The organism is Rhodospirillaceae bacterium (genome assembly GCA_040219235.1).
In the GTDB taxonomy this organism is placed as follows: domain Bacteria; phylum Pseudomonadota; class Alphaproteobacteria; order Rhodospirillales; family Rhodospirillaceae; genus WLXB01.
The window spans coordinates 114,971-169,975 of the sequence record JAVJSV010000008.1 but is presented as its reverse complement, the minus strand read 5'-3'; the positions used below and the strand labels follow the sequence as shown (position 1 = coordinate 169,975).

Below are 55,005 nucleotides of genomic sequence, written 5' to 3'. Positions count from 1 at the left end.
TCTTCCGATCTCGCGAAAGACAGACCGGAGGGCGCGAAAGACAGACCGGAGGGCGCGAAAGACAGACCGGAGGGCGCGAAAGACAGACCGGAGGGCGCGAAAGACAGACCGGAGGGCGCGAAAGACAGACCGGAGGGTGACAAAAGATGACCCAAAGCGTTTGCATCCTCCTTAAGGTGTTCTCATGACAGCTGAGCAATCTATGATAAGTGAACAGTCTGTCGTGGCTTCAACCGCGCCAGACCTTGGTGTTGAGGATTGGCACGATTTAACCTCGCCCAGAGCTTTGTTTAAGACGCGGTTTGATGATCTGTTTGTTGGCGAGATCGCCGTGCGTCTTGGTCAATCAGATCTCGGTACATGCTTTGTCGCAGCACTTGTTGCGCAGGGATGGATTGGGTCTGCACGGCATCTTGCAGAAGCGCTTCCGGCGGGCAAGGAGCCCCTGGACATCACCGATGTTCGAAACGCTTTTGCAACGCTCGGATATCGTACAGATATTATTGATTTCGATCTTTCGGAATTAAGCCCGCTTGATGAGAAATCAATCGTCATGGTTGACGATGAACCTGCATTTGTTGTGCTGGAGTGTGCTGCCGATACGATAGTCGGTTTTGATTATGAAACCCGGACTTTGGTTGAATGCCCCAAGCCTTCAGGTATGGCCCGCGTCATTACCGTCGAGCTGCACGACCCTGACGATGACAATGACCGTCTTGAGCCAGATCGTTGGTTCCGGTCAAAGTTGAGTCGATTTGAAAGCCTTTTGGTGCAAGCCTTTGTGCTTTCGTTCTTTGTAAATGGACTCGGTTTAGCGACACCCTTGTACGTTATGTTTGTCTATGATCGGGTGATCACCTCTGAATCATTCAGCACGCTCGCCTATCTCTCCATCGGGATTGGTTTGGCTTTTGCGTTTGATTTCCTGTTTCGCCGCATACGATCAAAGACCCTCGGGTATGCAGGCGCACGCCTCAGCTACATTGTTGGCAATGCGATTTTTGAACGCCTGCTGGGCTTACCCAGTCGTCTCACAGAGCGCGCCGGAATCGGCGCTCAAGTGGCGCGAATCAAAGACTTGGAACGGGTGAGAGACATCTTTAATGGTCCGGTTGGACAAGCGGCCTTGGATATTCCATTTGCGACACTTTTTATTATCGCTATCGCCATTATCGGTGGCTCGTTGGCGATCGTGCCAATCGCGATCGGTGCGTTCTATATTATCGGTGGTATCATTTTTGTGCGTGTCGTGCGCATCAACGTAAACCGGGCGGCGCAGCATGGCGCAAAACGCCAGGAGTTGATGCTCGAGACCGTTAACAAGATGCGCGCGATTAAGGCCAGTGGCGCCGAAGAGGTTTGGCGCGAGAGGTTTGCACAATTGTCTGCAAAGGCCGCGCGCAGTAATTTCCAGAATGCGCAGATGGCAGCGTTGGTTATTACGATCAGTCATTCCATGACAATCGTCGCCGGGCTGGCCACTCTTGGTATTGGTATCGATAAAGTGATCGCCGGTACTTTGACCACAGGAGGGCTCATTGCCACCATGATGATGGTCTGGCGTGTTCTTGCACCGCTGCAAAGCGCCTTTGTTTCTATGACCCGTATTGGTCAAGTGGGCTCCTCAATCCGCCAGATCAACCGGTTGATGGCCGTGCGCCCGGAGCGTGACCCGAGGCAGATTCTAGAGCCGATTGAAGGCATTCAGGGACACGTCCAGTTCAGCAACGTCACGCTGCGGTATGGCGCGGATACAGACCCGGCATTGATCAACATATCTTTCACGGCAGAACCTGGCGAAGTGATTGCGATCATTGGGCCAAACGGCTGTGGTAAGTCGACCGTGCTGAAAGTTCTTTCCGGTCTTTACAAACCCCAAGGCGGCAGCATCAGGATAGACGGTCATGATGTTCGGCAAATGGATCCGGTGGAATTGAGGCATGTCATTGGTTATGTGCCCCAAGTGCCCCAAATGTTTGACGGTACAATCGCCGATAATCTGCGCTTGGCGCTGCCCACCGCAACCGACGCTGAATTGCTTGAAGTCATTGAAAGAACCGGCGCGACTGAGCAGCTCAACCGTTTACCTGAAGGTCTGAACACGCTTATCAGCACACGTGAATTGGAAAAGTTGCCGGCCAGTCTGTTGGTCCGGTTGTCATTGGCGCGGGCTTATCTCAAAGCGCCACCGATCGTGCTTATGGATGAGCCGGTAACTGGTCTCGATTTTGAAGGGGAATATTTGTTCACTTCAGCGGTCGAAGAACTCAAGAAAACCTCGACTGTTCTGGTTGTGACCCACCGCCCAAGCCATATGAAACTGGCCGATAAAGTCTTGATGCTAGAGCGCGGGGCAACAAAGTTCTTCGGCCCTGCTGAAAAAGTCTTAGAAAAGTTTTTCGCCCAACCTAAATAAGTAATCAGCCGCTTACCGTGGCTACGGAGTTTCAAGTAATGAGTGAAGCAAACACAAGTTTTGATTCTAGATTCCGTCGCATTCGCGATATCGCGAACGCTGACATCATTCATGAAACGGGGACCTCGAAGATGGTGTCCCGCGGCATCGCGGCCGTCGGTCTTTTTATTGTTACCTTTTTGGTCTGGGCGGCCATAGCGAAGGTTGATGAAATTACGATTGCGATGGGTGAGGTGGTGCCAGTTGGTAGCGTTAGGCCAATTCAACACTTGGAAGGCGGGATTGTCTCCGAGATTCTTGTTCAAGAAGGCGAGTTGGTTGACGTCGGTACGCCACTGGTCCGCTTCGATGCCCAATCAGCCTCTGCGGAATTGGAGCAAGTCAGAGTGCGCGAAGTTGCACTCTTGCTTCAGCAAGAGCGGCTCAGAGCCTACGCCGAAGACCGCACACCTGATTTTACTTTTGCACCAGAAGAATTTGTCTCTCTGGTTAATGATCAAAATAATATTTTCGAGTCAGAGATGGTGTCGCGACAGAACCAACGTAATATTCTCGTTCAGCAAATTGCCGAACGGCGCTCAGAGCTGGACACAAATCGGGAGCAACAGGCAAGCAATGGCCGGCAGGTTAAGCTCCTTCAAGACGAGTTTGAAGTTCGTAAAAAGCTATTCGAGGATGGCCTTCTGTCCCGTGTTATGTATCTCGGCGTTCAACGCGAGTTAGAAACGGCTAAAGGCAACGGGCAGCGTTTGATTGGTAATGCTGCTACGATTGGAGAGTCTATTATTGAATTGGAGCAACGGCTGGCCGAGTTGGATAGCCGCCTTCGTCAGGAAGCTCTGCGCCAATTGGGTGCAGTTTCGTCGGAACTGTCCGAAGTTGAGCAAATTCTCAGCGGCCTTGAAAATAGAGATAGCAGATTAACCGCCCTTTCGCCTGTCCACGGTCTGGTACAACAAATTGCTGTTCAGGCGGGAGGCGTGGTTGCCCCTGGGGGATTGGTAGCTGAAGTTGTTCCTGTCGATGCCGGTTTTCTGATCGAAGGCCGTGTTTCAACGCGCGATATCGGCTTCGTTAATGGTGGCCAGCCGGTAGATATCAAAGTCCATACCTATGATTTTTCCCGCTATGGATCTGTTCCGGGGCAGGTGATTTCTACGTCCGCAACAACCATGCTCGATGAGAGCAATACACCATTTTATCGGGTCCGTGCCTCTCTGTCCCAGACCTACGTTGGCCACGACCAACTGGCTAATCCTGTGTTCCCGGGAATGACGGTCCAGATGGATATCAAAACCGGGCAAAAGAGCATCCTGCAATATCTGCTGAAGCCGTTTTATACGGCGGTGAACGAGGGGTTCCGCGAGCGTTAACCACCTCGCCCGTTCTTTCTCTGGCTAGCTGTCTGCCTGTCTGGCACGTCAATTGCATCACTATGGGTATATCGACGTTTCATAGTTCCAGAGGTAAGGCATGGCTGACCCAACAAATGAGCCCTTAGATCTCGACGAAGGCCAAGATCTAGATGCTATTGATCGCCCGCTAGGCGACGGAGCCAGCACAAACCCTCAGGATCCCAACACCCTAAGCGTCATTCATAAAGGCGGTGATGAAGGCTATCAGGGCGAGGCGACCGGTGGTGATCCGGTCCCAACAGACGATATTGACGATTTGCAAATTGAGAATATTGAGTCGCAAAATGCACCAGATCAGTTGGATGAGATCGATCCGTTAACAAATCAAGGCGGTCAGCAAGGCGGCGGTAATACTGGGGATACGGGTAACACGGGAGGGGGTGCCACAACGCAATCACGCACCCAGGAGCCTGAAGAGACACCGCCAGCACCAGATGAGCCCGGTGAAAACAGATTGGGCCGCACAACCGTTGGTGACTTTGAAACCTTTGGGGGCGCTGTTGGCGATGGCGTTGCGGAAGATGGCGAACCCACCATTGAAGAACAGTTAGACGCGATTGAAGATGACGCCGAAGAAGAGACTGAAGAAACAGACGAGACTGTTGAAACGGTTGATGACCCTGCGGATGGGGACCCCGATGATGGCGGCGACGCGCCAGAAGTAGCGGCAGCCGTGACAGAACCTGACACCGCTGTAGAGCCTCCAGTGGACCCAACACCCGACCCCACACCAGATCCCACACCAGACCCGACACCGGATCCGACGCCTGATCCTCAACCAGACCCAGAAGAGCCGGTTGTGGAGGAGGATCCTGCCCCCCCGGTCGAAGACGAGGTTGTTGAGCCTGTTGCGCCCGACCCGGAACCAGCGCCTGAACCAGATGCGCCACGGGTGAGTGCGGCTGATGCGTCCGGCGATGAGGACTCACCAATCCCCTTGTCTATTGATCTTGCTCAGAGCAATGACCCTGCGGTGTCTATTTCTGGAGTGACCTTCACTGGTGTTCCAGAGGGCGCGACTTTATCCGCTGGTGTTGAAAATGAAGACGGCAGTTGGACGGTCACGGCGGCGCAATTGAGCGGCTTGACGATCACGCCACCTGAAAACTCCAATGATGATTTTACTATCTTAGCGGCTGTGGCTACGGCCAATAGCACAACGGGTGTCGACACTGTCGTCAATGCTAACGTTTTCGTTTCCGTGACTGGTGTGGCTGACACACCTGTGATCGCGTTGGGTGAGGCACAAGGTGACGAAGACACAGCCATAAATCTGTCCGTCAACATTACATTGCCTGACAACGATGGCTCAGAGACTCTTTTTGTAACCATTAGCAATGTGCCTGAAGGCGCGACTTTGTCCGCTGGTGTAGATAATGAAGATGGCACCTGGACCCTTTCTCCCGCCGACATTGCCGGTCTTACCATCACGCCGCCTGAGCATTTTAGCGGAACGCTAAATCTAGAGGTTGAAGCTGTGTCGCAGGAAGATGACGGTGATATTGCTGAGACATCAGTTGTATTGCCCGTTGTTGTGGCTGCCGTCGCCGACGCGCCCGAGGCGGAGGTTCAGTCAAATTCAGGGGATGAAGATGAATTTATCCCTCTTGAGATTGAAGCTGAACTGGTTGACGCAGATGGGTCTGAGTCTCTTTCCTTTACGATCTCTGACATTCCGGAAGGGGCAACGCTTACCAATGATCTCGGCGAAACGTTTGCGGGCTTTGAAACGCTAGAGCTTGCGCCAGAGCAGATCGTTGGCTTGCAAATTAAGGGGCCTGAGCATTTCAGTGGTGAAATCGCACTCACCGTGACAGTGACCTCAACTGAAGCTTCCGGTGAAACAGCTGAGACCGTTCAATCGGTGGTTATTGAAGTTGCGCCTGTCGTTGATACGCCAGAACTTTCTGTTCAGGCGGCTGAAGGTCAGGAAGACGCGTTTATTGCCCTCGATATCAGTGCTGCATTTGCAGACCAGGATGGGTCAGAGTTTTCCTACATCATAATCTCTGAAATTCCTGACGGTGCTGTTCTAACAAACAAGGCGGGTGACACGTTTAGCGGGGATAACAGTTATGAGTTGACACCCGATCAACTCATTGGCCTCAGTATTAAAGCGCCAGAGCACAGCAGTGATGACTTTGAGCTTGAAATCGAAGCTGTTTCTGAAGAAGACAGTGGCGACACTGATTCTGTCTCAGCGACTTTACTGGTTGAAGTACACGCGGTTGCGGATGCGCCTGATTTAATCGTTGGTGCCGAAGCGACGGCCCAAGTACAGAACGCCACTGAAAGTCAGCAAACAGCATCGGACGGCGATGATCAGCTTTCCGGTGATGGTGGCGATAATGTCATCGGTGGTGATGCAGGCAACGACGTCATCTATGGCGATCAACAGAATTTTGTGTCGGTGGTATCGTTAGACATCAGCGCAGCTCTCATAGACTCTGATGAGTCAGAAACATTGACCGTATCTCTTGAAGGTATTCCGTCAGGGGCTACCTTGTCGCTGGGAACGTTGCTAGATGACGGTCGTTGGGAACTGAGCCAAGACGATTTAGATGCGATTGCAGGGGATGGTCTGTCTCTCACCCTGACTGGCGACGTTGCTGACTTTGAAATTGAAGTCATGGCAATCGCCACAGACCAAGACCCCGAAACAGGTGTGGAAACTCAGTCTACGAAGACGGCCACGGTGAACGTCACTTTGGATCGTGAAGCGGCTGTTGGTGACGATGTTTTAAGCGGCGGTGACGGGGATGACGAACTCCATGGCATGGGCGGTCATGACCGCTTAGAAGGTGGTGAAGGTAGTGACACCCTCCATGGTGACGACGGTGATGATGTCCTCATTGGCGATGAAGGCACTGGTAGCGGCACACCTGACGTTGTTGAACACGATTGGTCACATAGCGATCCGTTCCCAGATCTGACGGAACGTCGCTCTGTTGATCCAGATGAAGTGAATGGTTTAGATCCGCGGTCAAACTTTACGCTTGCGGCTGACCATCAAGTCACTCTGACCTTCTTAAACGAAGGTGCGGGCTATAAGAATTCGTTGGGTTACTACAAAATTGGCCCGGACGGTGAAATCACCGACGTTCAAATGGCCTTTGAGAACGCCTCAAAACAGGGCTCTGGTGGCAGTCTTATCTCTAATGAATCCTCAGTCACGCTCGATCTTGAGGCCGGAGAGACATTCGCACTGTTTATAGTTGCCGATGGTTACAGCAAGAACAATTTCAGCAACTTTGATGATGGTCATTTTGAATTCCGCGATGGTGATGCGGGCGCAACCGTTAACAGCACCAATCCAAATCTTGTCTGGGTCGACACTGATGGAGGCGTGACAGACGTTAAAGGGTCCGTGTTCCATACGGCAGGAACGGATTCAAGCATTCCGCTCAACTATGACGGCAAGCAGCACGTTGTCTCTGGTTATGACTCTGAAACCGGCGGCATGCTCATCGGGTTCGAAGATCTCAATAACGGCGGTGACAAAGACTACAACGACCTCGTCGTCCGCGTTGATATCGACCCCGTGGTTAACGACTTTGAAGGAAACAGCGATACGTTGTTCGGCGGTGCCGGCAACGACCAGCTGTACGGCAACCAGGGTGACGATAGACTTGAAGGGGGTGCGGGTAATGATCTGCTCGACGGTGGTGCAGGGTCTGACATTGTTGACGGTGGAGAAGGTGACGACTCTGGCATCTTTACCCTAGGTGAAGCCTCCGGAACGGATGTTTACAAAGGCGGTACAGGTCAGGATGATTTGACCGTTCGCGTGTCAGCCGAAGACCTTCGTAACCCTGATATTGTGGCCGACCTCCAAGCGCTACGGGATGCTATTGAAAGCGGTAATACAGAACCACAGACATTTGCGAACCTAAACCTCACAGTCGAGAGTTGGGAAGACATTTCTATCGTCGATATGGACGGCAACGCCGTGGATATCGATGTCGACGGGGCCAGCATAGATGTGTCTGCGGTTGAAGGGACTGAAGATTCTAGTATTCCGCTTGATATCGGTATTGGTCTGCGTGACGCAGATGGTTCTGAACAGATCACCGATATCGTAATTTCCGGTGTTCCCTCTGGCGCTACGCTCTCCGCTGGCACGCTGAATAGCGATGGAACATGGACCCTTGATGTTGCGGAAGTTGATGGTCTTTCTATTACCCCGCCAGAGGGCAGCAGCGATGACTTTGAGCTCTCTATTTCTGTCACTGTTGAAGAAACAACAACCGGTGAAACCTTAACCACAGTCGAAAGCCTACCTGTCTCAGTCGCGGGTGTTGCAGACGGTGTACAGGGCGGCGGTGCGGCAACCGATGGTGAAAGTACGATTACCATTCAGGTGAGCGGCAATCACTACCTGGGATCTCCCAACGCTCAGATTGTTATTGATGGCCAAGATATGGGGACCTTTACGGTCACAGCGGACCGTGCGCAGGGCGAAAACCAGCAAATTACATTGACGGGCGATTTTGGATCAGAGGGTCCGGGGTCTGTCGAAGTGAAATTCACCAATGATGCGTATAAGGCAGGCGTGGGTGACCGGAATCTGATCGTTGAATTCGTTGAGGTCAATGGCACCCGCTATGAGGCCGGTGGCCCAGGCGTCGTGTACGATAAGAACAGTGGCGCAGATATCGCTGGGCAGGAAGTCATGCCATGGGCCGGTAAACTGGTCTTCAATACGGAAGACAATGGTGGTCCCGGTGTGCCGTCTGGGGTGGAAGACACATTTATCGCTCTGAACCAGTCCATTGTTCTCGATGACAATGATGGATCTGAAACCATTGCCGGCATTGAAATATCAGGTCTTCCCGATGGGGCCGTGCTGTCTCACGGCGAGAATATTGGCGGCGGAACCTGGCGTGTTGATCCGGATGACTTTGCCAACGTGCAGGTGCGGGCCCCGGAAAACAGTGATGGCGACTTGTCATTGACAGTTCACGTGACAACAGAAGAGCAAGACAGTGGTGATCAGAATACATCATCATTTGCTGTTAATGTTGCGGTCGCCGCTGTCGCTGACGCACCCAATCTTATTGTTTCAGCCTCAGAAGGCACAGCTGGAGAGAGCATTGCGCTTAATATTGGGGCGTCACTCATAGATACAGATGGGTCTGAGTCTCTATCTGTTAAGGTGTCTGGCCTTCCAGAGGGCGCGCAACTGTCTGCTGGAACTGCAAATAGCAATGGCAGTTGGACGCTCACTTCGCAAGATCTGCAAGGGCTGTCAGTCACGGTGCCCGATGGCTTTGAAGGGTCTCTGAATCTGACGGTTTCAGCGCGGTCAACTGAGACAACAGGAGATCAAGCGACAACATCTGCTGACATCGCTGTCACAGTCCTCCCCGCCGTAGTGGATGATACAGAAGGTCAGGAAGGTGGCGACATTGGCGGCGGTGAAGACAGCACAATCACAATCCAAATCAGTGGTGACCATTACTTGGGAGCTCCGAAAGCTCAGATCACCATTGATGGCCAAGATATGGGCACGTTCACGATCACCGCAGACCGTGAACAAGGCGAAACAGAACTGATTAACCTGACCGGTGATTTTGGGGCCGATGGTCCGCAGTCGGTCGAAGTTCGATTTACAAATGATGCCTATAAAGAAGGCGTTGACGACCGGAATCTCATTGTAGATTTCATTGAAGTAAATGGCACTCGTTACGAGGCGGAAGGCCCTAGTGTTGTTTACGATAAGAACAGCGGTGCAGACATTCCAGGGCAGGAGGTTATGCCGTGGGCCGGAGCATTGATTTTTGATACTGCCGATAATGGCGGCCCAAGCGCGTTATCTGATTTGGATGAAGCCGCCGCCAGCCTTGTTGAGGACGAAGACGAGGATGAAGAAGATTTAGAAGATAAAGATGGTCTTGAGGACGGCGAAGAAGATACCGACGAAGAGTCTGACGGCGATGAAGACGACTCTGATGAGGAAGAGGACGAAGATACCGATGAGGAGTCTGATGACGATGATGAATCAGAAGATGATCTGGGTGGGAGAGATGGCGATGAGTCAATCATTGCCCGTGGTGCCCGCGTTGGTCTGACGTCTGATGATGGCGAGGAAGGTGACTCTCAGTCTGAAGACGAAGACTCAAGTGAAGAGGGAGTCTCAGCGTCGGATGAAGAAAATGATGAAAACGAACTCGACTCAGGGGAGCTCACGTCAGACGAACCAGACTCAGAAGACTCTGGTGGAAATGAGGAAGACGATGTTGATGAAGATGACGATCTTGGGCTTGCTGAGGATGAAGACTCTAATGAGTCGGAAACGGGGTCAGGCGATGGTCAAGAAGAAAATGAGGATGGAGAGAACGCTGAATCAGAGTCTGGCAGCAGCGTCTCTGATGTAGACGAAGACGAGTCATCTAATTCCTTTGGCGAAGATGATGAGGGAGAGGATGATGAATCTACTGGTGATGCATCAGCGAACGAGAACGGCGAGTCCGAGGACGAACAACAAGACGATGATCAGGATGATGATCAAGATCGCACCGTCTTTGATCTCATCGCTTCGGAAGAGGATGCTGGTGACTCAAATAGTGATGAGAACCCTGACTCTCTGGATGAAGATGAGACAACGGACTTTGAAGCTGAAGAGTCTAGCGACTGGATGGATGCGATTGAGGATCAAGGTGAGAGTGAAGATGATGGTGCTGATTTGTTCGAAGATGGTGGGGCCGACGCGCCTCTCATAGACGACACACCCGATAGTCCGTATGACGATAATTCAGGATCAGTCATCTAGGTTTCGATGCTTGTCAGATTGAGATGGAATTGGTGTAAGCTCATATTGAATTCAGGCCAAGGCAACTCTCACCAGACTGACAAATGAATGTCGTTAAGCGCAAATCATCCCAGCCTCTATTTTTTGGCCCTTGAGTCGCCGAATTTCGAGCATAACCGGGACATCCGTGAGGCTCTTGGGAGCGTGCTGAGAGAGTCTGCGCTTCCGGCAAGAAAGACAGAACACTTTTTGCTATGTGTATCAGAAATATATACCAATCTTGTGAAGCACGCGGGGGAGTCCTGTCGCTCCGTCTCTATTGAACTCTTTGAGGAAGGTGGGGGACTGAGTTGTCATATTACCGATGACGCAGAGCCGTTCACCGGATTTGCAGCGGAACGCGCGCTTTCTCTTGAACGGGCGGTGGAAGACGGTGGTCAGGTGGCCGGCATGGGACTTGGACTGATTGCCCGCTTGTTTCCAGATCATGATTATACATCTCGCAAAACCGATGAAGATCACTTGAACCGCTTTGTCATGCGGTATCCGCCGCGCCCATCTTTGTTCGCGCGTCCTAAAGTCATGATCGTGGAAGATGAGATCAGTCACCGCGTTTTAATTCGAACGGTTTTAGAAGATCATTATCAGGTCAGCAGTTTCACCAATGCAGAAGCGGCGTTGGCCTCGGTGTCAGAGTTAAATCCCGATCTCATCCTCTCTGACCTGTCTTTGCCCGGTGCGGATGGCCTCTCGTTTCGTCGAGAGCTGATGAAAGACGAGGAGTTGGATGCAATCTCTTTTGTCTTTCTAACTGGCGTCGAGGACCATCATATTGAAAGCGAAGCGGGTGAACTGGGCATAGATGACTTTCTCAACAAGCCCATTAACCTGCTACGGCTTAAAACAGTGGTGGACCGGATCACAATACGCCGCAGAAAATTGCTTGATCGCATGGTGTCGCGATTCTCTCGTAAGATTACTGAGACGGCCGCTCCCTACGTGCCGCCAAAACTGGCATCCTTTAACACGGCACTCTACGCCTTTACGCCGGAAGTCGGAGGCGGAGATATTGTTGTCTCTGAGGGATTGGGAGCTTATCAGGCCGTTATGGTCGCTGATGTTATGGGGCATGGTGTGCAGGCAAAGCTTTACGCTTTAACGCTTATCAGTCATTTTCGAACGGCGTGCAAACTGTTCAATGGTGAAGAGTTGCAAGCTGCAAAGGCGCTCATCTCTGAGGTTTCACAGAGTTTTTCGTCTGACTCAACTTTGGCGGATATCGTTGCGACAGGTGTGATTGCTGTTGTGGGAGATCACGGAGATATTCAATTGGCCTCAGCCGGACACCCCATGCCGGCGCTTATTGCCGAAAGCCGGAACCGGCTCATTGCTGTAGGGGGGCCGCTTCTCGGGCTTCCGGTGACCGATGAGTTCGAGCAGGTTGACCTTACCTTGTCTCAGGGAGAATCTCTGTTGCTTTATACAGATGGCTTGTACGAAGTTGGGCAGTCAACCGACCAACGGGAGGCAGCGGCACAGTCGCTTATATTTGCGCTTGGAGGGCTTTTCGGGAAAAGCTGTGATGCCGTTAAGAGAAAGTTATCCGCTGTTCACCGCCAGATGTTTTCTGATGGGGCTGGAGATGATGCGACGTTAGTTGTTTTACAGCGCGAGGATGCTTAATGCTGTCCGCTTCCGGCTTCCGCTTCTATAGCCTCTAGCATGCTCCGGCGCGCTTCTGTCCCAAGTGACTTAATAAACGTGGGCATGTCAGCGTAAACGCTCATAAAACTATCGACACGCGTGAGTTTAATAATTTCAAGCGGCTGACCAGATAGCCCCCAAACAATCAATTTCTGATCAGGGCCTGTGAGCTTTTTAGTCAAAGAGACCAAAAAGCCGACGCCGCTGGAGTCGGCGAACTTTACGTTAGACATATCAATCGCCAGCGAAGATTCTGAACTCTCAAGGGATTCAAGTACGCTTTTGCGTAATTCTGCCACCTGCGCGGCATCGAAGTCTCCATTCAATACCAAGATGTCAATCGGTCCGGCATGTTTTAGTATGTATGACATCTGTTTAGCCTGTTTCCATGCGTCGGGTAAGGTGAGCCTCAGTCGGTTCTGATAATTGAGCGCAAACAGGTTTGCATAAGTTCGCGAATCTCACCACTTGGTAGTACAGTATGCCTTTGATGGTTATTAGATATAAGATATTCAAATGTTTTAAATGCCTATGAATTCTACTTACCATAAATGGCTTGCTCTCATAGGCATTTGTTCGGTGCTATTGCTCCCATCACAAGGCTATGGGCAGTTCTCCAATAGTGGGCAACTGCTTTTTGAGGTTGGTGGTAAGCTGCCCTTGACCCGCGGTATTACAACTTTAGCAGGGGCGGGCGGTGGTGCCTTGACGCCGTGGGCAACGATATCCGGGAATGAGCTTGATCGTGGAATTGGCGCAACTGGTCACGTCAGTCATGTACACGTCTCTGATTTCTCGCTGACCTCAATCGGTGCGGCCGTTGGCTTCTACGACAAAGTGGAATTATCTTATAGCCACAACATCTTTGACACCAGAGATGCCGGTGCTCTGCTGGGGCTCGGGCAAGATTTTAACATTAAACAAGATGTTGCAGGACTTAAGGTGCGGCTTGTTGGAGATGCAGTCTATGATCAGGACTTATGGCTCCCGCAAATTGCTGCTGGCGTTCAATATAAAAGAAACAATCGTGGGGACTTGGTAAAAGGGCTTGGCGCAATCAGTCGTGATGGTGCTGATTTTTATATTTCAGCGACCAAGCTCTTCCTTGCCCAAAGTTTGCTTGTGAATGGAACGCTGCGGCTGACCAAAGCGAATCAAACGGGTCTGCTTGGATTTGGATCTACTGACTCCTCTGGCTATGCAGTACAGCCTGAGTTTTCCGTTGCTCTTCTGTTGTCGCGCCGCCTTGCGGTCGGCGGGGAGTACCGCTTTAAACCAAATAATTTAGGTTTCGCAAAAGAAGATGATTGGCTGGATCTGTTTGCGGCTTACGCGATCACAGACAATGTGTCCTTAACTTTGGCCCATACCCGTTTGGGAAGCGTTGCAACGTTTGAGAACCAAAATGGTGTGTACTTTTCTCTGCAAGCGGGGTTCTAACGTGTACCGTCATCCAGTTCGCGTTGCTTTGATTATAAGTCTTTCCCTTGCGCCAATGAACGCTGCTGTCGGCCAATCGCCGCTTCCTGATGAGAACCCCGTTGACCCATACGCAATTTCTAATGCCAATGCTGGCGCTACCCCTTACACGCATAAGCGATATTTTGAGCAATTTGGGGGCCAGGCAGGGATAGACCAGATCGTTGCGGATTTTACGCACCGGGTCCTGGAGGACCCTATCATTGGCGACATTTTCTTTGCGATCGACCAGGTTAGGTTCAAAAGAACCCTCAGCGAGCAATTCTGCTATATTTTGGGCGGTCCTTGCGACTACACCGGGCGGCCTATGCAGTCTTTGCATGAGGCCCATGGCATTACCCAGCGTGAGTTTAACGTCTTGGTCGAAAACCTACAGCTATCCATGGCCGAGTTTCAGGTGCCATTTCGCATCCAGAACAAGCTGCTTGCCAAGCTCGCGCCAATGTCTTCCGAGATTATATCCCGCTGAAATCCGGTCAATATATAAGACTTCTTTTGATTATTGCGCCACATTCCGTAATCTACCCCTCAATAGAGTTACAGAAGTGGAGTGGTGTATGACGCCGCAGAAAAGGCGATTGGTTGCCGCGAGTGTGATTTTTGTCGTGCTCGCTGGAATTGTTCTCTCGCAAACCGTCTTGGCACCGGTCCCCACACTTGCCATTGAGCAGGCTGATGAGGCTCAACAGGCATTGCTCAAGCAGGTCTTCCCCTCGGCTGAAGTGTTCTCCATCAAAGAGGGGCTGCTGCCACATCATAAGGCTTATGCGACAGACCCAGAGTCTGGTGAAGTACAACTGGTTGGTTTTGCGTTCATGACCCATGAAGTCGAGCCCGATGAATGGGCCTATGAGAGTGAGTTGGAGATTTTGGTTGGGATGACGGTTGAAGGTGTCATCACTGGCATCAAGCTCATCGACCACTATGAGCCTTTTGGCTATTTCTCAATCGAGCCAGAAGAATTCGCTGCTCAATTCCCGGGTAAGAGCATTCTTGATCCCTTTGTCGAAGGGGACGACATCGATTCTGTCAGTCGCGCGACCATCTCTATTGAAAGTGCGGCGCGGGTGATACGCAAGAGTGCGCGGCAAATTGCCCGGCAACATCTGTCGTCGCTAAATAAACAGTGATCAGAAACGTGACTCATATCCTGAAGGTTCTGGCCGTTGGCATTACTTTGTCGATGCCGGTACAAGCTGTTGCTGATACGTCCGCCGACAGCTTTGTTATGGCGGCGTCTCTACAGCAAGAGTCAGTTCCCAAAGAGCTTTCTCTGTCAGACCTCAACGCTCTGATCGCTGAAGATGACAAAACGCAGCCGACCTTTGACCGGAAAGTCATTATTGATCTGACAGCGCTCACCGCTTTCCTGACTCTGGCCATGGTCAGTTTTTTTAAGAAAAGTCGTCCCTTGAAGTATGTCACCATGGTGGTTGCTGTCGCCTATATGGGGTTTGTGAAAAGCAATCTGGTGTCCATCGTGCATCTGTTTGGGCTGATGAATCTGTCATTCCCCATATTTGAGTACAATCTCACGTGGTACTTGCTTATGGTCTTTACGATTGTGTCGACAATCTTCTGGGGGCGCCTGTATTGCGGGCGGATTTGCGCGTTTGGGGCAATGACCCAATTGATGGATCGTATCTTGCCCGCAAAGCTGAGGTTTGAATTGCCAGCGCATATAGACCGTCGTGCCATCTACGTGAAATACGTTCTGCTGTTTTCTGTGCTCGGCTATTTCTTCGTCACCCAGGACAACACGATATACAAATATGTCGAGCCGTTTTGGATGTTTACGCTCAGCGGCACAGTGGTCATGTGGACCTTACTCGGGATTTTGCTACTCACCACAGTCTTCATCCGTAATTTTTATTGCCGTTATTTGTGCATGGTCGGTGCGGGTCTTGGACTCATGTCCAATCTCACAGTGTTCGGCATTAAAAGATGGAAACAGTGCAACACCTGCAAACTGTGTGAAAAGGTATGCGAGTGGGGCGCGATTGACGGGCCAAAAATATCAGTCACCGAATGTGTGCGCTGTGATGATTGTGAAATTATGTATGATGATAAAGCCAAATGCGTACATTGGTTAATGGTCGCCAAGGCTGAGAAAAAAGCAATACAAGAGCCTATCGGTTAATTGACCGCTGTGCCTCATTTCCAAAACAGTCGTGCTTTCATCTTTTGTGTGGTTGCCGCTTTTGGTGTCGCATCCTGTGATAACCAAGGTGACTCTAAAGACACCTTACAACCTGTGACCCGCGCTTGGATGGTGATGGGGACCACGCTGGAAATCACCGTTTACCGATCGGAAGTGCAAGCCCTCCAAGCGCTGGCTGATCTTGAAGCCGCACATGCGTTGATCGCTGCGTTTGACACGTCGATGAGTCTTTACAAACCAGACAGTGATATTGTGTCTCTCAATGCCCGTGCCGGGAGTGGTCCCGTCAGTATCAGTGACACGTTCTACGATATTCTCGCTGCGTCAAATTATTATGCGAATTTAAGCGCTGGCGCGTTTGATATCACTGTTCAGCCATTGGTCGAGCTTTGGGGGTTCTACCGCAACACACGCCAGACACTGCCACTCCAAGAAGACGTTGATACAGTTCTGAAGCGTGTGTCCTATAAGAACGTTGTGTTGAATAAAGAGAGCAAGAGTGTGTCTCTTGGGAAGGGCATAGCAATTGACCTTGGTGGCATCGCCAAAGGTTTTGCCATTGACGATACAGTGGAGCTGCTTAAGTCCCGCGGGGTCACGGCTGCCCTGATCAACCTTGGTGGCACTGTCGCGGTGTTTGGACCCGCACCGAGCGGCGATGCATGGTCTGTTGGCATTCAGCACCCCCGTGAAGACCGGCTGATCGGCCGTATTCGGCTGACTGACGGGGCTGTTTCGACCTCTGGGGATTATGACCGCTTTTTTGAGGTGGATGGCGTGCGCTATAACCATCTCATTGACCCGCGCTCAGGCTGGCCCGTTCCGGGTCTGATCGCTGTGACGGTGGTTGCTCCTACAGCTATGGCCGCGGACGCTCTGTCGACGGCGGTGTTTGTTTTGGGCGCGGAAAAGGGTCTCAAGTTGCTGAGCGGGTGTTCAGGCACCTATGGCGTTTTTATCCGACCGGCAGATAATAAGGACAGTGCGGATAACCGGTTAAACGTGATCTATACGCAAGGCGGAAATGCGGATGACGTCACGTTACTCTTAGATAATGTGGACACGTCTCTATCGGTTTTCTCAAGGTCAGATGCCGTCACTTTAGACAGGCTGAAGTGTAATCCTCATTCCTGAGACTCTGAAATATCTTCCGGCGGAGTCGCGAAGACCTTCTTACCTGTAAACATCGCTGAAATAATACCACCACCGCGTTTGATATCGGTCAACACAACAGCAAAGATGTGAAGTGCGATGAGGCCCAGTAAAACGAAATAGGTGAACTCATGGGTTTGATAAAACGGGCTGCGCAAGGCACGCATTTCTGCATAGGCATCAGGGTTCACGGTATCGGGAGCATATGGCAGGACCTGAGAAGCTGATAATCCATCAGCAGCCACCCACTCTGCAAAAAAACCACCAAGAGGCGGCATGTATACATCTGTGCCAGCTAAAACTATTCCGGATACGCCTTGGATCACCAGGCAGAGCAGCAAGATCGTCACGGCAATGCGGCCCAATGGGGAGTGCCCTGCATATGTCGTATGACTATGGCTAGCGCTTTGTCCGCGCAGCGCCGCCAATTCTTTTGACAATTTCTCTGTATATCCCGATCCAAACGGCAGGATGGCGCGCCAGCGGGCAAACGGCCCACCGATAAAAGCCCATATCAACCGCCACAGTAAATTCAGGATAAAGACGTACCCGACCCACACATGGACGGTTTTTAAAATGATCTTTCCACTGTTTGGGATGCCAAGGCTGCTGGCATTCAAAATCGTCGTCCCGAGTGCAATAAGACCGACCATGCAGAGGACGTTAACCCAATGGAATACACGGGTCGTCGCATCCCAAACTTTATATTCTTGTAATACCATTCCGGTTCTCCAACGCATTTAAATTTACAGTTCGTTGCAGCTCAGTTCCAGCATAATCCGATATGAGCATGCTTTATTGCGCTTAATCAATGCGCTGAGTTTAGGTATCCTAGAGTGTGTCAGTGAGTAAAAATCCTAAACAGGGAGGTCTTGATATGTACGATTTTATGTCCAAGCATGTTCGCGATCTGCTCATCGCTCTATGGAGCGGTGTACTGACCCTTCTTCTTGTGGCCCCGCTGAATGCTGCGCCAGAGCCTAACTATCGTGCACGGCTGGTTGCGGCGTTTCACCTGCAAATGACAGTGACTGAGTTGTCCGTTCCGGAGTTTACGCCTGGCGAATGTACACTGCAGGGCACCGTCGTTCGGGTGTTTCGGGCCCGCGTAGGGGACCTCGAAGAAGGCGATGAAATCTCAGTGCCCTTTCCCTGTGATGTGAACCAGGGTGATAGCTTGTATCAAGATTTACCCGATCCCGATGAAATTGCGGCGGCGTCTTTTATCGAAGTGTTTTTGGACCCGGGAGAGTTCTCAGAGTACGTAATGAGTGAAGGCCAATACATGGTGATCAAGGGGCCAACGCAAGATCCTTTGTGTCAGACAGAAAAAGCAGGTGTATCCTGCTAATCAGAGTATTTTGTTAAATCGAAAGGCGAAATAAATGGCTTCACAGTCTAAAGACCCATCGGGCAATCAAAGAGCTCCAAAAGTAGACCATAGCTTGGATTCAGCATCTAAGCAGGTTCATCCTGACCCCGCAGTCGACGATGTTGGGGCATCAGGTTCGACTGCGCGCGGTTCAGGCCATACGCCCAGACATGGCATCGCCGAGGTTGTTGAGGAAAGCAAAAACCTCAAGAAGGACCCAAGTATCGAAAAAGCTGGGTCACAACCTCACAAAGATACGGCGGGTGATGATGTTGGGTCTGGCGGCGCAACCCATCGCTAATGAGGTGAAGACGCAGAGAGTGGTTCAATGCGTCGTCCGGCCAGTAAAAGTGCAAAAATCGCTGATGCCCCGCCTGCAATTCGCAGAGCCATATCTGCCGTCAAGGCGTTCGCAAGGCTTCCCCAGATTGGACTAGACAAGGCCGTTGCGCCCATAAAAACGGTGGTCATAAGGGCAAGGCCCCGGCCCCGAATTTTGTCAGGCAGTTGCAGTTGTGCGCTCACTTGCAAGGTCGTCATCACAAAGAAGGACGCACTTCCAACCAAGGCCATCAGCATGGCTTGGACAATAAAGGTATCAGCAAACGACAACATAAAAATACAGGCCGCATGCAGCATAATGGCGACGGTCACAGCAGATGAGCGGGTGCCGAGACGCGATGAATAGCCATATAACGAGGCTCCGGCAATCGCGCCTGCCCCAAACACACCATACAGAATTCCGAAGTCGGCCGCGCTGTCAGCAATTAAGGGCACCACTGCCAGGATGGTCGCCCAGGCGCAGAAGTAAAGCCCACCGCGCAATAAGATCGTCGCGTAGCTTGGCGTGATCACAACCCAGTCTTTTAATTCCACCAGACCTTTAACAAAAGAAGACGTATTGTTGTGTTGTTGTGTTGTGGTGATCGGCAACCGCCACAAGATCAGGACATAGAGCAAGTAAATCATTGAGTTGCCAAGAAATAACGCCATCGCGCCAACCAGGGGCAATAACGCACCGGCCAGCCCAGGCCCAATAATCCGCCCGCCATTAATCGCCATGCTAAACAGACTCACCGCGAAGGGCAGGCGGTCTTTGTCAATCAGGGCGGGCAACAGGGCAGATTGGCACGGCAGCTTCAGCGCGTTGCCAACGGCCAACAAGGCTGTGCAGGCCAACAGCGCAAGCGGGCTTTCAATGTTCATCAGCGCAAGCACGGCAATAGAGAGCGGTGCCAGCATCATGGCAACTTGCGAGATCATCAGCAGACGGCGACGATCAAATTTATCAGCGATGCTTCCTGCGGGCAGAGACAGCACCATGACGGGCAGAAACAAAGCCGTTTGTACCAGCGATACCATCACCGGATCGCTGTCGGTCCAAGATTTCATCAGCCAGGTGACGGCAATGTTTTGCATCCAAAAGGCAGCGGTCGACAGTGACATGCCGCCCCAGAAGATCCGGAATGCGGGCTCAGTGAGGGGGGACCATACAGAGGTCGGCGGTGAACTTTTCTGTGTCGTCATGCTTTTGTCTTTCGCATCAAACGCGCTATGACCTATCGCGTCAAACGCGCTATGACCAACGTTGAACACGCCAATCTTTTCTGAGGTCAAAGCACCTAGACTGAACTGGCCGTGTTGATCAATGACTAAATGAAGGACGCTTTTATAGTGGTTACGTCATCAAAATCAGAAACAGACGGTCTCGAATTCCCATGGGCTGAAGCCCCGGAGCCCGGTCAGGCGGTTGAGGTGGCCACGGGTGTCCATTGGATCAGAATGCCGCTGCCCTTTGCGCTCGATCACATCAATCTCTGGATGCTTGAAGACACTGGCGGCGTTGCTTTGGTGGACTCTGGCTTTGCTTCCGAAGTGACTCAAACCCATTGGAATTCGCTTCTCAACACCCAGTTTTCAGGGCAGCAGCCGACGAAACTGATCTGCACCCATCACCATCCGGATCATATGGGTCTGGCCGGATGGCTCACGTCCACCTTTGATATTCCACTCTGGACGACGAAAGACGAGTGGGCCGCCTTTCATCGCTGGTCGGATATGAGCACCGCTGACGTTGTTGAGGTTATGCGCGGGTTTTACGTCAAGGGCGGTGTGCCACCTGAGCGCCAGGACAGCGATCTCAAGCGCCGCCAGGGTCTGTCCCAACGCAAGCGGACTGCGCTCGCCGGCTTCGAAACAGTGCGAGATGGCGATGATCTCCAGGTCAACAATCAGGCTTGGCGTGTGGTCGTTGGCACCGGGCATGCCCCTGAACTGGCCGCGCTCTACCGGGCAGAAGATGGTGTGTTGATCTCGGGCGATCAGGTGCTGCCGAGAATTTCTCCCAATGTCAGCGTTATGCCCTTTGCTTTAGACGCAGATCCGCTGAAAGACTTTCTCGACAGCCTGGCAAAGTTTCGCCAGTTGCCGTCCGGCACGCTTGTTCTACCCTCCCATAAGCTCCCTTTTTATGGACTGCATGAGCGCATAGATGCTTTGAGCGCCCACCATATGGATCGGCTAGATGACGCGCTGAAAGCGTGTCAGCAGCCGGTTACGGCTGCGTATGCCACAACCGTTCTCTTTCCGCGGGCGCTCAACGATCATCAGTATTTCTTTGCCTTGGGGGAGACACTCGCGCATCTCAATTGCCTCTGGCATGACAAACAGGTGCTGAGAACCAGTTCCGACTCCGGTGCCTACATCTTCGAAGCCGTATAGGTTTTTGCGCATTGCTGATGTCTCTGTGAGCGCATAGTATAGCTCGAAATATGAGCTAAGCGTATACAAAGCAGTTGGATGCATAACGATGACGCAACCCGTTCAGTCGTTTAACCGCGGTCTCCTGATTTTAGAGTATCTCAACCGTCACAACGGCACGAATGCCAATACGGTGGCACGCGAGACCGGTTTGACCCGCGGCACGACCTTTCGGCTGCTTGAAACCTTGCGCCAGTCTAAGTTTGTCCGGCGTGATTCAAACTCCGGGCAATACTGGCTAGAGCGCCAAGTGCGTGCGCTATCAGATGGATATTCCGACGAGCAGTGGATTGACGAAATCGCCCGCCCCAAGTTGCAGAGCGTCGGCGAAACCTTGGTTTGGCCGCTGACCCTGTCTACGCCGTCTGGCATTTACATGCTCATTCGCTTCAACACGGATTTTGAGAGTCCCTTATCGCAAAATCGCTTTCTGACGGGGCATCGTGTTCCCATCCTCGACAGTGCGTCAGGTCTTGTATTTCTCAGCTACTGCGGTGATGAGCAGCGCCAAACGTTGATTGAAATGGCAGCTAATGCGGGCCAATTCAAATCCAATTCTCTCTTTGCCAATGACAAAGCTCTAAAGATGCGTTTGGACGAGGTCCGTGCGGCTGGCTTTGCCAAGCGGCATGAAACATCACGCTCGGTTCTGTCTGTGCCTGTTTTCTCCAGCAATCGTATTTTAGCGTGCCTGGCCATGCGGTACTTCTCCTCTGCTCTGACAGATAAAGAGCTGCAATCAAAGTTTTTACCTGCCCTAAAGGAAGCCGCGGCGGATATCGGCAAAGCCTTTGAATCAGCAAAAATAGACTCAGATATTTAGCTCGAATAGTGAGCCAAAGTTGTCACAGACTCAGCCAAACCGTTTCTAGGCTTTAGGGTTGGAGCCAAATAACCAGTCGAAAATTAAGGAGCACCCCATGTCAGCTAGCAAAAAAGGTCCACTTGATGGTCTGCGCGTGCTCGATTGTGGAACGGCTATTGTCGGACCATGGAGTGCAACTTTGCTGGCATTCTTGGGGGCTGACGCGATCAAGGTTGAGCGCCCCTCTGGCGAGATTACCCGGCTTGCGCGGCCACAGCAGAACGGTTGGTCCACGGCCTATACCATCGCAAACTTATGCAAACGTTCCATCGAACTAGATTTTAAAGACGATACGAAAAAGCCTGCTGTTGAGCGCTTGTTGAGTCAGGCGGACGCGATCATCGAAAACTATCGCCCGGGCGTGGCCGAACGGATCGGCATTGGTTACTCTCAAGCGAAAGACCTCAATCCGGGAATCGTCTATGGCTCCAGTTCTGGTTGGGGTGATGTCGGTCCGATGCGCGACATGTCGGCGGTCGATTCTCATTTGCAGGCGTTTAGCGGTTTTGCCTCGCTGAATGGCGCACCGAACGGCGCGCCGGAAATGCTGCGGTATACCCATATTGACCCCAGTGGCGGTACCTTCCTGGCCGCTGGTGTGCTGTTGGGGTTGATCGGCAAACAACGTTTCGGTGCAGGTGGACACATTGTCACCAGTCACCTCGCCATGACCTTGACCATGCAAGCCAGCCGCGTTGCAGAAACCTTGGGAACGGCGCAGCCTGTTCCGCGGATGGGCAGCGCGTGCACGGCCAGTGCGCCCAATCGCTGCTTTCTCACGCAAGATAAATCCTACATCGCGGTGACCGTACAGACTCAGCAGCAATGGGCTGGTCTATGCACCGTTCTGGGCGAAGAGGGACTGGAAACCGACCCGCGTTTTGCAACCAACCAACTGCGGGTGCAGAACCGTGATGTCCTCGATGAGCTCGTTGCCGAGAAACTCAAGACCGGGCCGTTGCGTTGGTGGAAAATTCGTTTTGCTCAAGAAGGTGTGCCTGCCAGTGCAGTGTTTGATGCGGAAACCCTCATCAATCATCGTCATATTCGGGAGAATGGATACTTAGTTGACGTCGCGCCAGATCACACGGGGCCGATGATGTCAGGCGGTCTGCCGTGGACCTTCTCAAAAACACCAGCCTCTATGTCACAACCCACGCCCGCACCAGGCGCGGATACGGAGACGGTTTTGGCATCTGGGTTTGGCGAGGGAATCTCCACTTCAGGTTCTGCGACAGACAGCAGTGAGGGCAAGTTGCCGCTCTCTGGTTTGAAGGTTGTCGAGTTTAGCCAGGGGTATGCCGGGCCAAATATTGGCCTGTTGCTGGCGGAAGCGGGGGCCATGGTGATTAAGGTCGAACCCTTAGAGGGCGACTGGGCGCGCGATCTTGCGCCCACCGCATCGTCTGGCCGCAGTGAAGTCTATGACGCCCTCAACCGCAATAAAGAGCTGGTATCTCTCAACGTTGCACACCCCGCAGATGCGCAAGCCGCGTCGAATCTTATTGCGTCGGCGGATATTGTTTTGATGGATTGGTCACCACAGTCCGATGATCCGTTGGCCTCTGTGGTATCTAAGGCAAACCACGATAAGCTCATCACGCTGAGCCTCTCCTACCACGGCGAGGCGGGTCCTCTGGCGCAACAACCGGGCAGTGAACTGACCATTCAAGCAATCACGGGCTATCTCCGCGCGCTTGGCGATTTGGCGAGTGAACCTGTCCGTGTCGGCGCGGACATTGCTGAAAGCGCGGCTGCGGGCATGGGCTTGCTGGGCGTACTTGCTGCTTTGTATCACCGCGAAAAAACCGGTGAGGGTCAGCGTGTGGCGGTCAGCCGTCTCGGCGCAACCATGTCGTTGCGGTCGCTACAATGGGCGGCAATCTCTAACCCGGATGCGTGGTTGGGGCCGTCCTACTGTCTGGCGGAAACAGATCCCCCTCGGCACGGCTATCAAACCAAAGACAACAACATTTTCGTGTCCATGATGAATTTGCGCGATAACGATAACTTCAAAACCATGTTGTCAGACCTCAACATGCTCAAAGATGTTGAAGGTAATGCGCGGTTTATTGAAGAAGGGCGTACGACCATTGGGATGGGCTACCTCAGTGGTGAATTTCATGGTTTGTGGGAAACATACCTCAAGCGTGTGCCAGCATTAGAAGCCCTGGATATCTTTAATCGCAATGGCGCAACCGCCGTTGAATTCCCTGAACTCAATCAATTGATGACCCACCCCCAAGTCGAGGCGCTGTCATTGGTCCAGGAACATGACGGGCGCCGGTTCTTGCGTGCGCCATGGCGTGGCCCGTGGCAAGCCCCGGACATCACGCTGGCCCCTGATGATACCTCTGATCTGCCACGCGCTGCCGAAGGATAACGTTATGGATTTTAATCTTCCCGAAGAAACCCGCATGCTCCAGGAAATGGTGCGCCGTTTTGTTGACGCGGAGTTGATCCCTCTTGAGACGTCATTGCCGGATCGGCCCAACTCTCACGAGTTGCCGCCGGAGGTACAAGGTCCGTTGGAGCAGAAGATTAAAGACCTTGGTCTATGGGCTATGGACGCGCCGGAAGACGTTGGTGGCGCTGGCCTCGGCTTGCTGGATCATTGCATTGTGATGGAAGAGGCGTTTCGCTGCACGGCTGGGCGTGGGCTGTGGTCGTCTCTGTTTTTCCCAGTGCTCTACAACTTGGGCTCTGACGCCCAAAAAGAGAAGTATCTCATTCCTTCTGTGCGTGGCGACTTTCACGGCGCAGCGGCTTTTAGTGAACCTAATGCGGCTGGAGATCTCGCCGGAATTCAAACCTCAGCGGAAAAAGTAGACGGGGGTTGGAAGCTCAACGGCTCCAAATGCTGGATCAGTCACGCCAAATCCGCGCGCTATGTGTTGGTGTTAACCCGCCTCAAAGGCACATCCCGCCATGAGGGCATCACCTGGTTCATCGTCGATGCGGACACGCAAGGGTTCTCAGTGGGGCGTGAGCAGAAAATGCTCCATGGCCAATCGACCTATGAGTTGTTCTTTAATGATTGCGTGGTGCCGGACAGCCAGTTGCTGGGCGAGCCGGGGCAAGGTTGGAGCGCCAGCGAAACCGCGCTGTATCGGGGTCGGGTGATGATCTCTGCGCGGGCCATTGGAATCGCGCAGCGGTGTTATGAAATGATGCTCGACTATGCCCAGGAACGTCACACCTTTGGTAAGCCTTTGGCCTCGCGCCAAGCCATTCAATGGATGATTGCGGACTCGGCCACGGATCTCCATGCCTCACGGCTGATGGTGTATGACGCGGCCTGGCGTGCTCAAAACGGAGAGCAAGTGCGCACCCAAATGGCTATGATCAAGGCGTTCACCTCTGAAATGGCCGGGCGCGTGGTCGATCGTGCCGTTCAAGTGCACGGCGCGTCAGGTTTGTCAGATGAAACCATACTGGAGCGCTGTTATCGTGATGTGCGGCCCATGCGCACCTACGAAGGGTCCTCTGAAGCCATGCGCAGTGTGATCGCTAAGAACGTGCTTCAAGAAGGCCGCAATCGTTAGGCCGAAAGTATTTAGCGCGCCCCCACCGAGAGGCGTTTAGTCGGCCAGTCGAATATTCTCGTAGGCAATGCCGACGGGCCGGATTTCGATGTTCTCAATGCGATCTGAGTAACCCAAAACGCTGCCGTATTCGATCAAGTTAATCGTCGGTGCCAGTTTTTGCATATCGGCCATGATCGACCGCAGCTTGGCGTCGCGGCTGTCCGGATCCATGTCGGTGCTGCTGTCTTCAATTTTCGCGGCCACCGCATCGTTACAGAAAAACGGGTTGGCTTTAAGACAAGAGAAATCTCGCAACGCCCGCGCGGTATCATTGTAGGGCGCGTTGTTCCACAGAATTGAAAACCCATCGACGTCGCCCCAATCACCACTGAAGTATTTTCGGGTGCGCTCCGGATAGGTCGTTGTCCGAAGATCAACGTCTATGCCGACCTTCGATAAATCCTGAGCGGCTTGCTGATAGATCAACGAGTCAGACGGACCCATGCCCACCAGCACCTCAATGATCAACTTAAACCCGTCCGCATAACCGGCTTCTGCCAGCAGGGCGCGAGCTTTATCCGGGTCATAGGTGTACGGTTTGATATCAGGATTATAGCCCACATTGGCTGGCGTGCCGCCTTGGGTGGCCAGCGGAAACATGCCATCGAGAATAAAGTCCACAATCGCTTGTCGGTTGACGGCATAGTTGATGGCTTGGCGGACACGCTTGTCGTTCAGGGGTGACTCTTCTTTCAAGGCATTGGGAAGGCCCAGGGCCATGACCTGATTGCCATAGTGGACCTGAACATTATGGCCTTGCATTTCGATGATCGGTCCATCTTCTGGCGTCAGGCCCAGGGCCAGGTCAATCTGTCCTGCAATTAAAGCCTGCGTGCGCGCGATGGAATCCTTCAGCGTGAAGATACGCAGTTTGTCAAATGCCTGTGCTTTACGCCATGAGCCGTCGTAGGCCGTAAAGGCAATAGCACCCCCTTGATTCCAGGACTCTAATGCATACGGACCAGTGCCGATGGGGGCACGGGCGTAGGCGTCGGGGCCAATCTCTGTCCACAAATCGAAGTCGACAATACGCATCAAACTAAAGCGCTTCGCCAACATGGGATCAGGCATGTGTGTGATCACTTCGAGGGTGCGATCATCCAGCGCGCGCGCGGACTCAATGACGGTCATCTCTGTCGCAATGGGATAACCGGCATTTTCAGGCTTCACCAATTCGTTGATGTTTGCTGCAATCCCGGTCGCTGTAACGGGCGCACCGTTTTGAAAGGTGGCCCCCTCACGCAAAGTAAAGGTCCAGCGCTGGGCGCCATCATTTTCCCAGGCAATCGCCAACCCGGGTTGCAGGCTGCCGTCCGCGTCGATGCGAGTCAGTCCGTCATAAATAGACCCCAAGATAGATCCCGGTGTGACACCAATCGCGGCGTAAGGGTTACCTAAACTGGCTGGCAGTTCAGTGCCGCCCACATTTAGTGTTTCGGCAGTAACGCCGTGGTTTAGGCTCAAGCAAGCGACCGCTGCCAGAAGGGTTGATTTGAAGTGCACGTTAGTCTGCCAGGTCGCGAGCAACGCGGAACCCAAAGATGTGAGAGGCCAGGTTTTCCGGGTCACGTCCGCGGAAGGCCGGGCGATGGCGTGAGATCATCGAGAACCAACTGCCACCTTGTACAGCGCGCCGGTCACAGTGACCCTGCACCTGATTGGGCTGTTCGTTAACGTCTTCGTCGTCATACAGCCACAGGGAACAATCTTCGTTCCATTCCCACACGTTGCCGCCCAGATCGTGCAGGCCAAAGCCATTTGCCGGGAAGGAGCCAACAGGTGCAACCCCTGCAAAACCATCATCGCAGTTGACCGGCCCCCAAGACGCACTGGTTTTAGCATACTCTGTCGAAGCGCCTTGCAGATCAAACACATTGCCTGTTTTGCAGGCTTGATCTTCGTCTTCACCCCAGGCCCAGGTGCTTTGCGTGCCATCGCGCGCAACATATTCCCACTCGGCTTCTGACAACAGGCGATAACGTTCACCGGTCTTGCCGCTGAGCCAGATCGTATACGCTTTGGCGTCGTGCCAGGAGACACAGACCACCGGCTCGTTGCCTTGTGGTGCGCGTCCGTAATCTGGGTCGGTCCAGTCGCCGCCGAACATGACCACTTCACCGCGCCATTTGGTGCAGGCGGTTGAAGCGATATAGCCGGTCGCGTCGATAAATTCTTTGAACTGGGTATTCGTAACTTCTGTTTTTCCGGCGGCAAACGCAGAGCGAATGGTGCGTTTGTGCACAGGCGTTTCCGGACGCATTTCATTCAGCACAAACTCGCCGCGTTCCGAGCCCATGGTAAATTCACCGGGCGGGATCACCACCATTTCTGGGCAGGTCTCGCAATCTTTAAAGACCTCACCAGCTGTGGTCTGCGCAACGCTGGTGTTCGATGCGATGTTTGTTAACGCAAGGACAGAGAGGGCTAGAACGTGGTTCAACATGTAAAGCTCCATTTAAAATACGGCTTAGATATTCAGTATGACAGTGGTACGAGGCCACAGGCTAGGTCACCATGAGGGAAGACCGCTAGCTCTTATTATGAGCTTAGTCGCCTGCTAGTCGCTGCATGTCCACTGTCGCCTGCGCCATGAAAAAAGGGGCAGCCAGTGAGGCCACCCCCTAATTTCACTCGTTTATGTGTCTGTTTATTTTAGAAACGCATCCGCGCTGTTATGCCACTAGAAGCGCATGCGCGTTGTTACACCAAACGTCCGCAGACGGCCGTAAGTTGTCGAATACCGCCATGGGAAGAAGGTGTTGAAGCTGGAAGTAACGCCATCAACGGTGTTCTGGAAGAACACATCGCGGAAGGCGGCCACAGCTTCTTTATTGTTGAACAGGTTTTCCGACCACAGCTCGACAGTGTACCGGTCAGAGTCAATACCGAGACGCAGGTTCACCAATTCACGCGATGGGGCAATAGCCTGATTCTGCGCACCAATGAATTGCTTGCCGATGTAGGTAAAGTCACTGCGGATATACCAATCGAAATTATCATTCAGCTGATCGCGATAGGTCGCAGAAGCATTGGCCTGCCATTTGGATTGACGCAGCAACTTGTTGCCAGACACATCCCCGTCCGGTGCATAGGTCGGGAACAATTCGAAGGATTGAATAACAGCGTCTTTAAACTCGGCATCCGTGTAGGAGAATCCACCGTTGACCGATAGTTGCTCGGTCAGGCGGCCCTGCATGGAAACTTCCAGGCCCTTCACTTCAGCGGTTCCTGCGTTCTGGGCAAACGTTGCGACAGGCACAAACGTGTCATCACTCTGTGGAATGACGATGTCTTTCCAGTCGATGTAGAAGAGGGCGGCATCCATTTGCATACGGCCATCCATGAACGTGCCTTTGGTGCCGAGTTCATAGGTCCAGTTTGTTTCCGGGCCGAACTCTTTAACAACGACAACGCCACCCGGATCATCCGAGTCAAAGCCACCGCTTTTCGCACCGCGGGCCGCGGACGCGTACAGCAGCCAGTCATCGGTGGGCTGATAATCCACGGAGAAGCGGGCGGTGATGAAATCCCAACTGCCATCACCTGTGTTGCCGCTTAAGCCTTCGGTGAAGTCTTTCTTTTGGTCTGTCCAGCGGACTTCTGCGCGACCAGTCAGCTGTTCCGTGAAGTCGTTTTCAATATAGCCGAAGGCGGCGATGGACGACTCATTGCGGACAATGGTGTCATCAAGATTCACGTCGCCATTCGGGCCAAAGTAGCCGAGGAATGGGTTATTCCCGGCAGGAATGGCAACAAACGGACCAAAGCGCAGCACCGGCGCAAACCCAGCGAAGTCTGCGGGCAGGGGTTGCGTCGCTTTGATGGCACTGTCGCCTTCGAGGATATCGGTGGTGTAATAGTAGGTGCCGATGGAGCCGCGCAGCGAGCGGTCAGCCGGCGTGTCATAGCGCGCTTCAATACTGATTTCTTCTGAGTCTGATTCTTGGCCAATCTGCTCAAGGCCCGTATTGATGGTTCCTTCCGTTCTATCGGGTTTTAGATAAACCAGGGGAATACTCAAGTCGCCAAAACCACGTGAGCCGTCGAGATTGAAGGATTGCTCCACCTTCGAGAAACCAACCAAGGCACTGAACACACCAATATCGGTATCCAATTCCGCCTTGACGTCGGCGCGCAGTACTTCTCGTTTCTCACCGGTTGCTTCATCAATAACTGAGAGGCTGTCTTTGGTGATGCTGGGCAGTACGCCACAGTAACTTTGCAGGCGTTGACCCGAGCCGTTGTCTTCGCAGTTGGCGTAAATGCTGGCGCCAGCCGGAGAGTCAATTTCATCGTCTGAGTAATACACAGCCCCGTGCATGCTGAAGTTTTCGGAGGGCGTGGCGTAAAAACTGCCCTGCAATGTTTTGTATTCGTAACCGCCAATGTTCGGGCCTGTCGGGTTCTGGTTTTCGTATGAGCCATCAAAGCTGTCGTAACCCGCAGCCAGGCGCAAGCCCAATTTACCGGCAACCACAGGACCACTAACCGACCCCAGCGCTTTGAGTTGGCCGTCGTTGCCAAACGTCAGTTCGGCTTTGCCTGCAAACTCATCTCCGGGGCGCGCGGTAATGATATTGATTGCGCCAGAGAACGAAGAGCGGCCATACACCGCACTTTGCGGTCCCTTGATCACCTCAATGCGTTCCACATCAAGCTGACTGAAGTTCAAGCCTTCACGTCCGGCAATGTAAACGCCATCGACAAACACCGCCGCATTGTTTTCCCCAAACACATCCGTTGGCGCGACACCACGAATGACTGGCGTGGGAAGAAATTCACCGAGCAGGTTGGAGAAGGTCAGGCCGGGCGTAAAGTTGGCGATATCGCCCAGGTCATTGATGCCAGCGGCTTCAATTTGGGCGGCGGAGAAGGCGGTGATGGCCAAGGGCACATCCAGAATGCTTTCTTCCTGTTTACGGGATGTGACAATAATTTCTTCAATTGCCAGTTGGGCAGCGGCCTCAGTGGCGGTGAAGGATACCGCCGTTAAAAGGGCGACGGCTGATACGCTGCTGAGTTTTAATTTACGGTATGGCATTTTTCCCCCGGAATTTAATTAAGCCATCTTAAACTTATGGTTATTTAGTAACATATCTGCCGCAATTTCTATCTGAATCTTATGCTTAGCAACAGTTTACCCTTATTTGTCCTGTCACTATGACAACTGTGCAACAGCTCTTATAGTGAGCTAAAAATTGAAGCTCCTGTTCAACTCAAAATGCTGGGTTTACCCGGTATATTGATCATTCGTTCCCGCGCTAGGAGAACCCTTATGCAGAAGACTTTTCTTTCGCTGTTAGCCTTTTTGGCCAGCGCGGTCATGGCGCTCCCCAGTTACGCTGAGGATGGTGTTCTGATCTTCGGAGCCACGCGCAACACCGGCCTGGAGATTGCAAAAATCCTCGCGGCGCGGGGGGAGGCTGTGACAGCGTTTGTCCGTCCAACGTCCAACCTGGAAAACCTTGAGCCGCTGGGCGTCGAATATTTCGAAGGCGACGCCATGAATGCGGAAGATGTCGAGCGCGCGATCTCGGCCAAAAACTACAAAGCCATCATTTCAACACTGGGTGGTGGACGTGGCGAGCGGCCCCCGGATTTGGTCGGCACGATCAACATCGTGGACGCCATGGTCAAGCACGGCCCCAAGCGCATCTTAGTGGTCACCGTCATTGGTCCGGGCAAAAGCCTCTCTATGGTGCCCGCTGAGCAGCGCGTGCAATTGGGCCGGGTCATTGAGCTCAAGGAAGAAGCTGAAAATTACATCATCGCGGCGGATTTAGACTATACCATCATCCGGCCCGGACAGCTGACCTCCAATCCGCGCTCAGGCATTATTCGCCTTGACCTTGAGCCCTCTCCTACGGGACCGGTCACGCGGGCCGATTTGGCGGATCAAGTGGTCGGAGCGTACGATGACGACAGCACGATCAAACAAATCTACCAGGTGATTGGCAATGATCCGTTGATGACGGGTCAACGCATGGATGCCCCGCCCGGAGACTAGAAGCTCGGTTCCCAGATGAGGGATGTTTTCCGCCGTCAACCAAAGACTGATCACTCGAGAACGGGCTATATATAGCCCCATTTACCTGTATCATAAGAGCAGTCCTATATCTTTGCTGGGTGAGTCTTATGTTTGGTCTTGGTGTCCTCGGTCGTTACGCGGCAGCGTTGTGTCTCGCGAGTAGCGTTCTTTTTGCAGGTCACGCGCCTGCCTTTGCAGACAGCACGACCCTACGCGTTGGGCAGCCTACCCCTGCGGTTGCAAGCGGTTACCCTTTTGCCCGCGATGAAGGCGGTGGTCTGCGCTATGCGATTTACGATGCCCTGACGACGTTTTCGCCGACGGGCGAGTTTGAGCCTGCTCTGGCAGTATCGTGGGAAAATGAAACGCCGACCACATGGGTGTTTCAGCTCCGCGAGAACGTGGTGTTCAGCAATGGGGAACCGTTCAACGCGGATACGGTCGTCGCCACCCTGACCGAACTTTATGACCCGGATGTGCTCCACGCCCGCAAAGCCGATATGGGCACAATCATCAGCTATGAAGCCCGCAGCCCGTATGTGGTGGCAATCACCACCTCGGATCCTGACCCCTTGTTGCCTAACCGTTTAACGCAGTTGCCCATCATCGAACCCAAAGCCTGGGCCGAACTGGGTCAGGAACAATATTCCCGCACGCCGGTTGGTACAGGCGCCTACACCCTTGAGTCCTGGGGGCCGAACAACACCAGTCCTGTTCTTGTGGTTTCCAAGAGTTCTTGGCGCGATGTGGAACATATCACCCGCGTTGAAGTCACCGTCATGCCGGATGTCGGCAGCCGGGTTACGGGCTTGATGTCCGGCGAATTGGACATGGCTGTTAGCCTTCCTAGCGATGACATCCCAACCCTTGAGGCCATGGGTAAAACCGTGATGGTGGTGCCCAACCCCAGTATTTTGTCGATCGCGTTACGCAATGTGCGCGAGGACTCTTCACCGCTTAAGGATGCGCGTGTGCGGCGGGCGCTTAACTATGCCGTCGATAAACAGTCCATCGTGGATTTCATTCTTGGCGGCACGACACGGGTGGCACACCAGCCGTCGACACCGGACCTCATCGGCTACAATCCAATGGCAGAACCTTTTGACTATAATCCGGAACGGGCTAGGCAGTTGCTGACAGAGGCCGGCTATGCAGACGGCTTTCCCTTAAAATTCTCGGTCTATGGCGGGTTGTTGCCGGGGGACTCCCTGATCTTTCAAAAAGTAGCTCAGGATTTGGCGGCCGTCGGCGTTCAAGTTGAACTGCGGCAGATTTCTTTTCCCGATTATGTGCGTCGCCTGTTCAATGCGGACTGGGAAGATATTGATGGGTTCTCTATTGGCTGGATGAATATGAACCTGTGGGACCCGCAAAAAGCGTTTGAGCAATTCTCATGTGCCTACACAGCCCCGTTTTATTGTGATGAAGAGTCCATGCCGCTGATTGAGGCGGCGGCCTCTGAAATGGACCCCGCCAAACGCGAAGCCTTGTTGCAGGAGATTACCCTGCGTCTGCGTGATCAAGGGGCCGCGTTGTGGCTTCTTGAGTTCTCTGGCGTCGTCGGCTTTCAACCCGGATACGCAACCGACCGCTTCCGCATTGACGGCAGTGTCTACGAAAACATCACCTACACCAAACCCTAAGCGCCCTCAGCTTAGCCGGCTTTTTTGGCCAACTCGCTGAACAGCGCATCTTCGTTTACGGTGTTACGACGCTGCGCCTGCCAGGTGGTGGCAAAGCCTCTGGGGTAATGCTCATCCGTGTCGCGGGTGCCATCTTCGGACCATAGGACCGGGAATAAGGGGCCTGCCGGTGGGCTGCCTTCGACCATTTCATCAAAGCACACACCGGCGATGTTCAGGCAGTCCGGACGTGGCGCCCAGCGAATATCATCACCGAAAATGCGGGCTGAAATCGCAATGCGCCAATCGTCCGACGTGTTGCCAGAAGAGTAATGCAGTGTCCAAGGGTGAACCACCAGCATGTCGCCGGGTTCCATTGCCCAGTTGAGGAACCGGGCGTTGGGGTCTGCCCGCAGCTTGGCTTCATCCGGATGCGGCGCGCGGTCCGCTGGTTTAATCATTTTGCGCGCGTTGGGTGAAAACAGCCAATAAGGCACGTCTTGAACTTGCGACCCAGCTAAAACTTCCAGCGAATTCTCAGGCGCCACCGGGTTCAGTGGTATCCATAAGGACGGCACCATTTCACCGGAAACGGGCCAGCCCATGCGGTCGCAGTGCCAGAGCGTTTTTGAATCCGATTTCGGCGGCTTGGCAAAAATCTCTTCAAAGAAGAACCGCGCGGTTTTAGATCCAATGGTCTGCGCGGCAGCTTGGCCCATGGGGGAGTTGAAAATAAAGTCCCGAAATTCGGGAATGATCCGTGACATGTATCGTCCCGGCGCAGAGGGCAGCAGACCGACGTCTTCTTCATCCACAGAAATACGCCGCGCAGTAGGCTGCATTTTTTCAATCCATTCCGGATCAAAGACCTTGCGCAAGCAGACTGCGCCATCACGCGCATAGATTTCGCGGTCTTCGTCAGTAATGGCTCTTATCGGCTTGGTATTCAGGGGCATGGGTCAAGCTTTCATTCTAATGAGAGTCTTAATTTGGGGTGTCACGTGAAGCCTTACAAATAGAAAGTTTTGTCTCGGATATACGTTGTATGCATGTCTAGAATTAAATTTGACATCAAAGCCCTAAAGCCCCTGGATTCAACAGGTTATGAGGGTCGGTGCGGTTCTTGATCCGCCTAACGAGATCAATGGTAATCTCGGACCGGTCCCGCAAGTAGGGATAAGCCTTACCAATTTGCATATGAACGCCGCCGTGGGCGTGCATCAGAGTCACGATGTCTTCAAACATTTCTTTGGCAAACGCGCGGCCTTTTTCGCTGGGCGCGTTGTTGCGCATGGGGGCCAGCATGTCTTCCGGCGTATTGCGTTCATGGAAAACGTCAGGGGTGTCGGGCCAGTATAACACCGGCTCACAGAGGAACCCGTTGGTGCTCATGGTCCCAAAGATCGATGGGATCGTCATGTTCAACGCCTCAATTTCGTCTTTGCGTTTTTCCAACAGGGCTTCCAGCGCTGTATTAAAGGCGACAGCCTGAGAGAACGGCAAAATGGTGTGCAGCGGCAGCATGCGTTTCGCATCCATGCCAACCACCGGATAGGGCATGAAGGGTGTGGCCCGCATCACCGTCGGCATGGTGTTGGGAATGTCTTGGCCATGCGTGCCAACGGCATCGCGCACGGTTTGAATGTGGCCTTTTAATTCGGTGCGGTTATCAGCTTCAACCGCACAGTGCACGAAGCATTCAGACTTGGAGGCAAATCGCCGGCCGGCGATGGCCATTTTGATCATCTGCACAACGCCGCTGATCACACCACCTGAGGATTTGCCGACCGCATACATAATTTTCAGGTCTTCAATCAGACCTTTACTGGCGACCACACCCTCCATTGCGCGGCGGGTGAAACCAAAAACTTCTGTCGCGCGGTTAGACGCGGCAATCGCCTGCATGGCTTTTTGCCCGGCTTCGAAACTGTCAAAACCAAACGACAGACCTTGGGTAAACTTGGCACGCTTTTGCAGACGCAAGGTCACGGTCGCTTTAATACCAAGGCCACCCGCATCCCCACAAAACAATCCCGTCAGATCCGGGCCATAGTTGCGGAAGAAGGGTGATTTATCCTTTTGAGCGGCTGAGCCCGTAGCGAAAACCTCACCCTCAGCCGTCACAATCTCCATGCCCAGCACGGCTTCCGCTGAAATGCCGTCTTTGGACGAGCCGAGGCTCGCCGCCCCTTGTGACATACCGCCGCCAATGGTGGCTTTAAAGCCAGACAACGGCCCCCAGAACTCGGCCCGCACCCCATGGGGCTTGAGGGCGTTATCTAAGACTTCCCAGGTGCAGCCTGCCTGCACGGTGACAAACATGTCCTCGGGGTTGATCTCAAGAATTTGATTGAGCCCCGTCATGTCCAGGGACATGCCGTTGGGCGCAGAGGCCAGGTAGGCATCGGTATAAGAATAGCCACCGCCGCGCGGGAAGATCGCGATCCCCGCAGCGGTGATTGTTTTGACGGCCTGCGCCAGGTCCGCAACGGAGGTTGGGCGGATCACCGCCGCCACCGTTGGGCCTGTGGCATAGACATCCTGTGAGTAATACAAGCGTGTCTGTTCATCTGTTATCACAGCGTCAGCGCCGAGCATGGCCCGGAGGGACTCAAGCACGGCGATCACAGTTGTGTTCTCAGGTGTGACAGTCACGTTCATAGCTCATTCTTATCTTAACGGCCTTAGATGGGCTTCGTGGCCACGATGGTCTGCAAGAACCCATTGGAGTTTTTCGGTCCTGGCTTCACATCAAAACCGGCGTCCTTCAGTTCCTTATGGAAGTCCATGTAAACAAAACCCGGTGAATACGGCTCGCAGTTGTTGATGGAATCATAATCAATCATCCACCGTTGCGAGGCCGGCATGTTCGGCCCGGCACTTGGGAATTCATAAATGCAGAAGGTGCCGCCGGGACGCAGAATCCGGAACATTTCTTTCACTGTATCTTTGATCACGCGCACCGGGATTTCATGGAACAGAATGTAAGACAATACCATGTCAAAGCTGTTGTCCTCGAACTTGGTGTCTTCCGACAAACCCTGCACGAAGTTGACATCAATACCGCGTTCCACCGCTTGCCAGTGGGCGTATTTTACCATCGGTAGGCCAACGTCTAGCCCGGTCACCTCGGCGTCAGGGTAGCGGTCTTTGATAATCATAGTGGCTTGGCCGATGCTGCAGGCCAGATCGAGAATCTTCTCGACCTTGCCATCTTCCGGCGGGGTCAGCGTATCAACCACTTCTGCATGCAACTCATCTTGATCGTTCGCGCCAGCGTAGAACACCTTGGTGCCGTAATGGAACACAATGCCGCCGATGGGATCATCGGTGTAGCCGCCCGGCTGAAGGTGAATTTCACGTCGCGCGTACGCCGGCACTTCAAAGTTCGGATCGACCGTCAGCTTGCCCGGCCCTTTGGTGGCAGCCTCATCCATGGCTTTAACAATATCACCTTCAAAAGGTTCGAACGAGCCGCGTGTGCGCCGCCACATCATTTCCTGATGCGAGCGCATATAGCGTTGCCAGGTGGCGGGCAGGGGCAGTTTATTAATGACCCCTTTGATGTCTTTGATGTCGGTCTTGTCGTCGGTTTTGCCCAAGGCTTCGGCGACCGCCTTATCACCTTCAGCCGCAACCATCGGGAACGTGCCATAGCCAGCGATGCCGCGAAAAGTTTCTACAAAATCAAGATAGCTCTCATCTGAAAGCCGGGTTGTGCGTGGCAAAATGCCTTTGTAGCCACGGGATAAAGCAACAGTGGTACTCATGATTTCTCTCCTGTTTTATCTGCGGGGTCCATACCGAATACAACTTCACTGGAGCCGCGGGACATACGTCGAAACACGTTCGATACCAGTTCGGCGCGCTCGGCGGCGCGGGCGGCGTTGTCTTCCGGGGTGGGCTCGTAGGCTTCAATCATCGCGCTGATGTCTTTGCCGTCGCCGACCACATCTTGCAGAACACGCTCTAAGATAATAGCGCGATCACGATAGGTCCACACCGCCGCGGTCAATTCCAGCAACGATTCATGAAGATTGTCGAGCACTTGGTTGTCGAAGAACTGCTTTCCGGCACCATTGATTTCATCGCCGAAAACAAAGCGTGGGTCTTTGGGGGGCATGTTGTCCATGTGTCGTTTCCTTTTGTCTTTTCCTTTAAGCGAATTGTGCGTCTAATTTTGCAACATGGCTGGCAAATGGTTTTCTACCATAAAACAAGATGGCGGCCCCAATCAGCATGACCGTCGGGCAGACAATGCTGATGGAGTATCTAATCAGGTTCGGATCGCCGATTACGAAATCCGTAAAGAAGGCAACCAGAAACGGCCCGCCGCCCTGGCCAATCACGTTGGCCACAAGCAGATAGACCGCGACCATCTGTCCACGCAGTCTGTTGGGCACAATCAGGGGCAGGGCGGATGGCCCAGTCCCAAAGGGCATAGTGCCGAAAAACACCACGGGCGCGAGCAGAATGAGCGACAGGTCTTTATCCGGCACTAAGGCAAAGGTGGCCAGGAAAGGCGTCGCCAACAGCGCGGCGATGACTCCGGCGCGCACATTTGAATCATCGTAGCCACGGCTCTTCAGCCAGTCCGATAGCAATCCCCCGGTCACCACACCGGCGGACCCCAGGGTCACGAAGTAAAGTCCAAAAACACTGCCGATTTCGCCGGCGGACATGCCATGGGTGCGCATAAAATACGCTGGCACCCAGGCGCTGACCGAAAACATCGCGACCGTCAGGAAGGTGAAGCCGAAGACCACGGGGACAATCACCGTTTTATGGTCCGCCAGATATTGCCACGCTTGGCGCAAGGGAATGGCTTGGTCTTGCTGGTCGGCGTTCTCTTTTGCCGTCCCGATGCGCGGCGGTTCACGCACCATGAGCCAGACGAACACGGCAAGAATCAGGCCCGGCACCGAGACAATCAGAAAGGTCATTTGCCAGGGTCGGATGGTGCCAAACACACCCGCATCAACGGGACCGATCTCGTTCATCATATTGATCACAAAACCGCCCACCACCAGAGCGATGCCGGTGCCGAGAAAACTTGAGCCGGTAAACACGCTCAGGGCCCGGGTCAGGCTTTTGCGCGGGAAGTAATCAGACAGCATCGACATCCCGGCTGGAGACAGCGTTGCTTCACCAACCCCCACCAGCATGCGGGCGAGGAATAATTGCCAGAAGACTTTGGCCACACCGCACAACGCGGTCGCAATCGACCACACCACCATCCCCGCCAGAATAATCTTCTTGCGGTTTTTGGCATCGACCAACCGCCCCATGGGGATGGCGGCGGCGCTGTAAAATAATGCGAAGGCAAAGCCTTGCAGCAAACTCACCTGGGTGTCCGAAATGCCCAGGTCGGTTTTGATAGGATCGACCAGAAGACTGATGATCTGGCGGTCGATAAAAGAAATAACAGCGGCCAGACACAACATGAATACGACGAACCATGCATAGCTGTCTGAGCGAAAGGCGAAGTTTGGGTCAGGTGCGTCGGGTAACGTCTTGGTGGCCAAGGTGCTGTCGCTCATGTAACGGTCCTATCCGGCGATTAGATCAGCAGCTTTCTCGCCGATCAGAATTGCAGTTGCGTTGGTATTACCACTGATCAGATCCGGCATCACAGAAGCATCGGCGATGCGCAGGTTTTTAACCCCACGCACTTTAAGGTCTGGGGTCACGACAGAGTCACCATCGCTGCCCATGCGGCAGGTGCCCACAGCATGATAGCCCAGAAACGCCGTCTGGCGCAGAAAGTCGGCCCACTCATCATCGGTTTGCACATCTTTTCCCGGCAGGCGCTCGGCGACCCGGTGCGCATCAAAGGCCGGGCTGGACAAAATCTCACGCACCGCGCGGCAGCCTTTGGTGAGCCGGACGAGATCGTCTTCATTGTCGAACAGGTTATGGCTGATCTTAGGGGCTGCTGCCGGATCTTTAGAACGCAAGCTGGTCGTGCCCCGGGTTTTCGGATAACCGATGTTGACCGCCGCTGAGATGGCGGGCTTGTCATAGGGGATCACGCCGTTCTCATCGAAGCTGAAGGCATAAGGTCCGAGTTGCACTTCAATATCAGCAACGTCGTCCGTCGGGTCAGCCTTCATGAACGCCACCGCATGAGGGTAGGGACTGGTGGCGGGGCCACGGCCAAACACAAACCAGTTCATAGCATGCATCACAATCTTCCAGCTGTTGATCTCCGTATTAAAGGTCGATTGGTTGACCTCAATACTGACCATGCCTTCCGGGTGCTCTTGCAAATTTTGCCCGACGCCCGGTGCATCCTGCCGCACCTCAATGCCATGAGATTTTAGCGCCTCAGCCGGGCCGATGCCGTTCAGCATCAACAGTTTTGGCGTGGCCATGGTGCCCGCTGTCAGGGTCACGCCCGCGCGGGCTTTGATGCGCTTTTTTTGTGCGCCTTTGCCATACACCACGCCGGTACAGGTTTTGCCGTCAAACACCAGTTCCGTGACCATCGCGCCGGTGCGGACCGTCAGGTTGCTCGGTTTCTTTCCAGGCCACAGATAGGCGCGCGCCGTATGGTAGCGCCAGCCGCGCGACTGCGTGACCTGGCTGTACGCCACGCCCGCTTGCTCGGCACCATTGTAATCTTCGTTGAAGGGCACACCCGCTTCTTTGGCGGCATCGATAAACACATGGGCGAGGGGGTGCGTGGTCCGCAACCGCGCCACATTCACTGGTCCGCTGCGGCCTCTGACATGATGATCGCCGACCACCGTGCGTTCCAGGCGTTTCATCACCGGCAGAAGATCGTCGTAGGCCCAGCCGCCGCAGCCGTTGTCGGCCCAGCGGTTAAAGTCGGCGGCGCGACCGCGCACATACAACATGCCGTTGATGGCACTCGATCCGCCCAGCACTTTGCCAGCAGGCCAAAGGTCGACCCGATCATTGCGGCTGCGGTCCGGCTCCGCCATGTTCATCCAGTCCAGACGGGGATTGCCGATGGCTTTGATGATCGCCGCCGGCACATGAATGAACGGCGAGTAATCGCGGCTGCCCGCTTCCAGCAGGAGCACCCGTTCTGTGGGGTGGTAACTGGCCAGACGATGAGCCAGCGCCGAACCCGCAGACCCGCCCCCGACGATCACATGATCAAACACCTGATCAAACGTCTGGGGGCGCTGTGTGCTGTCTGAGGTCATCTAATTTGCTCCGGCCAATCTTTAAACACGGCCCTGGTTGCATTGATAAAGTGCTCAACGGCAGGGCGCTGGGTTTCTGATCCGCGCAGGATCAGGCCCGAGGCCCGCGCAAAAGGGGTGCCTTTCACTGACAGGCGCACGATGGACCCCTTGGCGATATCCCGCTCCAACAGGTGATCCGGCAACAGGCTGACATATTCGCCCGACAGCACCAGCGCATGCATCAACGACAAGGCATTGGTTTCAACGGCCGGACGCAGCAGGGTCAGATTGTCAGAGGCAAATAAATCGGCCACCAAAGACGACACATGCAACTGGCGCACCAGCGCCAGGCGGCAATCTCTGAGATCGGCCATTTCAACACTGTCTTTTTTGGCCAGGGGATGATCGGCCCCGACCACAAAATGCGAATGAATTGTAATCAGCGGTTCAAATACCAGTCCTTCTTCGGCGGTGCCGGGCGGAAAGTTGGAAATCAGCGCTTCTACATGAGCGGTTTTGAGGTCGGTTACCAAATCCTCAAAGAAGCCTTCCGTCACATTAACGGTCAATTCTGGAACGGTTTTTGCTAATTTTCTCAGGACAGCCGCCATGGGATGACCCGCAAACAGCGCGGCAACCCCGACATTCAGGGAACCACGTAACCCTTTGGCGGTCGCTGTAACGTCCTCCGCCGAGCGCGCCGCTTCATTGAGGATCATCTTGGCTTGGTCATACAGGCGATACCCCGCTTCCGTGGGGATTACGCCGCGCGACTGGCGCTCCAGCAGTTGGGCTTCCAGGTCGCCCTCGAGATTTTTAATGCTGCGGGTCAGGGCCGGTTGGGTAATATTCAGAATCTCAGACGCGCCAGAGAGCGTGCCGCACTCCACCACAGCCACAAAATGTCGCAGTTGCTTGAATTCCATCAGCCGGTCCCGAATTTACCCATTTAAAGCGCGCAGTGCAGCAGGTGCCGGAGTATGACGACTCTCGGACTATGATCTCAAATGATTTTATTGGGTTTATCCATAAAATAAATGAATGGCAGTATTCGTGCTTTGAATTGGTGCCCATATGGGTGAAAAGGCACACTCTAGAAAATGCGGGCGAAGGCCCTGGTTGAGACCTCTAACGGATAGTTATGACCACATGGATATGATCAACATTGGGGACGCTGACTTGGCAGTTTGGGTTGAAAACCCAGGAAGAGGTTCGGTTGAAAGCCCAGGTACCGCGTCGGTTTTTCTGGTTTCCGGCCTGGGCGGACGGGCCGCCTTCTGGTCCGAGCTGGTGCCGGCCCTGTCCGGTCAGTTCCAGGTCGTGACCCACGATCACCGGGGCACCGGGGCCAGCACCAAGTCAGAAATCACTTATTCCGTGCCCCAGATGGCCAAGGACGTGCTCAGCCTGATGGATGTGCTGAAGATTGAGAAAACCGCTATGGTCGGCCATTCCACTGGGGGGGCCATCGCTCAGTATCTGGCACTGAACCATGCCGATCGCTTGAGTCGGATTGTCCTTAGCGCCACATGGGCGGGACCGAGCCCTTATTTTAAAGCCTTGTTTGATTTGCGTTTGCAGGTGCTGCAAGACTCCGGCCCCGAGGCCTATTTGATGGATGGTATTCTGCGTGCCTATCCTGCGGATATTCTGACGGATACGCCCAGTCTGCTCACCGGCACCCGCGAAGAACGCTTGGCCGCTTTTCCGGGTCTGACCATCGAGGCCGCTCGCATTGCCGCCGTGCAACGTCACGATTTGCGCGACCAAGTGTCAAACATTACACTGCCGACCCTGGTGATTGCCGCCGCCGATGATCAAATCACGCCGGTGGGATTTTCCCAGGAGCTTGCCGGTCTTATTCCTGGCGCTGAAAAAGTGATCCTGCCCCATGGCGGACATTTCGTGCCGCGCGTTTCCACCGCCGCCTATAACGCGGCGGTCGTTTCCTTCTTGACCCAACCAGCAACGGAGGCCTGATCATGGCAACGCAAGTTGATGTTAAAGCACCCTGGTGGACTGTCATCGGCCCCGACGAAGGCGAGTCCATTTGGCAGCCAGAACCCACCCAAGGCTATGTCACTATCAATCTATCCCCAGACAATATGCCCTATGATTCGTTCACGTCGGGCATTCAGGTTTTGCCGCCGGGCTGCAATGTGCGCGAACATGGACACAGACAGAACCATGAACTGCTATTCGTTTACGAAGGCACGGGCCGTGCCGAAATTGAAGACGAGACCTACGACATCGTTCCAGGCTCGACGATTATGTTTGGTCGCTATGCGCGGCATTTTGTCGAGAACACCGGAGATGTCGATATGAAGTTCTTCTGGGTCTTCTTTCCACCGGCGCTGGAGGATTGGTTTCGCGCTATCGGTAAGCCGCGCACACCTGGCGAGCCCATGCCGGAAAAATTTCCTCGGCCAGAAAATGTCATGGACATCTATAATGGCATGAAGTTCATACCACCCCGCCCGGATGCAAAATAAGAGAAAATTATGTTGGTATTAAACAGACAGGCCCTGATTGAAGCCCTCACTCATTCCGAGTGCGTCGAGTTGATGGATGGTGCCATGCGCGCCGTTTCCCGCCGTGATGTCGAAATGCCCTTGCGTCAGTTCATGGCGGTGCCCGATACCAAGGGCAAGCTGGGCATGATGCCCGGATACATTGGCCAGACGGAACAACAAGAGGCGTGCTTCGGTATTAAGGTCGTCAGCAAGTTTCCGCGCGCGCCCGGCAGTCCGTTGTCCAGCCATGTGGGGGCCGTGCTGTTGTTTGAAACCAAAGACGGTATGCCTGTTGCGCTGATGGATGGCCGTGAGTTGACCGCTATTCGCACCGCCGCCACCACCGCCATGGCCACCCGCACCCTGGCCCGTAAAGATGCCGCCTCGCTCACCTTTATGGGCTGTGGTGAAGAAGCCCGGCACCACATTCAAGCTATTTTGCCCGTCCGTCCCATCACCAAAATTATCGTCTGGGGCCGCAACGCGGAACGGGCTCAAAAATTCTGTGCCGAACAAACCTTACCCAATGGCGTGTCCATTGTCGTCGAGCCCGATGCCGAGAAAGCTGCGTCCGAAGCCGAAATTCTGTGCACGGTCACGTCCTCAACCCAGCCTATTCTCAAAGGCGCGTGGTTGCGTCCCGGTGTACATGTCAATCTGGTCGGCGCGGCGGTGCGCACCTCCGCCGAAGCCGATATTGATGTGGTGAGCCGCAGTAAATTCTACGTGGACTATCTGCCGTCCGCACTGGAACAGGCCGGCGAGTTGGTCAACGCCATCGAGGCCGAGATCGTCACGCGCGGTCATGTGGTCGGTGAAATTGGCGCCGTGCTGAATGGTGATGCGCCGGGCCGCATGACGGACGACGAGATTACCGTGTATAAGTCGTTGGGTGTGGCCGCGCAGGATCTTGCCGCCGGCCTGGCCGCTGCAAAGAACGCGGACGACAGCAACATCGGCCTCGCACTTGAGTGGTAAGGCACTTGATGGGTAGCGCTCTAAAATAATAAGGATTTCTAAGTGACGACATTAAAGCAACGTTTAGCGCAGCCCGAAATTGTGGCCGCCCCCGGTATTTACGATGCGCTGACCGCAAGTCTGGCCCAAAAAGCGGGCTATGAAGCCGTGTTTGTGTCCGGCTCCGCCGTCGCGTTCAGTCAGTTGGGGCGTCCTGATATCGGCTTGGTCACCATGACCGAAATGGCCCAGGTGGTCGACCGCGTGCGCGACCGTGTGGACATTCCTTTGTTTGTCGATGCGGATTCTGGCTTTGGCAATGCATTTCACGTGCGCCGCTGTGTGCGGATGTTTGAACGGGCCGGCGCGTCCGGTATTCAGATTGAGGATCAGATCAACACCAAGCCCGCCAAAGAGGTCATCCAACGCCCGCTGGTGTCCATCGAAACCATGGTTGGTAAAATCAAAGCCGCGCTGGATGCCCGCACCTCGGAAGACACCATCATCAGCGCCCGCAGCGACGCCATGTTTACCGAAACGCCAGAGCAAGCCTTAGAGCGCGCCGTGGCCTATGCTGACGCCGGAGCCGACATGGTGTTTATCGAAGCCGTCAACGATGCCGCCGACCGCAAGCGTCTGTGCGACACCTTGAAAGACCGCGTGGCGTTGCTGTTCAACCTGCTCAAGCCCGGCGCGCTGCAAGCGCCGACGCCGCAAGACTTGCAAGAGCTGGGCTATGATGTGGTGTTGTTTCCCCAAGCGGTCATCGGGCCTTCGGCCAATGCGGCGTGGCAGTCTCTCAACACACTCAAAGGCAACAACGTCTCCGCTGATCCACAGCCGGTGACCGACCTGATCGACGCGGCACAGCAGTCGAAATGCTGATCAGCCGGAGTTCCGTAATGATGATATTTAAGAGCTCATCTTTCACCTCAGTCTTCGCAAACACCCGCGCTCTGGTGTTTGCGCTTGCGGCCCTCGTAACGTTAACCCCACTCTCCACAACAGTCGCCACGCCAGCCTCTGCGGCCGAGGTGCAATGGCGTCTCGCCCACTACCTGCAGGAAGAACACTTTTTCGCGGCGGGCTGGTTGACCGACTGGGTTGAGGAACTGGAGCGCCGCTCCGATGGACGGATCAAGGTTGACGTTCACCCCAACAATTCCCTGCTTCGATTGGCGGCCATTGCGCCTGGGGTGCGCGATGGTATCGCCGAGATTGGGTTTGGCCCTGCGCCCGAAAGCCCGGCGTTAGAGTTGCTTGAATTGCCCTTCATCGCAGAGTCAGCCGTGCATGGCACCCACATCGCCATGTCTCTGTTGGCAGATCAACCGTCCGTGAAAAATGACCTGGCGGGTTTGCATGTGGCCGTGCTGCAAACCAATGCGCCCTCGCTGATCCACACCAAAGATAAACCGGTGCGCGTCCCCGCCGACCTGCAGGGCCTGAAGATGCGTGGCGCGACGGACTACATTCGCGATATGCTCGGCGTGTTGGGGGCGGAGCCGGTCGCAGGCTATCTGGCCCCGCAAGTCTATGGCTTGCTGGAAGCGGGCACGGTCGATGGAACCCTGTGGCCCTACGAAGCCATCCGGATTTTTAACCTGGGCGAGCAAGCCAATCATCACACCGAAATGTATTTTTTCGTGTCGGTGCTCGGGCTGTTCATCAACGCTGAGGCGCTTAACGCGCTGCCGGATGATCTGCGGGCCGTGGTGTTGGACATGTCCGGCCCAGATGTAGCGCGCAGCGCGGCGCTGGAATGGGATCAGGAAGAGCAGCGGGGCCGCGATAAAGTCATTGAGCTGGGTAACACCATTCTCACGCCCACGGCGGCACAACGCGCGGCCTGGCGCAGGGCGGCGCAGCCTCTCATTGATCAGCGTTTGACCGCGCTTTCGCGCTCCGGCTTCAACGCCAACCAACGTTATCGGCACCTGTTGGAAACAGCAGCATCCTTGCCGACCGAGTAAGGCAAGTGACGCGTTCGCCCGCCCCCTCAGTCGTTGAGTTCACGCACCAGCCGAAAGCCCGTCGCGCCGTAGCGCGTGTCTAAGTTTTGGCCGCGCACACGGTGGGCCGAGCGCACTGTCCAGGGAAAGCTGAACCAACTGCCGCCGCGCACCACCACACCCAGTTCGCACGCGTTGTCGCGCCAGGCGGACCCATCGGTCGGCGCGCCGTCATAGTTTTCGTGGAAACAATCGTCGATCCACTCGCCCGCATTGCCCAGCACCCCATGGAGACCAAACGCGTTGGGGGCAAAGGCATTCACGGGCGCGGTGTAGATGTAACCATCGTTGCAGTTAAACGGGGTGAAGTCATCGTAATTGGCGGGGCGGGAATGCACCGCTGCCAGGCTTGCGTCGGCCACATTGGTATACTGGCAGCTGTCATCAATATTGTTGCCCCAGGGCCGGGTGGTTGAGGTGCCGGCGCGGGCGGCATATTCCCATTCGGCCTCGGTCGGCAGCCGATAGGTTTGGCCGGTGCGTTCCGACATCCAGGCCGCAAACGCATTCACTTCGGCGAAGTCGACACACACCACCGGATGATCATCGGTTTGCGGAAACCCGGGGTCGCGCCAAGATTTACCCTCTTGCACAACCCAGCCCGCCATTTCGTCGTAATTATCGCTGGTGGAATCCCAGGCCCAGCATTTGGGGCCGGTGGGAAAATCTGTCTCCGCGACAAAACGGGCGTATTCGCCGCGGCTGACTTCGTACTTGCCGATGGCAAAGGGTTTTTCAAACACCACTTCGCGGCGCGGCTGCTCGAACTTGGCAAAGTCGAACGGCACCTTCGGTGGCGCGGGCACTTTCTCGCGCGTGCGTTCTTCCGCGGTCGAGCCCATCACAAAAGACCCGGCGGGCACCACCACCATCACGGGGCAGGTGTCACAATCTTGGATCACGGCTGGCTGCTCTTGTTGTGCCGCTGCGGTGTGGTTCAAACCCGAGATGGCCAAAAGCACCAGAAAGGCTGTGCTGCATGCGGGAAGGAAAAAAATGCGAAGGACCGACGGCATTGGGAACATCCTTATCTGAGGCTTAAATCATGATCTGAGTGCATAGGAAACAGCTTAAAGCCTTGCGATTGCGAGAGTCCACAAAAGTGGCAAGACACAACACCCTTACCTGGCACCGTTGCCTTCGCTTGCGCCCGCCCGGTAAGGTCTACGCCTCAACGCAAAACATCGGCCGGACCACCACATGAATTTCACCACATGAGAAAAGCCCTATGAAACTTAAAAACAAAATCTGTCTTGTTGTCGGCGCCAGTTCCGGCATGGGGCGTCGCACCGCCATGGAGGCGGGTCAGCAGGGCGCGCATGTTATTCTCGCCGCCCGCCGCAGCGAAGATTGCGACGCCGCTGCGCACGCCATTTGCGCTGCTGGGGGCGCGGCGGAAGGGCTGCAGCTGGATGGCACAGATCGCGCCTCTGTCGCCGCAGCGTTTAAAATCATCGACGATAAACACGGGCGCTTAGACTGCGCCTTTAACAATTTGGGCAGTGCCTTTGGCGACTCTCCCCTGCACCAAACCCCGGTCGAGCGGTGGGACGATACCATCGCCGTCAACCTGACCTCGGTGTTTAATCTCATGCAGGCCGAAGTGCCGCTGATGCAAAAAAGCGGTGGCGGGTCCATCGTCAACAACAGCTCCACCGGCGGTATTCGTGGCGTCAAAAACATGGCCGATTACGCCGCTGCCAAATGGGGGCTGGTGGGCCTGACCAAATCCGCGGCGCTGGAGTACGGCGACGACAACATCCGCGTGAATGTGATTGCGCCGGGCATCATCACCACCGAAAAGGCCGAGAAAATTCAGGCCAGTATGCCCGAGCTGTTTGACACCCTGCGCAACCAAATTCCCGGCAAGCGCTTTGGCGAGATGCAAGACATCGCCAATGTGGTGACCTGGCTGATGAGCGATGACGCCCGCTATGTTAGCGGTGCGGTCCTGCCGGTTGATGCAGGGAAGACTGCGGGTTGAGAACGATTGATCACACATCCGTCACGGCTAGGGTAAAATTGGTGTAGTGGGAGCTAGGGACATGTTAAATTAGGTAATAATTTTTCTTGCCTTGCGAGTCATTGGTAAAATGTCTGCACCAAAAGTTTTCATATCCTACTCGCATGATAGTGAAGAGCATAAACAGTGGGTGCTCAATCTAGCCAAGTTACTTTTCCAGAACCATGTAGTAGCCATTATTGACCAGATCGAACTCAAATTGGGTTCTGATTTGCCAGCTTTTATGGAACATCAAATTGCAGCGGCTGATAGAGTTCTTGTGATTTGTACAGACGAATATCTTGAGAAAGCTCAGCGTGATACTGGCGGTGTTGCATTTGAAAAGCGTATTATTTCGTCTGAACTATTCTCAAATAGCGCTCCCGCACGATTTATTCCAATTATACGAAATACTACGGGTGGTGCGAAAATACCGAAGTTCATGGGAGGTATGGTCCACATAGACTTTAGCGACGACAGTGAAACAGCATTTAGTAACAACTTTGAGAAGTTGTTAAGAGACATCCACGGTGTCCCTCTCGTGCCTAAACCCGAACTCGGCCAGAACCCCTTTCTCAAGCATGAGTCAAAAGTTTCGTTTTCTGATCATTGGCAACCTAAAAAGATAGACCTAATTCGCTTAGTTGACATGCTTAAGCACGACCCTGATTACGAGGTGAATGTCGAATGGCCAGAAATAATAGACATAATTGATAAACAGTTAGAGTTGCTCCGCTTAGACATTGAAAACGAAACGTTCACACCTATCAAAACTCCGGCTACGAGTGTTTATGCGGACACGATAGAATTGATTCGTACGTTGCAAATTTGGAAAACACGGATATCAACTAGGCTTCTTTCAATATGCGAGGGCATGAAGCCAGATAGTTACTCAACAGAGAGCATAGCTGAGGTTATGTTAAAGTTCCTCGGTACCTCAAACTGGTACATTCAATATACCAGTATTGAGTTTATTCTCCGCTCTCGCGGATTAGACTCAGAGCATGCAAAGAGTTTTGACGAAACTCATATTCAGTTACTGGGTCTGTACGCCGACTGTAATACCTACGGGGCGTATGCGCGTTTCATTGGACTGGCGGACAACTATTTAGTAGCGGTGGTTAGAGGGATTGGAAATTACAGACCCAGTGAGCCTGGATACTATGTGGTTGGCCCTCCTGATGTAATACGAGAGTCCTACGAGCAATCTAAGCGGACTTCTGGTACCTTGTTGGATTCATACTTTAGCGAATGGTTCATGCCACAGATCGAAGCGAGTAGTGTAAACCCTTATTTGCCAAGCTCTTACAATGAGACCGCTTTCGAGTACCGTGAAAATATGTATGTCCGGCGAGTGGAAGATCCCGATCACAACGTGGTGTTAGAAGACTGGTGGTTATGAGAAGCTTTCAGCAATGTGGTGACCTGGCTGATGAGCGACCACGCCCGCTATGTTAGCGGTGCGGTCCTGCCGGTTGATGCGGGGAAGACGGCGGGGTAAGGCGTGCAGAGATCATATTGACCTGAAAGTCACGGCTTCTGGTTAGAGCTGGTTTACGCGGCTTTTTTCGATTTTTCCTCCTTGTTTATTTTTGGGTAGGGGCAGTCCTTCTTTGAAGACAGTTAAGGGCGTTCGTAAACTTGCTGAAACGAACTTACTATTTCAGAAATTGATGCCTCATCTCGTCGTGTCAGCCAGATGTTGCGACTTTCCCCAGAGCTGTCCTGGCGCCCGCGGCCAAAAGTGTTTGTGATGGACATAGCGGATTCGTCTATTTCCAATATTGTCCAACCGGCTGTTGTTAACGTGGAATTGGTTTGTTGTGACCAAGGCTCTAATTGTTCCGTCAGTATGTCACTTACTGAACCATAACCGCAGAAGGCCAGCGCGTTAATAAGTTCTTCTTCTATACCCTCGACGTCAATTTTAATTAAGGTTGGTCGCTCCTGATTCTGAGATACTAGTGTTCCAATGAATTGGGTGGCAACATTGATCTTATATCCGGCCCTCTGCAATAAGCTCGAACCGGATGTAATCGCCCAATGTGCAGAGTTAACATATAGAGATGCTGTTGGGTTTTTGTCGGCAACTATCGCCTTATTGATACAGTGATTAGCTGAAAGTTTGTTGGCTCTAATGTTAATCAACAATCGAGAGTAAACTATCGGGTGAGGTTCAAAAGACCAGACTATTAAGTTCGGATTAGCTTGGTTTGCCAAGAGGCTATAATAACCTGAATGGCTACCTATGTCACAGGCTACATTCGCACCCTTACACAGCTTTGCCCACAATTGAGATGACATTGGCTCAAAGTGGCCCCTCCAAAATAATCTTGCGGCGACTAAGTCATCTCCTTCACAGATGAACATCTCAAAAGAAAGACTAGGGCCTACCGAAGCAGAAACGAATCCAGAGAATGTCGGTTTCTGCAGCAAAGATTGGAGATCGTTGGGCTGCACATAGTCAGCCCGATTTCTTAAGTTAAGAGCAGTGTTATAATATTCTTCCGTGCTTTTCATTATCACTCTACTGATGTTAATGAGCGTTAGAGAAGTCCCATAGCAAAATCAATAAAACGTATTATCTTTTTTTTCGCTAATTTTTAGCAGTGTTTGAGGGCGCGGCATGACCGGCGTCTTTGTAAGACGCGGGTCTTAAAAATAAGTTTTTCCAGATGAAAATCAGGACCATTGGCAGTTGATAGGTTTAGATAAACTAAGACGTGCGGTAGCTTTTCACCAAAATGGTGAGCTGGATGAAGCACGTGAACTGTATTCTAAAGTTTTGCTGGAGTCTCCCAATCATTCAGATGCCCTCCGCCTACTTGCCGTGCTTGAAAATAGCTTAGGTAATCACCAAAAAGCTCTCGCTCTATTAAAAACAGGGATTAAGAGCTCACCAGATAATAAATTACTACTTTTTACGCGCGGAATTGTATTAGCGGGAATGGGTAATTTTGAGCATGCTAAGGCAGCATATGAAAAAGCGATTGCGGTTGATCCCAACTTCAATGACGCCAAATTAAACCTCGGAGCGCTACTCCAACAGGAAGAAGATATTGAAGGCGCGTGCGCCCTCTATCAAGATATGTTGTCAGGGTTGCCAAACTCTCGATTAGCGTTATTCAACCTTATGCGTGCTCTAACAAACCTATCCTCGGTGCGGGAACTGACTGACCTTGAATTAAAAGCCCTGGTTTCCGGGAAGGATATGTTGCTTAAAGCTGACCCAGAAATGCTTCAGCTTGTGAGGAAAGACACGGTTACGTATCTTGGAAGGCTAGCCAATAGCTTCAAAACTCTTAAGCAAGAAGAGCATTTTCAGGAGTGTCTTAATGGGATTGTCCAAGCGCCTACCCAAACTGTAAACGATCTTCGCATTAAATCCTGGGCCTTATTCGCAGTCGGCAATTTAGATGCCGCGCTGGAAATGGTTGCAACTGTTAACAATACTTTGCCGCTCCATAGAATGGGGGCTCTTTTGGAACGGAACAAAATTGGAGCGCTGAGGGCCTTACCAAAGGTAGACGGTTCCTGGCCTAATCCTTCCAGTAATCCGGTCGTTTTTGCCGCCGCTACCGCTGATTATGTTAGCTTGTTTGGCGTTAAGTTCGCGTCATCGATTTTGAGAACATCAGCTGCGCTAGATGTCCACCTACATATTCTTAATCCAGACGATACGATCTTTAAACCGGCAGAAGAGTTTCTTGATCTCTCAGGTGGTCGGTTTACCTGGACAACAGAAGACGTTGGCGAAAGAGACAGGGCTGTTTATGCAAGTAGAAGATTCTTAAGGCTTCCTGAAATACTTCAATTCTGTCAAAGGCAGATTATCTGTTTGGATATAGACTCAATTGCCAATGACGATATTGGTCATGTGATTAGTTCCCTGGTACCGTTTGATGCGGTTACATATGATAGGCCAAATGAGATTTATATTAATCAGCAAGTTGCTGCTGGATTTTTGGCAGTGTCCCCCACTGATTTTGGGCTTCGTTTTTCTAACCTGATTGCGTCTTACATAAATCATTTTGAGTCTCGCGGAGAAGAAAAGTGGTATGTTGACCAGATGGCAATATGGATGGCCAAGCTTTGGTTTCAGGATTATGAACCAAGTGGTCGAATTAAGTCTGCTCCGACGAACTTCTTAAACTGGGATAAGTCGTCCCAAAGTGGCCTAATATCAACCGCGAAGGGCGGTGATAAAAACTGGATTTGATGGCCAAGGATTAGCTTCCGCAATTGGATTATTGCTCTCCCACCACGAAACATCCTTACCGAAACGCGTAACACTGTTGTGCATGAGCTCGTTTCGCATGAGTCTAACCCATTGATTTCATTATATTTAGGGTGTCGTGCATGGGCTCGTTCCAAGATTACCCCGGGGTTGGAATTTTTTGGGTCTTTTTTTGATGCCTTTTTCACCCCTTTTAAGCCTCCTGCATCATGCCTTTGATTGCCAGTGAGGGCTCCTGTCTCCTAGACTTCGGCCAAGATGTCTTCCTCGTCTTTGCACCTGCCGCCTCCTTAGGAGCTAACCCATGACCACCGCATCTCTGCTACGCGCCAAGGCGGCCCTCTCCCGACGCTCTGCCCTTCACGGGGCTGCTGTGACGGGTCTTGCCACAGGTCTGGCTGCCGCTGCTTTACCCCGCAGGGCCCGCGGCGCAACCGAGGTTGATGTGCTGGTGGTCGGCGCGGGTCTGTCCGGTTTGTTTGCCGCCACCATGCTCGAAGATGCGGGCGTGTCTGTCGCTGTGGTCGAGGGGCGGGATCGTGTCGGCGGGCGCGTCTACACCCTCTACGACATTCCCGGAAAGCCCGAAGCCGGAGGCGAGGTGTTCGGTGCCTATTATGCCCGCTGCCTCGATATGGCGACCCGCTTGGATTTGACCCTGCAAGCGCCCCGGCCGCGCTCGCAGGCGGGCGACGATGAGTTGATGATCAACATTGGCGGTCAGAACATCATGATCCCTGAGTGGGCCGAGCATCCCCTGAACCCGCATCCGGAGGACCTCAAAAGCAAGACGCCGTGGCAAGTGTTTTTCGGCGAGCTGCCCAAAGACAATCCCATGCAAAACCTCGACGACTGGACCGATTCAGATTTCGCCGCGTTCGATATCCGCTTTGCCGATTACCTCAAAGCCAAGGGGTTCAACGAGGAGGCCATTCGTCTGCAGGAGGTCAACAGCGCCTATGGCAATACGGTCTATGACGTCTCCATGCTGCACATTTTTCACTACTTTGTGTGGATGCAGTTGCACGCTTCGGGCGGCATCCGCACCCAAATTGCAGGCGGCAATGAACGTCTGCCCGCAGGTATGGCGGGGGCGTTGAAGTCGGAGGTACGCCTGAACAAACCGGTCAGTGCTTTGGTGTCAGATGCCACCGGGGCCGAAGTGATTTTCACGGATGGCAGTAAGCTGCGCGCCCGCAAAGTCATCTGCACTTTGCCGTTTAGTCTGCTCCAGGAAATCCGTATCGAGCCCGCCTTGCAGGGCCGCCAGCGCGAGGCGGTTCAGACCTTGCCCTATTACAAGACCTTCCAAATTCACTACGCCATTGAGCGCGAGTTCTGGAAAGACGATGGCCTGCCGCCCTCCATGTGGACGGACTCCGCCTTCGATCGTCTCAACCTGTTGCCGGAAGAGGACAGCGATGCTCCGGCCTGCTATCTGGCCTACGTCAACGGGCGTCAGGCGGCGCGACTGGATCGCCTCGGCCTGGAGGGGGCCGAGCGTCTGGTGCGCTCTGAAATAGAACGCCTGCGGCCCGCCGCCAAAGGGGCGCTCAGGCCATTGCGCGTGCACTCCAATCAGCGCGACCCGTTCATCGGCGGTTCCTATGCCTATTGGCAGCCGGGCCAGCCTCTGATCCTGCCAGACCCCATGGGCCAGCCTCACGGCCACATTCATTTTGCCGGGGAGCATCTGGCCCGGGTCAACCGGGGCATGGAAGGGGCCATGGAATCTGGCGAACGTGCCGCCTTCGAAGTGTTGGATTCCCTGTAAAAGGGACCTATATCGCCAAATATCGCCGTCAGAGTCTGGGCCAAGGGACAGGTTCTGATATATACTTGCGGCAACTCACAGTTTTAGCGGCGTTTCCATAAGACAGAGCGCCCGTCATCGACAGGAGACTCAGGTGAACACATACGTCACGCCAGACAGCCTCGCATTTGGAACCCCGGATATGAGCACTGATATGAACACAGGCACGAGCCCCTCTGCCTCCCGGCGCTCAGTCCTCAAAATGACCGGCGCTGCCAGCGGTGGCCTGGTGATTGGGTTCGCCCTCAAGCCAGACACCAAAGGCGTATTCGGCTCTGCCGATGCTGCGACAGGTAACGCTGCGACAGGTGAGACTGCATTTGCCCCCAATGCCTTCCTGGAAGTGAATCCCAACGGTCGGATCCTGATTTACTCTAAGTCGCCTGAAATCGGCCAGGGCATTAAAACGGCCTTCCCGATGATTATCGCCGAAGAACTGGATGCCGCCTGGGATGACGTCGATGTCGGCCAAGCGCCCATCAATCCGGAAGTTTATGGCCGTCAGAGCGCTGGTGGGTCCTTCTCCATTAAAGGCTCCTACGATCAACTGCGCGCCGCCGGGGCGACCGCGCGCGCCATGCTGGTGTCCGCCGCTGCGCAACAGTGGGCGGTCGAAGCCGCCGCTTGCAAAACTGCCGATAGCCATGTGACTCACCCGGATGGCGAGACCCGCGTGCACTATTCAGAATTGGCCGCGCTGGCGTCTGAAATGCCTGTGCCGGACGCTGAGAGCCTGACCCTGAAAGACCGCAAAGACTTCAGTCTCATGGGCACCTGGGTCGGTGGTGTTGAAAACGACAAGGTTGTCTCGGGTCAGCCGCTGTTTGGTAGTGACCAAGTGGTGCCGGATATGGTTTACGCTACCTATACAAAATGCCCCGCGTTTGGCGGCACCGTCGCCTCGGCCAACCTGGATGAAATTCGCGCCATGGACGGCGTCCTTGATGCCTTCGTGCTGGAAGGCACTGGTGTTGATGTCGAGGTCATGCCCGGCGTGGCCAT

The 55,005-nt window shown here is 53.6% G+C and carries 42 protein-coding genes (1 of these 42 running past the window's edge); 27 read left to right on the top strand and 15 right to left on the bottom strand.

Features of this window, described 5'->3' with window-relative positions:
- Nucleotides 1–184 precede the first annotated feature (184 nt).
- The 4 genes from RIC29_03885 (at nucleotide 185) to RIC29_03870 (ending at nucleotide 12,265) form a co-directional block, all read left to right on the top strand.
- Nucleotides 185–2,416: a peptidase domain-containing ABC transporter gene (locus tag RIC29_03885; GenBank protein MEQ8734040.1), complete on the top strand. Its 2,232-nt coding sequence runs from the start codon at nucleotides 185–187 to the stop codon at nucleotides 2,414–2,416.
- A gap of 38 nt (nucleotides 2,417–2,454) precedes the next feature.
- Nucleotides 2,455–3,789 (top strand): HlyD family type I secretion periplasmic adaptor subunit, encoded by a 1,335-nt coding sequence (locus tag RIC29_03880; GenBank protein ID MEQ8734039.1) that lies wholly within the window; start codon nucleotides 2,455–2,457, stop codon nucleotides 3,787–3,789.
- A 100-nt stretch (nucleotides 3,790–3,889) separates the two neighbouring features.
- Complete coding sequence (locus RIC29_03875) at nucleotides 3,890–10,603, top strand: carbohydrate-binding domain-containing protein (protein MEQ8734038.1); 6,714 nt, start codon at nucleotides 3,890–3,892, stop codon at nucleotides 10,601–10,603.
- Nucleotides 10,604–10,690: 87 nt separating this feature from the next.
- Nucleotides 10,691–12,265 carry a SpoIIE family protein phosphatase gene (locus tag RIC29_03870; protein MEQ8734037.1) on the top strand — a complete coding sequence of 525 codons (1,575 nt, stop codon included), beginning with the start codon at nucleotides 10,691–10,693 and terminating at the stop codon, nucleotides 12,263–12,265.
- Here the strand turns inward: RIC29_03870 and RIC29_03865 are convergent.
- Nucleotides 12,262–12,657, bottom strand: coding sequence for an STAS domain-containing protein (locus RIC29_03865; protein MEQ8734036.1), 396 nt, complete (start codon nucleotides 12,655–12,657; stop codon nucleotides 12,262–12,264). The two genes, RIC29_03870 and RIC29_03865, sit on opposite strands and share 4 nt — an antisense overlap.
- Nucleotides 12,658–12,817: 160 nt before the next feature.
- Here RIC29_03865 and RIC29_03860 point away from each other — a divergent pair, with 160 nt between their 5' ends.
- The 5 genes from RIC29_03860 to RIC29_03840 all read left to right on the top strand — a co-directional run bounded on the left by RIC29_03860 (nucleotide 12,818) and on the right by RIC29_03840 (nucleotide 17,060).
- The gene (locus RIC29_03860; GenBank protein ID MEQ8734035.1) at nucleotides 12,818–13,726 is read left to right on the top strand and encodes a DUF3034 family protein; all 909 of its coding nucleotides are present in this window, start codon (nucleotides 12,818–12,820) and stop codon (nucleotides 13,724–13,726) included.
- A 1-nt stretch (nucleotide 13,727) separates the two neighbouring features.
- Complete coding sequence (locus tag RIC29_03855) at nucleotides 13,728–14,234, top strand: group 1 truncated hemoglobin (protein ID MEQ8734034.1); 507 nt, start codon at nucleotides 13,728–13,730, stop codon at nucleotides 14,232–14,234.
- An 88-nt stretch (nucleotides 14,235–14,322) separates the two neighbouring features.
- A complete protein-coding gene (locus RIC29_03850; GenBank protein MEQ8734033.1) occupies nucleotides 14,323–14,895 on the top strand; it encodes an FMN-binding protein in 573 nt (190 codons plus the stop codon).
- Nucleotides 14,896–14,903: 8 nt separating this feature from the next.
- Nucleotides 14,904–15,905 carry a 4Fe-4S binding protein gene (locus tag RIC29_03845; protein ID MEQ8734032.1) on the top strand — a complete coding sequence of 334 codons (1,002 nt, stop codon included), beginning with the start codon at nucleotides 14,904–14,906 and terminating at the stop codon, nucleotides 15,903–15,905.
- Between the two features lie 9 nt (nucleotides 15,906–15,914).
- Entirely contained in the window at nucleotides 15,915–17,060 is a 1,146-nt protein-coding gene (locus RIC29_03840) for an FAD:protein FMN transferase (protein MEQ8734031.1), read from the top strand.
- On the opposite strand, the gene RIC29_03835 is transcribed toward RIC29_03840, so the two are convergent.
- Nucleotides 17,051–17,800, bottom strand: coding sequence for a cytochrome b/b6 domain-containing protein (locus RIC29_03835; GenBank protein ID MEQ8734030.1), 750 nt, complete (start codon nucleotides 17,798–17,800; stop codon nucleotides 17,051–17,053). The two genes, RIC29_03840 and RIC29_03835, sit on opposite strands and share 10 nt — an antisense overlap.
- Nucleotides 17,801–17,955: 155 nt before the next feature.
- On the opposite strand from RIC29_03835, the gene RIC29_03830 reads away from it, so the two are divergent.
- Both RIC29_03830 and RIC29_03825 read left to right on the top strand, forming a co-directional pair.
- Entirely contained in the window at nucleotides 17,956–18,429 is a 474-nt protein-coding gene (locus tag RIC29_03830; GenBank protein MEQ8734029.1) for a hypothetical protein, read from the top strand.
- A 34-nt stretch (nucleotides 18,430–18,463) separates the two neighbouring features.
- Nucleotides 18,464–18,751: a hypothetical protein gene (locus tag RIC29_03825; GenBank protein ID MEQ8734028.1), complete on the top strand. Its 288-nt coding sequence runs from the start codon at nucleotides 18,464–18,466 to the stop codon at nucleotides 18,749–18,751.
- On the opposite strand, the gene RIC29_03820 is transcribed toward RIC29_03825, so the two are convergent.
- Nucleotides 18,748–19,977, bottom strand: a complete 1,230-nt coding sequence (locus tag RIC29_03820) for an MFS transporter (GenBank protein ID MEQ8734027.1) — start codon at nucleotides 19,975–19,977, stop codon at nucleotides 18,748–18,750. The genes RIC29_03825 and RIC29_03820 overlap by 4 nt on opposite strands.
- Before the next feature lie 147 nt (nucleotides 19,978–20,124).
- Here RIC29_03820 and RIC29_03815 point away from each other — a divergent pair, with 147 nt between their 5' ends.
- The 4 genes from RIC29_03815 to RIC29_03800 all read left to right on the top strand — a co-directional run bounded on the left by RIC29_03815 (nucleotide 20,125) and on the right by RIC29_03800 (nucleotide 25,620).
- Nucleotides 20,125–21,171, top strand: a complete 1,047-nt coding sequence (locus RIC29_03815; GenBank protein MEQ8734026.1) for an MBL fold metallo-hydrolase — start codon at nucleotides 20,125–20,127, stop codon at nucleotides 21,169–21,171.
- An 88-nt stretch (nucleotides 21,172–21,259) separates the two neighbouring features.
- Nucleotides 21,260–22,033, top strand: a complete 774-nt coding sequence (locus RIC29_03810; protein ID MEQ8734025.1) for a helix-turn-helix domain-containing protein — start codon at nucleotides 21,260–21,262, stop codon at nucleotides 22,031–22,033.
- Nucleotides 22,034–22,130: 97 nt separating this feature from the next.
- On the top strand, nucleotides 22,131–24,458 hold the full coding sequence (locus RIC29_03805) for a CoA transferase (GenBank protein ID MEQ8734024.1): 2,328 nt from the start codon (nucleotides 22,131–22,133) through the stop codon (nucleotides 24,456–24,458).
- Between the two features lie 4 nt (nucleotides 24,459–24,462).
- The gene (locus tag RIC29_03800; GenBank protein ID MEQ8734023.1) at nucleotides 24,463–25,620 is read left to right on the top strand and encodes an acyl-CoA dehydrogenase family protein; all 1,158 of its coding nucleotides are present in this window, start codon (nucleotides 24,463–24,465) and stop codon (nucleotides 25,618–25,620) included.
- Nucleotides 25,621–25,656: 36 nt separating this feature from the next.
- Here RIC29_03800 and RIC29_03795 read toward each other — a convergent pair whose 3' ends face one another.
- The 3 genes from RIC29_03795 to RIC29_03785 all read right to left on the bottom strand — a co-directional run bounded on the left by RIC29_03795 (nucleotide 25,657) and on the right by RIC29_03785 (nucleotide 30,703).
- Entirely contained in the window at nucleotides 25,657–27,165 is a 1,509-nt protein-coding gene (locus RIC29_03795; GenBank protein ID MEQ8734022.1) for an ABC transporter substrate-binding protein, read from the bottom strand.
- A gap of 1 nt (nucleotide 27,166) precedes the next feature.
- Nucleotides 27,167–28,105, bottom strand: coding sequence for a formylglycine-generating enzyme family protein (locus RIC29_03790; protein MEQ8734021.1), 939 nt, complete (start codon nucleotides 28,103–28,105; stop codon nucleotides 27,167–27,169).
- 237 nt (nucleotides 28,106–28,342) lie between these two features.
- The gene (locus RIC29_03785) at nucleotides 28,343–30,703 is read right to left on the bottom strand and encodes a TonB-dependent receptor (GenBank protein ID MEQ8734020.1); all 2,361 of its coding nucleotides are present in this window, start codon (nucleotides 30,701–30,703) and stop codon (nucleotides 28,343–28,345) included.
- Between the two features lie 234 nt (nucleotides 30,704–30,937).
- Between RIC29_03785 and RIC29_03780 the strand changes: the two genes are divergently transcribed.
- Complete coding sequence (locus RIC29_03780; protein ID MEQ8734019.1) at nucleotides 30,938–31,669, top strand: SDR family oxidoreductase; 732 nt, start codon at nucleotides 30,938–30,940, stop codon at nucleotides 31,667–31,669.
- A gap of 128 nt (nucleotides 31,670–31,797) precedes the next feature.
- Nucleotides 31,798–33,333: an ABC transporter substrate-binding protein gene (locus tag RIC29_03775; protein MEQ8734018.1), complete on the top strand. Its 1,536-nt coding sequence runs from the start codon at nucleotides 31,798–31,800 to the stop codon at nucleotides 33,331–33,333.
- Between the two features lie 11 nt (nucleotides 33,334–33,344).
- Here RIC29_03775 and RIC29_03770 read toward each other — a convergent pair whose 3' ends face one another.
- The 7 genes from RIC29_03770 to RIC29_03740 form a co-directional block, all read right to left on the bottom strand.
- Nucleotides 33,345–34,268 (bottom strand): phytanoyl-CoA dioxygenase family protein, encoded by a 924-nt coding sequence (locus RIC29_03770; GenBank protein MEQ8734017.1) that lies wholly within the window; start codon nucleotides 34,266–34,268, stop codon nucleotides 33,345–33,347.
- Between the two features lie 115 nt (nucleotides 34,269–34,383).
- Nucleotides 34,384–35,973 (bottom strand): FAD-binding oxidoreductase, encoded by a 1,590-nt coding sequence (locus RIC29_03765; GenBank protein MEQ8734016.1) that lies wholly within the window; start codon nucleotides 35,971–35,973, stop codon nucleotides 34,384–34,386.
- Nucleotides 35,974–35,996: 23 nt separating this feature from the next.
- Nucleotides 35,997–37,082, bottom strand: coding sequence for a class I SAM-dependent methyltransferase (locus tag RIC29_03760; protein MEQ8734015.1), 1,086 nt, complete (start codon nucleotides 37,080–37,082; stop codon nucleotides 35,997–35,999).
- Nucleotides 37,079–37,444, bottom strand: a complete 366-nt coding sequence (locus RIC29_03755; GenBank protein MEQ8734014.1) for a hypothetical protein — start codon at nucleotides 37,442–37,444, stop codon at nucleotides 37,079–37,081. The genes RIC29_03760 and RIC29_03755 overlap by 4 nt, the downstream gene beginning before the upstream one ends.
- A gap of 25 nt (nucleotides 37,445–37,469) precedes the next feature.
- On the bottom strand, nucleotides 37,470–38,852 hold the full coding sequence (locus RIC29_03750; protein MEQ8734013.1) for an MFS transporter: 1,383 nt from the start codon (nucleotides 38,850–38,852) through the stop codon (nucleotides 37,470–37,472).
- Between the two features lie 9 nt (nucleotides 38,853–38,861).
- The gene (locus tag RIC29_03745) at nucleotides 38,862–40,487 is read right to left on the bottom strand and encodes a GMC family oxidoreductase N-terminal domain-containing protein (GenBank protein ID MEQ8734012.1); all 1,626 of its coding nucleotides are present in this window, start codon (nucleotides 40,485–40,487) and stop codon (nucleotides 38,862–38,864) included.
- Nucleotides 40,484–41,395: a LysR family transcriptional regulator gene (locus RIC29_03740; GenBank protein MEQ8734011.1), complete on the bottom strand. Its 912-nt coding sequence runs from the start codon at nucleotides 41,393–41,395 to the stop codon at nucleotides 40,484–40,486. The genes RIC29_03745 and RIC29_03740 overlap by 4 nt, the downstream gene beginning before the upstream one ends.
- Before the next feature lie 223 nt (nucleotides 41,396–41,618).
- On the opposite strand from RIC29_03740, the gene RIC29_03735 reads away from it, so the two are divergent.
- From RIC29_03735 to dctP, 5 genes are read left to right on the top strand one after another with little or no spacing between them, the layout of a single operon-like run.
- Entirely contained in the window at nucleotides 41,619–42,449 is an 831-nt protein-coding gene (locus tag RIC29_03735) for an alpha/beta fold hydrolase (protein ID MEQ8734010.1), read from the top strand.
- A 2-nt stretch (nucleotides 42,450–42,451) separates the two neighbouring features.
- Nucleotides 42,452–42,961: a cupin domain-containing protein gene (locus RIC29_03730; protein ID MEQ8734009.1), complete on the top strand. Its 510-nt coding sequence runs from the start codon at nucleotides 42,452–42,454 to the stop codon at nucleotides 42,959–42,961.
- A 9-nt stretch (nucleotides 42,962–42,970) separates the two neighbouring features.
- Nucleotides 42,971–43,960 carry an ornithine cyclodeaminase family protein gene (locus RIC29_03725; protein ID MEQ8734008.1) on the top strand — a complete coding sequence of 330 codons (990 nt, stop codon included), beginning with the start codon at nucleotides 42,971–42,973 and terminating at the stop codon, nucleotides 43,958–43,960.
- Nucleotides 43,961–44,002: 42 nt separating this feature from the next.
- Nucleotides 44,003–44,824, top strand: a complete 822-nt coding sequence (locus tag RIC29_03720; protein MEQ8734007.1) for an isocitrate lyase/PEP mutase family protein — start codon at nucleotides 44,003–44,005, stop codon at nucleotides 44,822–44,824.
- Nucleotides 44,825–44,841: 17 nt separating this feature from the next.
- The gene (dctP, locus tag RIC29_03715; GenBank protein ID MEQ8734006.1) at nucleotides 44,842–45,912 is read left to right on the top strand and encodes a TRAP transporter substrate-binding protein DctP; all 1,071 of its coding nucleotides are present in this window, start codon (nucleotides 44,842–44,844) and stop codon (nucleotides 45,910–45,912) included.
- A 26-nt stretch (nucleotides 45,913–45,938) separates the two neighbouring features.
- Here dctP and RIC29_03710 read toward each other — a convergent pair whose 3' ends face one another.
- Nucleotides 45,939–46,967 carry a formylglycine-generating enzyme family protein gene (locus RIC29_03710; protein MEQ8734005.1) on the bottom strand — a complete coding sequence of 343 codons (1,029 nt, stop codon included), beginning with the start codon at nucleotides 46,965–46,967 and terminating at the stop codon, nucleotides 45,939–45,941.
- A gap of 212 nt (nucleotides 46,968–47,179) precedes the next feature.
- Here RIC29_03710 and RIC29_03705 point away from each other — a divergent pair, with 212 nt between their 5' ends.
- On the top strand, nucleotides 47,180–47,935 hold the full coding sequence (locus tag RIC29_03705; GenBank protein ID MEQ8734004.1) for an SDR family NAD(P)-dependent oxidoreductase: 756 nt from the start codon (nucleotides 47,180–47,182) through the stop codon (nucleotides 47,933–47,935).
- Between the two features lie 109 nt (nucleotides 47,936–48,044).
- Nucleotides 48,045–49,355, top strand: coding sequence for a toll/interleukin-1 receptor domain-containing protein (locus tag RIC29_03700; protein MEQ8734003.1), 1,311 nt, complete (start codon nucleotides 48,045–48,047; stop codon nucleotides 49,353–49,355).
- A 221-nt stretch (nucleotides 49,356–49,576) separates the two neighbouring features.
- Here the strand turns inward: RIC29_03700 and RIC29_03695 are convergent, their stop codons facing one another.
- Nucleotides 49,577–50,473, bottom strand: coding sequence for an FkbM family methyltransferase (locus RIC29_03695; GenBank protein ID MEQ8734002.1), 897 nt, complete (start codon nucleotides 50,471–50,473; stop codon nucleotides 49,577–49,579).
- A gap of 178 nt (nucleotides 50,474–50,651) precedes the next feature.
- On the opposite strand from RIC29_03695, the gene RIC29_03690 reads away from it, so the two are divergent.
- From RIC29_03690 to RIC29_03680, 3 genes are all read left to right on the top strand, one after another.
- Nucleotides 50,652–52,172 carry a tetratricopeptide repeat protein gene (locus RIC29_03690; protein ID MEQ8734001.1) on the top strand — a complete coding sequence of 507 codons (1,521 nt, stop codon included), beginning with the start codon at nucleotides 50,652–50,654 and terminating at the stop codon, nucleotides 52,170–52,172.
- Nucleotides 52,173–52,494: 322 nt separating this feature from the next.
- The gene (locus tag RIC29_03685; GenBank protein MEQ8734000.1) at nucleotides 52,495–53,964 is read left to right on the top strand and encodes an NAD(P)/FAD-dependent oxidoreductase; all 1,470 of its coding nucleotides are present in this window, start codon (nucleotides 52,495–52,497) and stop codon (nucleotides 53,962–53,964) included.
- A gap of 133 nt (nucleotides 53,965–54,097) precedes the next feature.
- Nucleotides 54,098–55,005, top strand: the beginning of a protein-coding gene (locus RIC29_03680; protein MEQ8733999.1) for a molybdopterin-dependent oxidoreductase. Its footprint extends 1,384 nt past the window's final position; only the first 908 of its 2,292 coding nucleotides appear in the window; the start codon lies at nucleotides 54,098–54,100; its stop codon lies beyond the right edge, outside the window.

Bases quoted from the DNA above. Each gene is read 5' to 3' on its own strand.
- RIC29_03885 (MEQ8734040.1), top strand. From the start codon at position 185: ATGACAGCTGAGCAATCTATGATAAGTGAACAGTCTGTCGTGGCTTCA.
- RIC29_03880 (MEQ8734039.1), top strand. From the start codon at position 2,455: ATGAGTGAAGCAAACACAAGTTTTGATTCTAGATTCCGTCGCATTCGC.
- RIC29_03875 (MEQ8734038.1), top strand. From the start codon at position 3,890: ATGGCTGACCCAACAAATGAGCCCTTAGATCTCGACGAAGGCCAAGAT.
- RIC29_03870 (MEQ8734037.1), top strand. From the start codon at position 10,691: ATGTCGTTAAGCGCAAATCATCCCAGCCTCTATTTTTTGGCCCTTGAG.
- RIC29_03865 (MEQ8734036.1), bottom strand. From the start codon at position 12,657: ATGTCATACATACTAAAACATGCCGGACCGATTGACATCTTGGTATTG.
- RIC29_03860 (MEQ8734035.1), top strand. From the start codon at position 12,818: ATGAATTCTACTTACCATAAATGGCTTGCTCTCATAGGCATTTGTTCG.
- RIC29_03850 (MEQ8734033.1), top strand. From the start codon at position 14,323: ATGACGCCGCAGAAAAGGCGATTGGTTGCCGCGAGTGTGATTTTTGTC.
- RIC29_03835 (MEQ8734030.1), bottom strand. From the start codon at position 17,800: ATGGTATTACAAGAATATAAAGTTTGGGATGCGACGACCCGTGTATTC.
- RIC29_03830 (MEQ8734029.1), top strand. From the start codon at position 17,956: ATGTACGATTTTATGTCCAAGCATGTTCGCGATCTGCTCATCGCTCTA.
- RIC29_03825 (MEQ8734028.1), top strand. From the start codon at position 18,464: ATGGCTTCACAGTCTAAAGACCCATCGGGCAATCAAAGAGCTCCAAAA.
- RIC29_03820 (MEQ8734027.1), bottom strand. From the start codon at position 19,977: ATGACGACACAGAAAAGTTCACCGCCGACCTCTGTATGGTCCCCCCTC.
- RIC29_03810 (MEQ8734025.1), top strand. From the start codon at position 21,260: ATGACGCAACCCGTTCAGTCGTTTAACCGCGGTCTCCTGATTTTAGAG.
- RIC29_03805 (MEQ8734024.1), top strand. From the start codon at position 22,131: ATGTCAGCTAGCAAAAAAGGTCCACTTGATGGTCTGCGCGTGCTCGAT.
- RIC29_03800 (MEQ8734023.1), top strand. From the start codon at position 24,463: ATGGATTTTAATCTTCCCGAAGAAACCCGCATGCTCCAGGAAATGGTG.
- RIC29_03790 (MEQ8734021.1), bottom strand. From the start codon at position 28,105: ATGTTGAACCACGTTCTAGCCCTCTCTGTCCTTGCGTTAACAAACATC.
- RIC29_03785 (MEQ8734020.1), bottom strand. From the start codon at position 30,703: ATGCCATACCGTAAATTAAAACTCAGCAGCGTATCAGCCGTCGCCCTT.
- RIC29_03780 (MEQ8734019.1), top strand. From the start codon at position 30,938: ATGCAGAAGACTTTTCTTTCGCTGTTAGCCTTTTTGGCCAGCGCGGTC.
- RIC29_03775 (MEQ8734018.1), top strand. From the start codon at position 31,798: ATGTTTGGTCTTGGTGTCCTCGGTCGTTACGCGGCAGCGTTGTGTCTC.
- RIC29_03770 (MEQ8734017.1), bottom strand. From the start codon at position 34,268: ATGCCCCTGAATACCAAGCCGATAAGAGCCATTACTGACGAAGACCGC.
- RIC29_03765 (MEQ8734016.1), bottom strand. From the start codon at position 35,973: ATGAACGTGACTGTCACACCTGAGAACACAACTGTGATCGCCGTGCTT.
- RIC29_03760 (MEQ8734015.1), bottom strand. From the start codon at position 37,082: ATGAGTACCACTGTTGCTTTATCCCGTGGCTACAAAGGCATTTTGCCA.
- RIC29_03755 (MEQ8734014.1), bottom strand. From the start codon at position 37,444: ATGGACAACATGCCCCCCAAAGACCCACGCTTTGTTTTCGGCGATGAA.
- RIC29_03750 (MEQ8734013.1), bottom strand. From the start codon at position 38,852: ATGAGCGACAGCACCTTGGCCACCAAGACGTTACCCGACGCACCTGAC.
- RIC29_03745 (MEQ8734012.1), bottom strand. From the start codon at position 40,487: ATGACCTCAGACAGCACACAGCGCCCCCAGACGTTTGATCAGGTGTTT.
- RIC29_03740 (MEQ8734011.1), bottom strand. From the start codon at position 41,395: ATGGAATTCAAGCAACTGCGACATTTTGTGGCTGTGGTGGAGTGCGGC.
- RIC29_03735 (MEQ8734010.1), top strand. From the start codon at position 41,619: ATGGATATGATCAACATTGGGGACGCTGACTTGGCAGTTTGGGTTGAA.
- RIC29_03730 (MEQ8734009.1), top strand. From the start codon at position 42,452: ATGGCAACGCAAGTTGATGTTAAAGCACCCTGGTGGACTGTCATCGGC.
- RIC29_03725 (MEQ8734008.1), top strand. From the start codon at position 42,971: ATGTTGGTATTAAACAGACAGGCCCTGATTGAAGCCCTCACTCATTCC.
- dctP (MEQ8734006.1), top strand. From the start codon at position 44,842: ATGATGATATTTAAGAGCTCATCTTTCACCTCAGTCTTCGCAAACACC.
- RIC29_03710 (MEQ8734005.1), bottom strand. From the start codon at position 46,967: ATGCCGTCGGTCCTTCGCATTTTTTTCCTTCCCGCATGCAGCACAGCC.
- RIC29_03705 (MEQ8734004.1), top strand. From the start codon at position 47,180: ATGAAACTTAAAAACAAAATCTGTCTTGTTGTCGGCGCCAGTTCCGGC.
- RIC29_03700 (MEQ8734003.1), top strand. From the start codon at position 48,045: ATGTCTGCACCAAAAGTTTTCATATCCTACTCGCATGATAGTGAAGAG.
- RIC29_03695 (MEQ8734002.1), bottom strand. From the start codon at position 50,473: ATGAAAAGCACGGAAGAATATTATAACACTGCTCTTAACTTAAGAAAT.
- RIC29_03685 (MEQ8734000.1), top strand. From the start codon at position 52,495: ATGACCACCGCATCTCTGCTACGCGCCAAGGCGGCCCTCTCCCGACGC.